The organism is Mesorhizobium sp. M1307, assembly GCF_040318155.1.
In the GTDB taxonomy this organism is placed as follows: Bacteria; Pseudomonadota; Alphaproteobacteria; order Rhizobiales; family Rhizobiaceae; genus Mesorhizobium.
On the sequence record NZ_JAMYLR010000008.1, the window covers coordinates 170943 to 211890 of the forward strand.

General features: G+C 63.2%; 35 protein-coding genes, 1 tRNA gene and 1 riboswitch (1 of these 37 running past the window's edge). Of the genes, 15 read left to right on the plus strand and 21 right to left on the minus strand.

Going from position 1 to position 40948, the window contains the following annotated elements:
- On the minus strand, positions 1-166 hold the 5' portion of the coding sequence (apaG, locus tag NKH16_RS12885; protein WP_352457752.1) for a Co2+/Mg2+ efflux facilitator ApaG/CorD. Its footprint begins 227 nt before the window's first position; the window shows 166 of its 393 coding nt (coding positions 1-166); the start codon lies at positions 164-166; its stop codon lies beyond the left edge, outside the window.
- A 227-nt stretch (positions 167-393) separates the two neighbouring features.
- On the opposite strand from apaG, the gene NKH16_RS12890 reads away from it, so the two are divergent.
- Positions 394-1548: a glycosyltransferase gene (locus NKH16_RS12890; RefSeq protein ID WP_352899704.1), complete on the plus strand. Its 1155-nt coding sequence runs from the start codon at positions 394-396 to the stop codon at positions 1546-1548.
- A gap of 36 nt (positions 1549-1584) precedes the next feature.
- Here the strand turns inward: NKH16_RS12890 and NKH16_RS12895 are convergent, their stop codons facing one another.
- A complete protein-coding gene (locus NKH16_RS12895; RefSeq protein WP_352744482.1) occupies positions 1585-2775 on the minus strand; it encodes an O-succinylhomoserine sulfhydrylase in 1191 nt (396 codons plus the stop codon).
- Positions 2776-2845: 70 nt separating this feature from the next.
- A riboswitch (SAM riboswitch) is annotated at positions 2846-2923 on the minus strand.
- Between the two features lie 135 nt (positions 2924-3058).
- Here NKH16_RS12895 and NKH16_RS12900 point away from each other — a divergent pair.
- Positions 3059-4153 (plus strand): 2'-deoxycytidine 5'-triphosphate deaminase, encoded by a 1095-nt coding sequence (locus NKH16_RS12900; RefSeq protein WP_352744484.1) that lies wholly within the window; start codon positions 3059-3061, stop codon positions 4151-4153.
- Positions 4154-4170: 17 nt separating this feature from the next.
- Here NKH16_RS12900 and NKH16_RS12905 read toward each other — a convergent pair whose 3' ends face one another.
- The 5 genes from NKH16_RS12905 to chvE all read right to left on the minus strand — a co-directional run bounded on the left by NKH16_RS12905 (position 4171) and on the right by chvE (position 9818).
- Positions 4171-4506 (minus strand): hypothetical protein, encoded by a 336-nt coding sequence (locus NKH16_RS12905; RefSeq protein ID WP_352899707.1) that lies wholly within the window; start codon positions 4504-4506, stop codon positions 4171-4173.
- Positions 4507-4649: 143 nt separating this feature from the next.
- Complete coding sequence (araD1, locus tag NKH16_RS12910; protein ID WP_352899710.1) at positions 4650-5642, minus strand: AraD1 family protein; 993 nt, start codon at positions 5640-5642, stop codon at positions 4650-4652.
- 190 nt (positions 5643-5832) lie between these two features.
- Positions 5833-7125 (minus strand): multiple monosaccharide ABC transporter permease, encoded by a 1293-nt coding sequence (gene mmsB / locus NKH16_RS12915; protein ID WP_352899713.1) that lies wholly within the window; start codon positions 7123-7125, stop codon positions 5833-5835.
- Positions 7122-8654 carry a multiple monosaccharide ABC transporter ATP-binding protein gene (gene mmsA, locus NKH16_RS12920; RefSeq protein ID WP_352899716.1) on the minus strand — a complete coding sequence of 511 codons (1533 nt, stop codon included), beginning with the start codon at positions 8652-8654 and terminating at the stop codon, positions 7122-7124. The genes mmsB and mmsA overlap by 4 nt, the downstream gene beginning before the upstream one ends.
- Positions 8655-8753: 99 nt before the next feature.
- Positions 8754-9818 (minus strand): multiple monosaccharide ABC transporter substrate-binding protein, encoded by a 1065-nt coding sequence (chvE, locus tag NKH16_RS12925; protein ID WP_254816339.1) that lies wholly within the window; start codon positions 9816-9818, stop codon positions 8754-8756.
- A gap of 317 nt (positions 9819-10135) precedes the next feature.
- On the opposite strand from chvE, the gene NKH16_RS12930 reads away from it, so the two are divergent.
- Positions 10136-11125 carry a LysR family transcriptional regulator gene (locus NKH16_RS12930; protein WP_352448650.1) on the plus strand — a complete coding sequence of 330 codons (990 nt, stop codon included), beginning with the start codon at positions 10136-10138 and terminating at the stop codon, positions 11123-11125.
- Positions 11126-11439: 314 nt separating this feature from the next.
- Here the strand turns inward: NKH16_RS12930 and NKH16_RS12935 are convergent.
- A tRNA-Gly gene (locus NKH16_RS12935) sits at positions 11440-11513 on the minus strand.
- Positions 11514-11644: 131 nt separating this feature from the next.
- Between NKH16_RS12935 and NKH16_RS12940 the strand changes: the two genes are divergently transcribed.
- Positions 11645-11908 carry a DUF6460 domain-containing protein gene (locus tag NKH16_RS12940; RefSeq protein ID WP_023677362.1) on the plus strand — a complete coding sequence of 88 codons (264 nt, stop codon included), beginning with the start codon at positions 11645-11647 and terminating at the stop codon, positions 11906-11908.
- 4 nt (positions 11909-11912) lie between these two features.
- On the opposite strand, the gene NKH16_RS12945 is transcribed toward NKH16_RS12940, so the two are convergent.
- Positions 11913-12815, minus strand: a complete 903-nt coding sequence (locus NKH16_RS12945) for a histone deacetylase family protein (protein ID WP_352899719.1) — start codon at positions 12813-12815, stop codon at positions 11913-11915.
- 50 nt (positions 12816-12865) lie between these two features.
- Here NKH16_RS12945 and NKH16_RS12950 point away from each other — a divergent pair, with 50 nt between their 5' ends.
- Positions 12866-14290, plus strand: coding sequence for an MATE family efflux transporter (locus NKH16_RS12950; RefSeq protein ID WP_352899756.1), 1425 nt, complete (start codon positions 12866-12868; stop codon positions 14288-14290).
- Positions 14291-14293: 3 nt separating this feature from the next.
- Here the strand turns inward: NKH16_RS12950 and NKH16_RS12955 are convergent, their stop codons facing one another.
- Positions 14294-15370 (minus strand): quinone-dependent dihydroorotate dehydrogenase, encoded by a 1077-nt coding sequence (locus NKH16_RS12955; RefSeq protein ID WP_352835301.1) that lies wholly within the window; start codon positions 15368-15370, stop codon positions 14294-14296.
- On the minus strand, positions 15367-15717 hold the full coding sequence (locus NKH16_RS12960; RefSeq protein WP_023677366.1) for a DUF952 domain-containing protein: 351 nt from the start codon (positions 15715-15717) through the stop codon (positions 15367-15369). Before NKH16_RS12960 ends, NKH16_RS12955 begins: the two co-directional genes overlap by 4 nt.
- Before the next feature lie 126 nt (positions 15718-15843).
- Between NKH16_RS12960 and NKH16_RS12965 the strand changes: the two genes are divergently transcribed.
- Positions 15844-16275: a hypothetical protein gene (locus NKH16_RS12965; RefSeq protein ID WP_352448652.1), complete on the plus strand. Its 432-nt coding sequence runs from the start codon at positions 15844-15846 to the stop codon at positions 16273-16275.
- Between the two features lie 118 nt (positions 16276-16393).
- Entirely contained in the window at positions 16394-17056 is a 663-nt protein-coding gene (locus NKH16_RS12970; RefSeq protein ID WP_473556440.1) for a response regulator, read from the plus strand.
- Between the two features lie 3 nt (positions 17057-17059).
- Here the strand turns inward: NKH16_RS12970 and NKH16_RS12975 are convergent, their stop codons facing one another.
- Positions 17060-20548 (minus strand): PAS domain-containing hybrid sensor histidine kinase/response regulator, encoded by a 3489-nt coding sequence (locus NKH16_RS12975; protein WP_352899724.1) that lies wholly within the window; start codon positions 20546-20548, stop codon positions 17060-17062.
- 232 nt (positions 20549-20780) lie between these two features.
- Between NKH16_RS12975 and mscL the strand changes: the two genes are divergently transcribed.
- On the plus strand, positions 20781-21203 hold the full coding sequence (mscL, locus tag NKH16_RS12980) for a large conductance mechanosensitive channel protein MscL (protein WP_352457754.1): 423 nt from the start codon (positions 20781-20783) through the stop codon (positions 21201-21203).
- 111 nt (positions 21204-21314) lie between these two features.
- Positions 21315-22481: a pyridoxal phosphate-dependent aminotransferase gene (locus tag NKH16_RS12985; RefSeq protein ID WP_352899727.1), complete on the plus strand. Its 1167-nt coding sequence runs from the start codon at positions 21315-21317 to the stop codon at positions 22479-22481.
- A 150-nt stretch (positions 22482-22631) separates the two neighbouring features.
- Here the strand turns inward: NKH16_RS12985 and hemA are convergent, their stop codons facing one another.
- Positions 22632-23909, minus strand: a complete 1278-nt coding sequence (gene hemA, locus NKH16_RS12990; protein WP_352448656.1) for a 5-aminolevulinate synthase — start codon at positions 23907-23909, stop codon at positions 22632-22634.
- A gap of 265 nt (positions 23910-24174) precedes the next feature.
- Here hemA and galE point away from each other — a divergent pair, with 265 nt between their 5' ends.
- The gene (gene galE / locus NKH16_RS12995) at positions 24175-25170 is read left to right on the plus strand and encodes a UDP-glucose 4-epimerase GalE (protein ID WP_352448657.1); all 996 of its coding nucleotides are present in this window, start codon (positions 24175-24177) and stop codon (positions 25168-25170) included.
- 43 nt (positions 25171-25213) lie between these two features.
- Complete coding sequence (locus NKH16_RS13000; protein WP_352457738.1) at positions 25214-26464, plus strand: D-amino acid dehydrogenase; 1251 nt, start codon at positions 25214-25216, stop codon at positions 26462-26464.
- Between the two features lie 36 nt (positions 26465-26500).
- Here the strand turns inward: NKH16_RS13000 and NKH16_RS13005 are convergent, their stop codons facing one another.
- The 7 genes from NKH16_RS13005 to NKH16_RS13035 form a co-directional block, all read right to left on the minus strand.
- The gene (locus NKH16_RS13005; protein WP_352838438.1) at positions 26501-27871 is read right to left on the minus strand and encodes an FGGY-family carbohydrate kinase; all 1371 of its coding nucleotides are present in this window, start codon (positions 27869-27871) and stop codon (positions 26501-26503) included.
- Positions 27868-28185 carry an L-rhamnose mutarotase gene (rhaM, locus tag NKH16_RS13010; protein ID WP_352448660.1) on the minus strand — a complete coding sequence of 106 codons (318 nt, stop codon included), beginning with the start codon at positions 28183-28185 and terminating at the stop codon, positions 27868-27870. Before rhaM ends, NKH16_RS13005 begins: the two co-directional genes overlap by 4 nt.
- Positions 28185-29186 (minus strand): ABC transporter permease, encoded by a 1002-nt coding sequence (locus NKH16_RS13015; RefSeq protein ID WP_352448661.1) that lies wholly within the window; start codon positions 29184-29186, stop codon positions 28185-28187. The genes rhaM and NKH16_RS13015 overlap by 1 nt, the downstream gene beginning before the upstream one ends.
- Positions 29183-30160 (minus strand): ABC transporter permease, encoded by a 978-nt coding sequence (locus tag NKH16_RS13020; RefSeq protein WP_352899731.1) that lies wholly within the window; start codon positions 30158-30160, stop codon positions 29183-29185. Before NKH16_RS13020 ends, NKH16_RS13015 begins: the two co-directional genes overlap by 4 nt.
- Complete coding sequence (locus tag NKH16_RS13025) at positions 30157-31698, minus strand: sugar ABC transporter ATP-binding protein (RefSeq protein WP_502911694.1); 1542 nt, start codon at positions 31696-31698, stop codon at positions 30157-30159. The genes NKH16_RS13020 and NKH16_RS13025 overlap by 4 nt, the downstream gene beginning before the upstream one ends.
- A gap of 83 nt (positions 31699-31781) precedes the next feature.
- A complete protein-coding gene (gene rhaS, locus NKH16_RS13030) occupies positions 31782-32777 on the minus strand; it encodes a rhamnose ABC transporter substrate-binding protein (protein WP_352541324.1) in 996 nt (331 codons plus the stop codon).
- A gap of 55 nt (positions 32778-32832) precedes the next feature.
- Positions 32833-33642, minus strand: a complete 810-nt coding sequence (locus NKH16_RS13035; RefSeq protein ID WP_023677380.1) for a DeoR/GlpR family DNA-binding transcription regulator — start codon at positions 33640-33642, stop codon at positions 32833-32835.
- A gap of 187 nt (positions 33643-33829) precedes the next feature.
- Here NKH16_RS13035 and NKH16_RS13040 point away from each other — a divergent pair, with 187 nt between their 5' ends.
- The 3 genes from NKH16_RS13040 (at position 33830) to ggt (ending at position 39718) form a co-directional block, all read left to right on the plus strand.
- Positions 33830-35932 carry a bifunctional rhamnulose-1-phosphate aldolase/short-chain dehydrogenase gene (locus NKH16_RS13040; RefSeq protein ID WP_352899735.1) on the plus strand — a complete coding sequence of 701 codons (2103 nt, stop codon included), beginning with the start codon at positions 33830-33832 and terminating at the stop codon, positions 35930-35932.
- Between the two features lie 180 nt (positions 35933-36112).
- Positions 36113-37405, plus strand: a complete 1293-nt coding sequence (gene rhaI / locus NKH16_RS13045; protein ID WP_352838434.1) for an L-rhamnose catabolism isomerase — start codon at positions 36113-36115, stop codon at positions 37403-37405.
- 576 nt (positions 37406-37981) lie between these two features.
- The gene (ggt, locus tag NKH16_RS13050) at positions 37982-39718 is read left to right on the plus strand and encodes a gamma-glutamyltransferase (protein WP_352899738.1); all 1737 of its coding nucleotides are present in this window, start codon (positions 37982-37984) and stop codon (positions 39716-39718) included.
- Between the two features lie 63 nt (positions 39719-39781).
- Here ggt and NKH16_RS13055 read toward each other — a convergent pair whose 3' ends face one another.
- Positions 39782-40123 (minus strand): hypothetical protein, encoded by a 342-nt coding sequence (locus tag NKH16_RS13055; protein WP_292663955.1) that lies wholly within the window; start codon positions 40121-40123, stop codon positions 39782-39784.
- Positions 40124-40187: 64 nt separating this feature from the next.
- Between NKH16_RS13055 and NKH16_RS13060 the strand changes: the two genes are divergently transcribed.
- Positions 40188-40766 (plus strand): hypothetical protein, encoded by a 579-nt coding sequence (locus tag NKH16_RS13060; protein WP_352899741.1) that lies wholly within the window; start codon positions 40188-40190, stop codon positions 40764-40766.
- Positions 40767-40948 lie beyond the last annotated feature (182 nt).

Below are 40948 nucleotides of genomic sequence, written 5' to 3' on the forward strand. Positions count from 1 at the left end.
CGGTAATGTGCCAGTAGCGCGACAGAAGCTGCACGAACTCATCCGACTGATTGTCGATGGTCACCTGATATCCCCAGACATAGCGGTTTTGCGACGGGTCGGAGTGATCCTCCAGATAGAACGGCCTGACCTGCACTTCGATGTTGCGGGTGACGGCGCTGTACATAAACTGCTCCAAAGCAATGTAGATGGAACTTTCGACGCTCAGCGCAGTTTGATCAACGATGCGCGTCATCTCCTTGCCCGACTCGAGCGCAGGTGCCGAAAAACAATGTCATTTGAGTGACACATGACAATGATGGTGTGCAGGCTTGTGCCGGGCGACTCAGCGTTCTGTCGAATTGTTGAAAACGGCCATCATGCGGCCGGCACTTCTGGAGTGACCAGATCTCGATGGAACCGACATTCGCAGCCGCCCTCCTTTCCATAGCCCTCCTTCTTTCAAATCTCGCGAGCATCCTGTTAGCTTCGCTGAAGCTGAAGCGACCAGCCAGGATCGCACCGCCCGCGGCCAACGCGCCGCCGGTATCGATCGTCATCCCGGCGCGCGGCGTCGAGCCGTTTGCCGAAGAGACGCTGGAGCGCGCCTTCTCACTCGACTGGCCGCGTTACGAACTCATCTTCTGCGTTGCCCATGCCGACGACCCGGTGGTCAAGCCGATCACCGCCGCAATGGCGCGCTTTCCAGCTATTCGCGCCCGTCTTCTAGTCGGTGACGACCGCATCAGCGGCAATCCAAAACTCAACAATTGCGTGAAGGGTTGGGAAGCGGCGCATTATAGCTGGGTCATCCTTGCCGATTCCAACGTGCTTATGCCGAGCGACTACGTCCAGCACCTGATGGCGGCGTGGCGGCACGACACCGGCCTCGTCTGCTCGACGCCGATCGGCTCGCGACCGGACGGCTTCTGGGGGGAGGTCGAATGCGCCTTTCTCAACACGCTGCAGGCACGCTGGCAGTACGCCGGAGAGGCGCTCGGCCTCGGCTTCGCGCAGGGCAAGAGCATGTTGTGGAATAAGCCGATGCTCGACGCCAATGGCGGCATCTGCGCGCTTGCTGCCGAGATCGCCGAAGACGCCGCCGCGACCAAGCTGGTCAACGGGCTCGGACTGCGGGTCAATCTTGTCGCCTCGCCCTTCGAACAGCCGCTCGGCCGGCGCACGTTTGGCGAGATCTGGTCGCGGCAGGCGCGCTGGGCGCGGCTGCGCCGCGTCACCTTCGCGCTGTTCTTCGCCCCCGAGATCCTGATCGGCGCAGCGCCGCCGCTGGTGCTTGCTCTGATCGCGGCGGCTGACGCCGGCGTCAGCCTGCCGGCAACCGCCATCGCCGTGCTGGTCGCGGCCTACCTGCCGGAATGCGCCTTGGCCTCGGCCAAGGGATGGCACCTGTCGCTGCGCACCATCCTGGCGATGATGGCGCGAGACCTGATGCTTCCCGCCATTTGGGCGCGCGGATGGCTGAGCGGCGCCGTCGACTGGCGCGGCAATGTGATGACTATCCAGACCAAGGCCGTCGCGGAGCTGGAAGAGACCCCGTCCGGCGCCTGATCGGCGCGTCCCCGCTCGCCTCTGTTCGGCCAGCCCTTATCCGGCAACTCTCAGTGCCTGCTCGATGTCTTCGAGCAGGTCGTCGGCGTCCTCAAGGCCGACTGACAGCCTGAGCGTTCCCGGTCCGATGCCGAGCTCGGCGCGGGCTTCATCGGTCAAGTTCTTGTGTGTAGTCGTCGCCGGATGGGTGATCAGACTCTTGGCGTCGCCGAGATTGTTGGAAATCAGCACGACGTCGAGTGCGTTCTGGAAGGCAAAGGCCGCCTGCTTGCCGCCCTTCACATCGAGGCAAATCAGCGTCGAGCCGCCCGACATCTGCTTCTTGACCACGGCCGCTTGCGGGTGGTCGGCGCGGCCGGGATAGATGACGCGGGCGATTTGCGGGCGCTCGGCCAGGAAATCCGCGATGCGGCCGGCACTTTCCGTCTGCTGGCGTACGCGCAGCGGCAGCGTCTCCAGGCCTTTCAGCAGCGTCCAGGCATTGAAGGGCGAGAGGCTCGGGCCGGTGTGACGGAAATAGTCATGCAGGTTCTCGTCGATCCATTTCTTGTCCGACAGAACGATGCCGCCAAGACAGCGCCCCTGGCCGTCAATATGCTTCGTGGCCGAATAGACGACGATATGGGCGCCGAGCTGCAGGGGTTTCTGCTGCAAGGGCGTGGCGAAGACATTGTCGACGATCAACCTGGCGCCGTTCGAATTGGCAAGTGCCGCGACGGCGGCAATGTCGACTACCTCCAGCGTTGGATTGGTAGGGCTTTCCAGGAAAAACAGTTTGGTGTTGGGCTTGACCGCCTTTTGCCAATTGGCGATGTCGGTGCCGTCGACCAGCGTTGCCTCAATGCCGTATTTCGGCGCCAGCGTCTCGACCACCCAGCGGCAGGAGCCGAACAGCGCGCGCGCCGCCACGATATGGTCGCCCGCCTTGGCGCTGCACAGCAGTGCTGCCGTCACCGCCGCCATGCCGGATGCCGTGGCGCGCGCGTCCTCGGCTCCTTCCAGCGCGCACATGCGTTTTTCAAACATGTCGACCGTCGGATTGGCATAGCGCGAATAGATGAAGCCCGGCTCCTCGCCCTTGAAGCGGGCCTCCGCCGCTTGCGCTGTCTCGTAGACATAGCCTTGGGTGAGATACATCGCCTCGGAGGTCTCGCCGAAGCCGGAACGCAGCGTCCCGGCATGCACGAGTGCGGTCTGAGGCTTCCAGTCGCGCTTCTTGGTCATCATTCCATCCAAACACCAAAATTGGTCCAAACAACAAAAAACCGGTCGCGAAAGTCGCAACCGGTCCTTATGGCCTTGCGGCCCGACGGTCCTTTAGCGACTTGTTTAACGTGGCTGCAAGCCGACCGGCCAAATCACCACGGGATAACGAGCTTTAGACCCGCGCCACGCTTGCGTCAATTGCCGGCATGATTAAGAGGGTTGTACCAAGCAGGTGCCAAAGGCGTCTACGGTCGGACCTGCGACAGAACAAGACCTCGCCCGGCGTTCGAACGGAGCCAGACCCTTGCGGCAGACAGGCATTCTTCCCGATCAGGATATTTCCACGCTGTTCCAGACGGGCGCGCTGAAATCGCCGCGCACGCTCGATGCCGATCAGATCCAGCCGGCCAGCCTTGACCTCAGGCTCGGCGACAAGGCCTGGCGGGTGCGCGCTTCCTTCTTGCCCGGCCCGGACCACAGGGTTGTCGACAAGCTCGACCGGCTGAAGCTGCACGAGATCAACCTCGCCGAAGGTGCCGTGCTGGAAACCGGCTGCGTCTACATCGTGCCGCTGCTCGAAAGCCTGGCGCTGCCCGCCCATATTTCCGCCTCCGCCAACCCGAAAAGCTCGACCGGACGGCTCGATATCTTCACCCGGGTAATGACCGACCGTGGCCACGAGTTCGACAAGATCGCCGCCGGCTATGAAGGCCCGCTCTATCTGGAGGTCAGCCCGCGCACTTTCCCGATCGTCGTGCGCACCGGCTCGCGGCTGTCGCAGATCAGGTTCCGCACCGGCAATGCGCTCTTGTCGGAAAGCGAGCTGCACGACCTGCACCGCGCCGAGATGCTGGTCGCCACCGAACCACCTAACATCTCAGGCGGCGGCATCGCGCTGTCGATCGACCTCGACGGCGACAAGGATGGGCTTGTCGGCTATCGCGGCAAGCACCACACCGGCCTGGTCGACGTCGACAAGCGCGCCGCGCAGGATGTCGTCGATTTCTGGGAGCCGCTCTACAAGAGCGGTGCCGGCGAGCTGGTGCTCGATCCGGACGAATTCTATATTCTGGTGTCGCGCGAGGCGGTGCATGTGCCGCCACTCTACGCCGCCGAAATGACGCCTTTCGACCCGCTGGTCGGCGAGTTCCGCGTCCATTATGCCGGTTTCTTCGACCCGGGTTTCGGCCATTCGGCGTCGGGCGGCACCGGCAGCCGGGCGGTGCTCGAGGTGCGTAGCCACGAAGTGCCGTTCATCCTCGACCACGGCCAGATCGTCGGACGGTTGGTCTACGAGCACATGCTGAAACGGCCGCGGGCGCTCTACGGCACAGATCTAGGCTCGAACTATCAGGCGCAGGGCCTGAAACTGTCCAAGCATTTCCGCGCCGCCCGCTGAGCTTGTTCGCAATTCCGTCAGCCGCGAAACAAATATTCTTTCGCGGCGCCAAGGCAGCCATGAAACTGACCGACAAAGAGCAGTTCTCGCACTGCCAATCGCTTCTTCCCCCAAAATCCTCTGGTTTGCTTCTCGTCGTCAAGTGAGGCGCTTGAGCTGGACTGCAAGGGGAACAACTGCTTGTCGATACATCCCAGCACATGGGCTCTGGCGGAGTCGATACCGCAGGCTCTGCCATTGTCGTTCAGTCTGTCAGCGCCGAGTGCGGACGTCATGCGATCCGCGTTGCGCATCAGAAAGCTCACTTGCGATTTCGAATAACCGGTGGCCAGAAGCCGGTTAGTCATCGACATCCGGGCTTCGCGATAGGATTTTGCGCTGCATTGTCCGGCGCTGTAAGCCGCCGGGGAGAAATAGGCGAGGAACAGGACTAAATTTACGACACAGTGCCAATCCGCAGGCCGTTCATTTTTCGCTCCTGAATTCTGTCACCAGTTTACAACGCCTTCACCGCCACCTTCACCGGCTGCTCGATTTCAAGCGGGTTGCGCAGCGGCAGGCCGAAATCCTGCGCCTCGATTTCGAATACGTCACCGGCCTCGGTCCTGATGCCGTCGGCGAAGGACAGCGTCGCCGTGCCGAACATGTGCACATGCACGTCGCCCGGCTGGCGGAAGGCCGAGTATTTGAAGTGGTGATGCTCGAGATTGCCAATGGTGTGCGACATGTTCGCCTCGCCCGACAGGAACGGCTTTTCCCAAAGCAGCTTGCCGTCTCGAAGGATGCGTGAAGCGCCGCGGATATCGGACGGCAGGTCGCCGATCAGGATCTCCGGCCCGAACGCGGCGTTGCGCAGCTTGGAATGGGCGAGGAAGAGATAGTTCACACGCTCGGTGACGTGGTCGGAAAACTCGTTCGACAGGGTGAAGCCGACACGGAACGGGGCGCCGTCGTCGCCGATCACATAGATCCCGGCGATTTCCGGCTCCTCGCCGGCATCCTGGGCGAAGGCCGGCGACATAAGCGCCGCACCGGGCGCCACCGCCATGGTGCCGTTGCCCTTGTAGAACCATTCCGGCTGCACGCCGATCTGGCCCTTCGCCGGCTTGCCGCCCTCGAGCCCCATGCGGAACATCTTCATGGAATCGGTCAGCTGTTCCTCGCCGTCCGTGCTGAGCTTCTTGTGCATGGAATCGCGGGTCGCGGCGGAGCCGAGATGCGTCAGCCCGGTGCCGGTGAGATGGAGATGCGCCGGATCGGGATGGTTGATCGGCGACAGCAGCCGGCCCTTCTTGTAGGCTGCGTCGAGATCGACGGTTTCGCCGAAGCCTTTGCGCTCGATCAGGGCGACAAGCCCGCTGCCGGTACGCGCGGCTTCCATCGCCAGCGAATAGACGCTGCGGGCGCCGTTGATGACGCGGGTCTTGCCGCCGTTGCGGGCAACGACGCGGATCGTCTCGGCGTCGTCGAGGATTTGTGAGATCAGCATGGTAACCCTCTCTGAATTGTGGGCTGGCCTGCCCTTTCTCGGCAAACCCTGCCCTGCGCGGCCCGGACCCTGTCCGCGCCTCGGTTGAAATTCTTCGTCCGGATTGCGCTCGCGGATCAGGTCCCTCGGGGGACTTCTTTGCGCCGCCCGGCAGCGCCGCGATGTGACCCGTATGCCTCCTGGTTGCCTCTCAAGCCTTGTTCTTGTTGTAGACGTCGAAGACGACGGCGCCGAGCAGCACTAGGCCTTTGACCACCTGCTGCCAATCGACATTGACGCCCATGATCGACATGCCGTTGTTCATGACGCCCATGATGAAGCCGCCGACCACCGCGCCGATCACCTGGCCGACGCCGCCCATCGCCGAAGCGCCACCGATGAACACCGCGGCGATGACGTCGAGCTCGCTGCCGAGGCCGGCCGCCGGCACAGCCTGCCCCAGGCGCGCTGCGATAATCAGGCCGCCGAGTGCCGACAGCACGCCCATATTGATGAACACCATCAACGTCAGCCGTTCGGTCTTGATGCCCGATAGCTGGGCTGCCTTGGCATTGCCGCCCATCGCATAGATGCGACGGCCGATCGTCATGCGTTTGGTAACGAAGACGAACAACGCGATCAGCACGCCCATCACCATGAGAACGATGGGGAGGCCCCTATAGGTGGCGAATTGGTAGACGAGAAACAGCGCCAGCGCGCTGATCACCAGGGTCTTGACGACGAACAGCGAGAAGGGCTCGGCTTCGTAGCCATGCTTCTCGCGGGTGCGCCGTGCCCTGAGCCCGAAAAAGGCATAGGCGAGCACGGCGACGAGGCCGATCACGATCGTCGTCAGGTGCAGCGTCAGGCCGCTGCCGACAATGGTTTTGCCGGCGGCGTTCACGGTTGGCGGTATCAGCGTCAATGGGCCGATCAGGTCCGGAATGAAGCCGGAACTGAGCGCCTTGAAGCCGACGGGAAGCGGCCCTACGGAAGACCCGCCACCCAGCAGCGCCTGGCAGATGCCGCGGAAGATCAGCATGCCCGCCAGCGTGACGATAAAGCTCGGTATTCGGTGATAGGCAATCCAATAGCCTTGTGCCGCGCCGATTGCACCACCGACGATCAGGCAGATGATCGACACCACCAGCGGATTGCTCAATGGGCCAAGCGGCCAGATGACCATCATCATCGCCGCCAGTGCGCCGATGAAGCCGGCGACGGAGCCGACGCTGAGATCGATGTGACCCGAAACGATCACCAGAAGCATGCCCAGCGCCATCACGATGATGAAGCTGTTCTGCTGCACGAGATTGCTGAGGTTCACCGGCTTGAACAGCGTTCCGGACGTGGTGAACTGGAAGAACACCATGATTGCGATCAACGCCAGCACCAACCCGTATTCGCGCAGGTTGGTGACCAGCGCCGAGACGGCAATGCGAGGTCCCTGTTGTAGATCCTGGGCAACGCCGGTCTGCGGCCCGGGAGCGCTTTCGGTGCTCATGATGCTTTTCCTTCTCCGCGGACGATGGCGCGCATTATCTTTTCCTGGCTGGCGTCGCTTGCCGCCATTTCGCCGACGATGCGTCCTTCGTTCATGACGTAGATGCGGTCGGTGATGCCGAGCAGTTCGGGCATTTCCGACGAGATGACGATGATTGCCTTACCCTCGGAGGCGAGACGCGCGATGATCGTATAGATTTCATACTTGGCGCCGACGTCGATACCGCGTGTCGGCTCGTCGAGGATCAGCACTTCCGGATTGGCGAACAGCCATTTCGACAGCACCACCTTCTGCTGATTGCCGCCAGAAAGGTTGCCGGTCATCTGGTAGACGCTCGAGGCGCGGATATTGGTCCTGCCGCGATAATCGTTGGCGACCGAAAGCTCGCGCAAATCGTCGATCACGCCGTGGCGCGACACGCCGGGCAGGTTGGCCAGCGTGATGTTGTGCTTGATGTGGTCGATCAGGTTGAGACCGTAGGTCTTGCGGTCCTCGGTAACGTAGGCGATGCCGTGTTCCACCGCCTTGCTCACCGAAGAGACGTCGATCGGCTTGCCGTTGAGGAACACCTCGCCGGTGATGCGACGGCCATAGGACCGGCCGAACAGGCTCATTGCAAACTCGGTCCGGCCGGCGCCCATGAGCCCGGCAATGCCGACCACTTCGCCCTTGCGGGCGTTGAGGTTGATACCCTTGATGACCTGCCGCTCGGCATGGATGGGGTGGTAGACCGACCAGTTTTTCACTTCGAGAACGGTCTCGCCGATCCTCGGCTCGCGCGGCGGATAGCGGTCGTCAAGCGAACGGCCGACCATCGAGGTAATGATCCGGTCCTCCGAGATGTCCTTCTTGGCCAGCGTCTCGATGGTCCGCCCGTCACGGATGATGGTGACCTTGTCGGCGACCCGGTTCACCTCGTTGAGCTTGTGCGAGATCAGGATCGAAGTGATGCCTTGCCGCTTGAATTCGAGCAGCAGATCGAGCAGCGCCTGGCTGTCCTTTTCGGACAGGCTCGCGGTCGGCTCGTCGAGAATGAGCAGCTTCACTTCCTTGCTGAGCGCCTTGGCGATCTCGACCAGCTGCTGCTTGCCGACGCCGATATTGGTGATCAGCGTGTTGGCGTCTTCCTTGAGGCCGACCTTTTTGAGCAGGGCGCTGGTGCGCGCCTCATTGGCATTCCAGTCGATGACGCCGTATCTGGCGTGCTCGTTGCCGAGAAAAATGTTTTCGGCGATCGACAGCATCGGCACCAGCGCAAGCTCCTGGTGGATGATGACGATGCCCTTGCGCTCGCTGTCATGGATGCCTTTGAAATGGCACTCATCGCCGCGATAGATGATCTGGCCGTCATAGGTGCCGGACGGATACACACCCGACAGCACCTTCATCAGCGTCGACTTGCCGGCGCCGTTCTCGCCGACCACGGCATGGATCTCGCCTTCCTCGACCATGAGCTTGACGTTCGACAGCGCCTTGACGCCGGGAAACGTCTTGGTGATGTCGCGCATCTCCAAAATCGTCGATGCCATTGAGAATACCACTCCTGCGAGGTCCGCAAACAATACCGGGCTGGCTCGCCAACGAAAAGGGGCCCTGCCTGCGCAGGACCCCAGGCTTTGTAACCGCGATTACTTCAGTTCTTCGGCCTTGATGTAGCCGGAGTCGACCACCAGGGCCTGGTAGTTCGACTTGTCGACGTCATGCGGCGTCAACAGGATCGAGGGAACGACCTTGACGTCGTTGTTGTAGGTCGTGGTGTCGAGGCCTTCCGGCTTGCCGCCCGAGAGCACCTTGTCGACGAGTTCGACCGTCGCCTTGGCGAGTTCGCGGGTGTCCTTGAACACGGTCGAATACTGTTCGCCGGCGATGATCGCCTTGACCGAAGCGGTCTCGGCGTCCTGTCCGGTGACGATCGGCCATGGCTGATCGGCGGTGCCGTAGCCTACGGCGCGCAGCGAAGCGATGATGCCGCGCGACAGGCCGTCATAGGGCGAGAGCACGCCATCGACGCGGCTGCCGTCCGAGTAGTTGGCGGAGAGCAGATTGTCCATGCGGGCCTGGGCGGTTGCCGCCAGCCAGCGCAGCGTGCCGACCTTGTCCATGCCCATCTGGCCGGACTTCACGACGAGGGTCTTGTCGTCGATCAGCGGCTGAAGAACCGACATGGCGCCGTTATAGAAGAAGAACGCATTGTTGTCGTCCGGCGAACCGCCGAACAGCTCGATGTTGAACGGGCCCTTCTTCTCGGGATAACCGAGACCCTTGAGCAGCGATTTGGCCTGGATGACGCCGACGCCGAAATTGTCGAAGGTGGTGTAGTAGTCGACATTTGGCGTCTTCTTGATCAGGCGGTCGTAAGCGACGACGACAACGCCGGCGTCATTCGCCTTCTGCAACGCATCGCCCATCGTGGTGCCGTCGATCGAAGCGATGATCAGCGCCTTCGGGCCCTTGGTGATTTCGTTTTCCAGCTGGCTGAGCTGGTTCGGAATGTCGTCCTGCGCGTACTGCAGGTCGACAGTGTAGCCCAAAGCCTCGAGCTGGGACTTGACGGCGTCGCCGTCGTTGATCCAGCGCTGCGAGGTCTTGGTGGGCATCAGCACGCCGATCAGGCCTTCGCCCGCCTGCGCCGGCAGCGTCATGGCCGCGATGCCTAGGGCCGCGACGGCGGCCAGTGTCTTGATGATCTTCACATTAACTCTCCCTGGTTGATGGACGCGTACCCTTGGGTTTCGTGGGCCGCGCAATCGTGCAGGAGCGCCAAACGCGCCGCTGCCGTCAATCGATCTCCGGTATCCTCCCAATCGGCCCCGAGACTCTGGTTTCAATCGATACGAGTTTTCCCTCGTCACCGACCGTCAAGCCTCAGGACGCGCGAAGGGTGTGTCGCTTTGCCATAACTGTCAAATGCGATCTTTGATGGTTGCTATATCGAGACTGATATGGCTTAGGCTAGTGACGACGCTGCCGGATCCAGCCAGGGCGCCGGGCGTAAGAGTAGGGAAGAATCATGGCGGCACTGCGAAATCCTGACGGAATATCAGCCAGTTACGATGAAATCCCGGGTGATGGCGGAACCTTGCTGCGCAGCGGCTTGAGCCTGCGTCACATGCGCATGATCGCAGCCCTCGACGAGCACGGCCGGGTGAGTGCCGCGGCCCAGGTCATGAACATCTCGCAGCCGGCGGCCTCGCGCATGATCGCCGAGATGGAGGCGGTGCTCGACGTCAAGCTCTGCGAAAGGCTGCCGCGCGGCATCACGCTGACGCCCTATGGCAAGGCATTGGCACGGCGCGCGCGATCGATCCTGCTCGAGATGCGCGAGGTCGACCGCGAGATATTCGAGCTCAAGGCGGGCAAAGGCGGCTCGGTGTTCCTGGGCGCAGTCACGGCGCCGGCGATCGAGCTGGCGGTGCCGGCGATCCGCGAGATCCGGCGCCTCTATCCGCGCATCGAAATCACCATGCAGGTCGAGACCTCGAACGTGCTGGCGCGCGAGCTGATCGCCTCGCGCCACGATTTCATCATCGCCCGCATCCCCGACGACCTCAATCCGCGGCTGTTCGAAGCGCGCGTCATCGGCGTCGAGAAAGCCTGCCTGATCGTGCGCCGCGGCCACCCGCTGACCAAGGGCAAGGCGGTGCGGCTGGAAGACACCGCCGCCTATGATTGGGTTTTCCAGTCGGGCGGCTCGCCGCTGCGCCAGGCGATGGAGAGTAACTTCCTGAACCGAAACATCGCGCTGCCGGACCGCATCCTCAACACCAGCTCGCTGCTATTGACTCTGGTCATGGTCGCGCAATCCGACGCCATCGCGCCGGTGTCGATCCAGGTCGCGAAGTTCATCCAGAACCCCGAAGGCCTGGCCGGCGCTATCGATGTCGTCCAGACTGAATTCGACATCGAGGTCAGGCCCTACAGCCTGATCACGGTGAAGAACCGCGCGCTGTCACCGGCAGCCAAGATGCTGCACGATTTTATTTTGCGAGAGGTGGGCTGAGGGTTGGAGCGGGTAGCGGGCGCATCCCGTGGCCGGCCAGACGACCAGACAGGCCCGCCAGCAGCGGCGCCGATGCACGTCGGCCACTACTGCCTGATGCTCAAAAAAGGCCCGCCAGCAGAAGCCAGCGGACCAAGGGTAGACTTTCCGGTTGGGGTCATTCGAGGCCCCGCCGACCCTCAATGTGAGATATTCCACGAACTGGCACATCGGCCAAACAGATGAAAGACGGCCAGCCCGGGCCGTAAAACTGCCTATAAATCCGCTGGTTTTCAGCTTGGCCAGAACAAGTGCAATGCACCGGGGGCAAAAGCTGGAGCGGGTAGCGGGAATCGAACCCGCGCGTTCAGCTTGGGAAGCTGACAAGCTACCATTACATCATACCCGCGCTGGTTCCTCCGATATCATGGCCCGGCGCCGATGCGCAATCCGGTTTGAGGGCTCGGCTTGATGCAGGGCTATCAACTGCGTATTTCTAGGCATGTGCCCGAATCGCGGCACCCGACTGTGGAGACAGGCTTGTCCGCACTGAACCGCTTTCTCGGCGATACGCCGCTCCGGGTGATCCTGAAGCTGCTTGTGGTGTCGTTCCTCGTCGGGCTGGTCATGAATGCCTTCGGCTGGTCGCCGATGGATGTGCTTTATGGCATTCGCAAATTCTTCATCGACCTGTGGAATTTGGGCTTCCACGCCATCGACCGCTTTCTCGGCTACATCCTGCTCGGTGCCGCGATCGTCGTGCCGGCCTTCATCCTGCTCAGGATCGCTAACTACCGGAAGTGAATTTTCAGGCGTAGCCCGCCGCCACCTCGAACAGGATGGCGTGCCGTGCAGCAAGTGCTGCGACATCCGTCGAATAGCCTCCGCCGATAACGCCGCATACCGGTATGCCAAGCGTGCGGAAATGGCGGATCACTATATCGTCGCGGGCGCGCAGCCCGTCATCCGTGAGCGACAACCTGCCGAGCCGGTCCTCGACATGGACATCGACGCCGGCATTGTAGAAGACGAGGTCCCAGCGCCTTCGCGCCGACAGCTCCGGCAGGATGGCGTCCAGCCGCTCCAGATAGGCTGCATCGTCGGCGTCGTCGGGCAGGGCGACATCGAGATCGGAGGCGATCTTGCGCGCGGGGTAGTTGCGGTCGCCATGCATGGAGAAGGTAAACACGCGCGGCTCGTCGTTCAGGATATCCGCCGTGCCGTCGCCCTGATGCACGTCGAGGTCGACGACCAGGATGTTTTGGACAGCAGCTTCGGCGAGCAGCACCAGCGCGGCAACGGCTACGTCGTTGAAGGTGCAGAAGCCGGCGCCTTGCGCGCGCCGTGCATGATGGCTGCCGCCGGCGGTGTTGCAGGCGATGCCGTTCAGCAACGCCAGCCGCGCTGCCAGCACCGTGCCGGCCGTTGCGAGCTGCGCCCTCAGCGAAACCCGCGGTCCCACGGGAAAGCCGATCTCGCGCTCGATCGCCACCGGCACTTCGCAGGCAAGCACCTGGTCGACATAGTCGACCGCGTGGGCAAGCTTCAGCCATGATGGCCGCGCCGCCTCCGGCATGTTGAGCGCTTCGGGCTTCGCCAGGCCGCGTGCCCGCAAGGCATCCATCAGCAGCGGATATTTGCTCATCGGGAAGCGGTGGTTGACGGCGAAGCCGGCGTCGTAGTCGGGATGATGAACGATCTGCAAGGGCATGGGACGGGCGGTGCGCCAGAGGCGGGTTTCGGTTGACCATAGCGGCGTGGATGGTTGCGCGAGATCCGCAAACTGGGGCACATCGGCTAGCCGATCAAGCCGCAACAGGAAGCAACACGCGTTTGGAGCAGGCTTTACCCACCGAAGTCCACGCCACCGAAGCCAGGGCCTTCGTCGTCACCAACCGCTCGGTGCTCGCCATCGCCGTGCCGATGACGCTTGCCTATCTGACGACGCCGTTGCTCGGAATTGTCGACACGGCGGTGGTTGGGCAGTTCGGCGACGCCGCCCTTCTCGGCGGCCTGGCGGCCGGCGCCCTGATCTTCGACGTCGTTTTCACCACCTTCAACTTCCTGCGCTCCGGCACCACCGGCCTCGTCGCCCAGGCCTTCGGGCGCGGCGATGCGCTGGAGGAGCAGGCGGTGTTCTGGCGCGCCGTGCTGATCGCGGTCGTCGCCGGCGTCGTCCTTGCCGCGCTTGCGCCGCTGGTCTCCACCGCCGGGCAATGGTTCATAGGCGCCGAACCGCGCGTCAGCGCGGCGATGGACGTCTATATCCGCATCAGGATGCTCGCAGCACCGTTCTCGCTGATCAATTACGCCATCCTCGGTTACGTGCTTGGGCGCGGCGAGGGCGGGCTCGGGCTGATGCTGCAGTTGATACTGAACGGCATCAACATCGCCCTCTGCTTCCTGCTTGGCCTGGAGCTCGGCTGGGGCGTTGCCGGCGTTGCCTGGGCAACGGTCACCGGCGAATTCGTCGCCATGCTGCTTGGTCTCGCCATTGTCGGCCGGCGCTTTTGGGCGGCGCCCAGGCTGCCGCGCCACCGCGTCCTTGATCTGCCGGCATTCCTGCGCATGATGTCGCTCAATCGCGATATCATGATCCGCTCCTTTTCGCTGCTCGCCGCCTTCGCGCTGTTCACGCGCCAGGGCGCACAATTCGGCACTCTGACGCTGGCCGCCAACGCCGTGCTGATGAACCTCTTCCTGGTTGCCGGCTATTTCCTCGATGGTTTCGCCACCGCTGCCGAACAGCTCGCCGGGCGCGCCATCGGCGCCCGTGCCGCCACGGCGTTTGATCAGGCGGTGCGGCTGACGCTGCTTTGGGGGCTCGGGCTGGCGGGCGCGGCGACGCTCTTCTTCCTGATGGAGGGCACCGATCTCGTCGCCCTGATCACGACCGCGACGGACGTCCGCGCCATTGCCGACATCTACCTGCCCTGGGCGGCGTTCACCGCGCTCAGCGGCGCGCTGGCTTTCGAGTTGGACGGGATTTTCATCGGCGCAACATGGTCGCGCGACATGCGCAACATGATGCTGGTGTCGTTCCTGTCGTTCAGCGCCGCGCTGCTGATTCTGGCGCCGGCATTCGGCAATCACGGCTTGTGGGCGGCGTTGCATGTCTTCCTGCTGGTACGCGGCTTCAGCCTGCTCGCCATATTGCGGCTGCGGGTGCGCACAGCCTTTAACTGATCGCTAAAGCGGTTTCGCCGCCCAGTGATCGAGGCGGCTGTCGCGAAGCTCGCGCAGCGACTTCAGCCGTTGACTGTCCATGAAACGGGCCATGCCGGAAAGAATGCGCCCCGGCAGCGCGGGCCCAGCATAGATCATGCCGGTATAGAGCTGGACGAGATCGGCGCCGGCACGGATCTTTTCCAGCGCCGTCTCGGCGGAATCGACGCCGCCGACGCCGATGATAGTGGGATCCGGGCCAAGCAGTTTTCGCATCCTTGCCAGCACGATAGTCGAGCGTTCGAACAAGGGTTTCCCCGAAAGCCCGCCGGTCTCGCCGGCAAGGCCGGCGCTGCTCAGGCCGGCTCGCGCGATCGTTGTGTTGGAGACGATGACGCCGTCCATTTGCTTGTCGCTGATCTCGGCGGCGATGTCCTCAAGCTCGGCCTCGACCAGATCCGGCGCGATTTTGAGGAACACGGGCGGTTTTGCCGGTGCCGCCGCACGCGCGGCCATGACCCGCGACAGGAGCTCGCCAAGCTGGTCGCGCGCCTGCATGTTGCGCAGGCCCGGCGTGTTCGGCGAGGAGATATTGATCGTCAGATAGCTGGCATATCGCGCGAACCGGATCACGCCGCGCTCATAATCACTGACGCGGTCGGCGCTGTCCTTGTTGGCGCCGATGTTGATGCCGACGATGCCGGGGCGGCCTTTTCGGGCGGCAAGACGCTTCTCTGCGGCGGCGTGGCCTTCATTGTTGAAGCCCAGCCGGTTGATCACTGCCCCGTCCGAAGGCAGCCGGAAGATGCGCGGCTTCGGATTGCCCGTCTGCGGCAGCGGCGTGATCGTGCCGACCTCGGCGAAGCCGAAGCCGAGGCCGAGCAGCGCGTCCGGCACTTCGGCATTCTTGTCGTAACCCGCGGCCATGCCGAGCGGGTTCGGGAAATCGAGCCCGCAACGGCTGACCTTTAACCTGTTGTCCTGCGGCGGACGACCGGCGACCGGCAGCCCGCATCTCAGCGCGGCAATCGACAGCCCATGCGCGGTTTCCGGATCGAGCGTGAACAGCAGTTTCTGGCCGATCCGGTCGAACGCGCTCATTCGGCCTCCAGCGCCGGGAATTCATGCCGGCCGTCAGCGCCGAGCGGCAATGCCTGCACCGAAACGACCGCATCGAGGCCGAGCCCGCCATAGAGATGCGGGAACAGGGCGCCGCCGCGCGAGACCTCATATTTCAGCGCATCGCCGAGGCGCGCGCTATCGACGGCGACCAGCAGCAACCGGCTTTGGCCGGCGAAATGTTTGGCCGCCGTTTCCCGAACCTGCCCGGCGGTAGAAAAATGGATGAAGCCGTCGGCGACGTCGATCGGCGCGCCGGTGAAGCCGCCTTCTCTTTCAGCCTCGCGCCACAGCGCCTCGGGAACTATCTTGTAGATGATCTCGGACATGGTTGCGCTATAGTCCGAACCGACCACGCGGGGAAGGGCAGGCCCGTGTTCTTCCCCATTTCAGGTTCATCCCCATTTCAGGCGCAAACTGTGATAGATTGCGCTGACTGGCTCATGGAGGAAAACATGCGTCTGAAACACGTCTTGATCCCCGCAGCACTGGTGTCGCTTGTCGCGGCGTCGGCCTTTTCCGAGGAAGCCGATCGCTACCGGTTGGAGAAATCGGCCAATGGCTATGTCCGCATGGATACGCAAACCGGCGCCATGTCGCTCTGCGAGGAACGCTCCGGCCAACTCGTCTGCAAGACGGCGGCCGACGAACGTGCCGCCCTACAAGATGAGGTCGACCGGCTGCAAAATTCGGTGAAGGCGCTCGACGAACGCGTCGCCAAGCTCGAAAATTCGCTTGCCGCGCGTTTCGAATCGACTTTGCCCAGCGAGGAGGATTTCAACAAGACGATGGGCTACATGGAGCGCTTCCTGCGCAGCTTCATGGACATCGTCAAGGACATGGACAAGGACGAAGACAGCGCCAAGCCCAATTCGCAAAAGACCTAGGCAATTCGCAAAAAGACCTGGGGCGGGAATAGCAAGCCGCCCACCCGAACAGCAGGCGTAGTGTTATGATCGTTCAGATCCTGCAAGGCGGAAAATCGCCAACGGGATTCGGGGAGGGATATCACCGTTGGGCTACACATTCGTCATTGCCGATGATCACCCGCTTTTTCGCGGTGCATTGAGGGAGGCTCTCGCGGGCATCGGAGACGTTGCCGCCATTCATGAGGCCGGCGATTTCGAAAGCGCCAAGGCGCTGGTCCTGGCCAATGAGGATGTCGATCTGGTGCTGCTCGATCTCTCGATGCCGGGGGCAAGCGGTCTTTCCGGCCTGATTTCGCTGCGCGGCATCCATCCGGCGGTGCCGATGATGGTGGTCTCGGCGCATGACGATCCGGTGACGATCCGGCGCGCGCTCGATCTCGGCGCCTCCGGCTTCATCTCCAAATCGGCCAGCATGGAGGAGATCCGCAATGCGGTGCAGTCGGTGCTCGCAGGTGATATCGCGGCACCCGCCGGGGTCGATCTCGGTGTCGAGCGCGATCCCGAGATTTCCGACCTGATCAAGCGGCTGCAGGCGCTGACCCCACAGCAGACGCGCGTGCTCGGCATGCTGGCTGAGGGACTGCTCAACAAGCAGATCGCCTATGAGCTCGGGGTCTCCGAAGCAACGATCAAAGCGCATGTCTCGGCCATCCTGCAGAAGCTCGGCGTCGACAGCCGCACTCAGGCGGTGATCCTTTTGTCCAAAATCGGCAGCGACCCGCTGCAGACGGCCGGCTGATTCCTATTCGGCCGCCGGCGCCAGTGGCCTGACCCTGGCCATCATCGAGCGCAGCATCGCCGGTTTCAGTGGTTTGCTGATCACCGGCACGTCCAGCCTGCCGGCAGCGGCGCGAACCTCGCTGGAGCGGTCGGCGGTGACCAGCACGGCCGGCAGGTCCTCGCCATGGATCGCACGCAACTGGGCGATCAATTCGAGGCCGGTCTTGTCGTCGAGATGATAGTCGGCAAGCACGATGTCCGGCCGATGCATGCCGGACCTCTCGAGATCCTCCGCGCCGGAAAGCGTGTCGACGCTGCAGCCCCAGCCCTCGAGCAGCAGCCGCATGCCGTCGAGGATGCGGGCGTCGTTGTCGATGCAGAGCACATGGAGCCCGGCAAGCGAGGCCGCGGCACGGGCAGGCGGCTTCGCCTCGGCCTCGCGCCGCGGTGCCTGCACGGCCACCACCGGCAGCAACACGGAAAAGCGTGTGCCCTTGCCTGGGTTGGAGAAGATCCGGATTTCGAGGCGCAGGACGCGGGCGATGCGGTCGACAATGGAGAGCCCAAGGCCGAGGCCTTCCGCCTCGCGTGCGCCCTCGTCCAGCCGGGTGAATTCGCGAAACACGGTGTTCAGCTGGTCGCCGGCAATGCCGATGCCGGTGTCGATAACCTGGATCTCGGCCAGTTCGCCGCGCCGCCGCGCGCCGACCAGGATGCGGCCACGGCGCGTATACTTGATGGCGTTGGAAACCAGGTTCTGGATCAGCCGGCGCAGCAGATTGCGGTCCGTCATGACGCTGAGCGACGACGGCATGATCGAGAGTTCGAGCTTCTTTTCGGCGGCAAGCGGCCGGAAGTCGTTGCCGATCTGGCGCAGCAGCCCGTCGAGGCCGAAGCTCGTATCGTCCGGCTTCATCGCGCCGGCATCGAGGCGCGAAATGTCGAGCACCGCACCGAGGATGGTCTCGACCGATTCCAGCGACGATTCGATGTTCATCGCCGCCTTGCCGGCAGGTCCCTTGCCGGTCTTCTCGATCAGCGACGAGCAATAGAGGCGGGCGGCGTTCAGCGGCTGCAGGATGTCGTGGCCGGCGGCAGCGAGGAAGCGGGTCTTGCCGAGATTGGCCTCCTCGGCCAGCATCTGCGCCTGCGCCAGCTCCTCGTTGACGCGGGTGAGCTCGGCGGTGCGGCTCTTCACCCGCTGTTCCAGGGATTCGTTGGCGCGCTTAAGCGCCAGATCCTGCTCGACACGTCCGGAAATGTCGGCGTAGGTGGCGACGATGCCGCCGTCCGGCATCGGATTGGAGCGCAATTCCAGGATGCGCCCGCTTGTCTTCAGCTCCATCTGCCATGGGCTGACGAAGCTGGTCAGGCGGTTGAGCATGGTGACGCGCTGGTCTGCCGGTATGTCACCGCGCTCGGCAAGGTGGCGCAGGATACGATCGAGTGAGACGCCGACCTGGCCCATCTCGTCGGGCAGGTCGAACAGCGCCCGGTACTGGCGGTTCCAGCAAATCAACCGGAAATCGCGGTCGAAGACAGTGATGCCCTGTTCCATCTGGTCGAGTGCGATCTGCAGCAGATCGCGATTGTGCTGCAGCGCCTCGGTGGCGTCGTCGAGCAGGCGGAAGGCGTCCTTGGATTCGCGGTCGTTGCGGCGCAGCAGCAGCGACAGGATCAGCCGCGCCGAGGATGAGCCGACGGCACTGGCCAGAAGCTGTTCGGAGAAGCGGATGACGTCCATGCTGGCCTGTTCGTTGCCGAGCAGGGAAGTGCCGCTGCTCTTTTCGAACGACTGAAAGGACCGCTCGGTCCGTTCGACACCGAGATAGCGCGCGATCGTGTCCTTGAGGTCGTTGACGGTAATGGTGGTGCGGAAGCGGCGCAGGCTGGGCAGCGGACCCGCTTCGCGCGGCACGAAGATCGACGCCTGGATGCGTTCCAGCGGCACCGACGCCCGCGACAGCGAGCCGAACACAAAAAACAGCGTGTTGATCGAGAGGCTCCACAGCACGCCATGGTTCAGCGGCTCGGCGACGGTGCCGAAAAGCGCTTGCGGCCGCAACGCATCTAAGCCGAACAGGCCGTGGACGAGGATGCCGGTATCGGGCGCGACGAGCGAGGGAAGCAGCAGCGTGTAGCTCCAGACGACGATGCCGGCGACCATGCCAAGTGCGGCACCCCGGCCGTTGGCGCCGCGCCAGACCAGGCCGCCGATCAACGCCGGCGCGAACTGCGCGATCGCGGCGAACGACATCAGGCCGATCGAGGACAGCCGCGCGCTGTTGGTGCTCTCGCGGTAGTAGAGGAAGGCGATAAACAGCATGATGAAGATCGCCGCCCGCCGTACATTGAGGATGAGCGTCGACCAGTCCTCGTTCTCGGAGGTCGTGGTCCGCAGCAATCGCCTCACGAACAGCGGAATGACCAGGTCGTTGGAGATCATGATCGACAGCGCGACGCTTTCGACGATCACCATTGCGGTCGCCGCCGACAGCCCGCCGATGAAGGCGGCCATGGCCAGCACGTCGTGGCCGCTGAACAGCGGCAGCGACAGCACGTAAAGGTCGCTGCTGGTCTTGGGGCCGACCAGTTCCAGGCCGGCCAATGCGATCGGCAGCACGAACAGGTTGATTGCCACCAGATAGAGCGGAAACACCCATGTCGCGGTGCGCAGCTCGGCCTCGCTGCGGTTTTCGACGATGGTGACGTAGAACTGGCGCGGCAGCATGAGGATGGCAAAGCCGCTCAGGCATGTCAGCACCAGCCAGGTAGCGAGCGAGGTGTTGTAGCCCATCGCCTGGCGCACCTTCGTGTTTTCGGCGAGCTGGTCGAACATATCGCCTGGCCCGCCGAAGATCAGGAACGTGACCATCAGGCCGATCGCCAGGAAGGCGGCGAGCTTGACCACGGTCTCGACCGCCACAGCCAGCACCAGCCCGTCCTGGTGCTCGGTGGCATCGGCATGGCGCGTGCCGAACAGCACCGCAAACAGCGCCAGCAGCATGGCCACGACCAGCGAGATGTCACTGACGAACGGATCGAACGACGGCGGCGAGCCGGTATAGTGCTCGACCATCAGGCTGACCGAGCCGGAGATGGCCTTCAATTGCAGCGCGATATACGGCACGGCGCCGATGGTCGCGATCAGTGTGGCGATCGCCGCGACAGCGAAGCTCTTGCCGTAGCGGGCACCGAGAAAGTCGGCGATCGAGGTGATCTTCTCGGTCTTGGCCAGCCTGACGATGCGCTGCAGCAGCGGAAAGCCGAACACGAACACCAGCACCGGTCCGATATAGATGCCGAGGAACTCGAGGCCGCGCTCGGAGGACAGGCCGACCGAGCCGAAGAAGGTCCAGGAGGTGCAGTAGATGGCGAGGCTGAGCGCATAGATAAAGGGCCGGGCGCGGCCAGGCCCGGATGAAGTCGAGCGCCGGTCGCCCAGGCTGGCGATGGCAAACAGCAACGTCACATAGGCGATCGCGATGATGACGATGAACCAGCCCTGCACGGCTCGAACTTCCTCCCTGCGCCGATTTTTTCATCCGGCCTTGCAGACGCAATCACAGCTTGGCCACCGAGTCCATCGCGGCTTTCGGCGCATTATGGCCGCGGCTTCGCGCAATCCAGGCCGGGGAAACACGTCTTTGCGCCTGTCGCAACCGCAGGTTTTTGCTATTCTGCCCGCCGGTCGATGCCGAGGCGTGGACGGCAGCACGGCCGGTCAGGACAAGGAGGGTCGAATGCTGAAAGAATTTCAGGAATTCATTTCCAGGGGCAATGTGATGGACCTGGCCGTCGCCGTCATCATTGGCGCTGCCTTCGGCAAGATCGTCACCTCGCTGGTCGACGACATCATCATGCCGGTCATCGGGGCGATTTTGGGCGGATTGGACTTCAACAACTACTTTCTGCCCTTGTCCTCGGCCGTTAACGCCACATCGCTGGCTGAGGCAAAGAAACAGGGCGCGGTCTTCGCCTATGGCAGCTTCATCACCGTGGCGCTGAACTTCCTTATCCTCGCCTTCATCATCTTCGTGATGGTCAAGGCGGTGAACAATCTGCGCCAGCGGCTGGAGCGTGAAAAACCGGCCGCCCCGGCCGCTCCGCCGCCGGCCGACGTCGCGCTGCTCACCGAAATTCGCGATCTCCTCGCCAGAAAGTAGCGCCTGCGGTAACTTTCTGGACCAAAACCCCGGTCGCTTGCGGCCGGGGTTTTCTGTTTTCGTCCGCCCTGAAACACGCTAGCAGTCGAGCAAACGAAAACGGACCCATCCATGACCCTGATCGATACTCTGCGCGCCGAAGCGCGGGCGGCGCCTGAAAGCGGCATTGTCGCCGTCATGAACCGTGGCCGCGGCCGCGACGGCATGATCCCGCTCTGGGCCGGCGAGGGCGACCTGCCGACGCCTGCCTTCATCACCGATGCAGCCGCCAAGGCACTCGCTGGCGGCGAGACCTTCTACACCTGGCAGCGGGGCATTCCCGAACTCAGGCAGGCGCTCGCCCGCTACTATACCAGGCATTTCGGCAAGACTTTCGCCAACGAGGAATTCATCGTCACCGGCTCCGGCATGCACGCCATCCAGATGGCCATCGATGCGATGGCCGGCAAGGGCGACGAACTCGTCTACCTGTCGCCGGCATGGCCGAACTTCGCCGCTGCCGCCGGCGTCGCCGGCGCCGTGCCGGTCGCGGTCACGCTCGACCAGTCGGGCAATGGCTGGTCTTGCGATGCCGACAAGATCGCAGCGGCGATCACGCCACGGACCAAGGCGCTGTTCGTCAACACGCCGTCCAACCCGACCGGCTGGACCGCCGACAAAGAGACGCTGCAGGCGATCCTCGACCTTGCCCGTGAAAGGGGCCTGTGGATCATCGCCGACGAGATCTACTCGCTGTTTCATTACGGCCATGGCCGCGCGCCGTCCTTCATCGACATCATGGCCGATGAGGATCGCATCCTGTTCGTCAATTCCTTTTCCAAGAACTGGGCGATGACCGGCTGGCGCATCGGCTGGATCAAGATCCATCCCGCCTTGCAGCAGGTGTTCGAGAACCTGGTCCAGTATTCGACGTCCGGCGTTGCGCAGTTCATGCAGCGCGGCGCCGTCGTTGCCCTCGATGAGGGCGACGCCTTCATCGTCGAGCAGGTGGAGCGGGCGAGGGCGGCGCGCGACCTGGTGTGCGGCATTCTCGCCGAAACCGGCAGGGCGCGGTTCACCGTGCCGCAGGGCGCATTCTATCTGTTCTTCGCGGTCGACGGCATCTCCGATTCCCGCGCTGCCGCCTTCGACATGGTCGACCGCGCCAATGTCGGCCTGGCTCCCGGCACCGCCTTCGGCCCCGGCGGCGAAGCCTTCCTCAGGCTGTGCTTCCACCGCCGCCTCGACCAGCTCGAGGAAGCCGCACACCGGCTGGCGAAATGGATGAAGAGTGTGTGAGCTGCCTCGAAGCCCGAGTTGAAACTCGCTCCGGCGAGTCAGCTGGAGTGGGTTTCGAGAACCGGAGCGCAGCGGACATTTGGGTCCGTGAGCACCGGAAGCGCAGAAAGCCGCGTCAGATGGCCGCCGGAGTAGAGTTTCAAACGGGCTTCACCCGCCCGACTTCGGCACCAGCAACGGAATGACGCGGTCGCTCTTGGCGACCGACGGTCGGCCCGCCGAACCGTAGGGAATCCCCAACGCATCCCATGTCTCGACCAGCGCGTCCTGCAGGGACGCAATCAACGCGTCCGAATGGAACGGTGTAGGCGTGATGCGCAGCCGCTCGGTGCCGCGCGGCACCGTCGGGTAGTTGATCGGCTGGATGTAGATGCCGTGCACACCGAGCAGGCGGTCGCTGGCCATCTTGCAGAGCTCGGGATCGCCGACCAGAAGGGGCACGATGTGGGTAGGCGACTCCATCACCGGCAGGCCGGCCGCGGCCAGCACTTGCTTGGTCCGTGTCGCCTGACGCAGCTGCGCATCGCGCTCGGCCTGCGAGCGCTTGAGATGGCGGATCGAGGTGGTTGCCGCGGCAGCGATCGCCGGCGGCAACGCCGTGGTGAAGATGAAGCCCGGCGCATAGGAGCGCACCGCGTCGATCACCGCAGTGTTGCCGGCGATGTAGCCGCCAAGCGTGCCGAACGCCTTGGCCAGTGTGCCCTCGATGATGTCGATGCGGTCGGCCAGCCCTTCGCGCTCGGTGATGCCGCCGCCGCGCGGCCCGTACATGCCGACGGCGTGGACCTCGTCGATGTAGGTCATGGCGTTGTAGCGCTCGGCGAGATCGACGATCTGCTTGATCGGCGCGATGTCGCCGTCCATCGAATAGACGCTCTCGAAGACAATCAGCTTGGCGCGCTCGCGGCCGGCCGTCTGCAGCAGGCTTTCGAGATGCGCGACGTCGTTATGGCGGAAGATCTTCTTCTCGGCGCCCGAGCGCCGCACGCCCTCGATCATCGAAGCGTGGTTGAGCTCGTCCGAGATGATCAGGCAATTGGGAAGCAGCTTTGCAATGGTCGAGATCGACGCCTCGTTGGAAACAAAGCCGGAGGTGAAAACCAGTGCGGCTTCCTTGTCGTGCAGGTCGGCCAGCTCCAGTTCGAGCTCGACCAGCGGGTTGCTGGTGCCGGAAATGTTGCGGGTGCCGCCGGCCCCCGACCCCATCTTGCCTGCCGCCTTCTGGAACGCGGCAATGACGTCGGGATGCTGGCCCATGCCGAGATAGTCGTTGGAGCACCAGACGGTGATTTCCTCGGCGCGGCCATTGGCGCGCCAGATGGCGCGCGGGAATTTCCCGACGATACGCTCAAGGTCGGCGAAGACGCGGTAGCGACGCTCCGCATGGAGCTGGTCGATCGCTTCCTCGAAGAACCGCTGATAGTTCATGTCGCCTTCCCAGTTTTGCGCGGGATCATAGTCATTGGCCTTTTCGGCGTCCACCTGGCCTTTTTGGTCAAAATGCCACGCCCCGTGCCTGTTCCTAACGACCACGGAACGTGGCCTATTCCCTTGATGTGGATCAATCTTGTTTCAGGACAATGCCACGCGCCGATGAGACTGGTTACCGCAGGTTTTAATGGCCTGGCGGCAGATTTTCCAGTACGGCGACGATTAAGACAGTTCCGATAAATCATGAATAGCGAGGATGCGGATGACGGTTTTGGTGACAGGCGGGGCCGGCTATATCGGTAGCCATATGGTCTGGGAATTGCTGGACACGGGCGACAACGTCGTCGTCCTCGACCGGCTTTCCACCGGCTTTGAATGGGCGGTGGCCCCGGAAGCAAAGCTCGTCGTCGGCGACGTCGCCGACAGGGAACTGGTCGCCTCGATCATTCGCGACAATAAGGTCGACGCGATCATCCATTTCGCCGGCTCGATCGTGGTCCCCGAATCGGTTGCCGACCCGCTTGCCTATTACGAGAACAACACCTGCAAGACGCGCACCTTGATCGAGACCGCGGTGCGCGAAGGCGTGCCCAATTTCATCTTTTCCTCGACCGCCGCCGTCTATGGCGGCGCCGGCCTGGAGCCGGTGCGCGAGGATGCCCGGCTTGCGCCGGAATCGCCCTATGGCCTGTCCAAGCTGATGAGCGAATGGATGCTGCGCGACGCGGCGATTGCCCATGGGTTGCGCTATACGGCGCTGCGCTATTTCAACGTCGCCGGCGCCGATCCGAAGGGCCGCACCGGCCAATCGACGCCCGGTGCCACGCATCTGATCAAGGTCGCTTGCGAGACGGCGCTCGGCAAGCGCCCCTTCATGCAGGTGTTCGGCACCGACTATCCGACACCGGACGGTACCTGCATGCGCGACTACATCCACGTCAGCGACCTGGCGGCGGCGCATCGGCTGGCGCTTCAGCGGCTGCGTGCCGGCGGATCGAGCCTGGTCGCCAATTGTGGTTACAGCCACGGCTATTCGGTGCTCGAGGTCATCGACAGCGTCCGCCGCGTCTTCGGCCATGATTTCGACGTGCGGATGGGCGATCGCCGCGCCGGCGACGCCGCCGCGGTCGTCGCCAATTCGGAGCTGGCGCGCGGCGAGCTCGGCTGGACCCCGCAGCGCGACAACCTCGACCAGATAGTTGCCGATGCGCTTGCCTGGGAGCGCATCCTGACCAGCAAGAATTCGGCTCTGGGGTGAAGTGGGCTCTCCGCAAAGGTTGGTTCAGCGCGCTGGGGGCGGAATGAAAATCCTGGTGCTTGGGGCCGGCGTCGTCGGTACGGCGGCGGCCTATTATCTGGCCAGCGACGGCCATGAGGTGACGGTGATCGAGCGCCATCCGGCGGCAGCACGCGGCACCAGCCGGTCGAATGCCGGCCTGGTGTCGCCCGGAGACGCCACCGCCTGGGCCTCGCCCGCCGCGCTGAAGACGTTCCTGCGCGGCCTCTACAACCACGATCTCGGCATCAAGGTGCGGCTGCGCTTCGATCCGTATTTTTTCGCCTGGAGCCTGCGCTTCCTGCGCCAATGCACGCATAAGCGCATGCGCGCCAACACCGACGTCAAGCTGCGTCTGGCGCTCTATTCGCGCGACTGCATCAACGCCGTCTCCGCCGAAACCGGCATCCACTACGACGAGCGCAAGAAAGGCATTCTCTATTTCTTCCGCTCGCAGCAGAGCTTCGATACCGGCACCGACAATTATCGCTATCTCGGCGAACACGGCCTGCCGATCGAGATCGTCGGCCGCGAACGGCTGGTCGAGCTCGAGCCCGGCCTTGCCGGCGCCAAGGACAAGATAGCCGGCGGCGTCTATTCGCCGATCGACCAGACCGGCGACTCCAGCCAATTCACGCAGCGCCTCGCTGCCTATGCCGCCGAGAAACTCGGCGTCCAATTCCTCTACGGCACCACTGTCGAAGGCCTCGACATCGACGGTGGCCGAGTGCGCGCGGTGATGACCTCGGCCGGCCCGATAATCGGCGACGCGGTGGTCATTTCCATGGGGCCGGAGAGCGGTCTGCTCGGCCGCCGCTACGGCATCGACCTGCCCGTCTATCCCGTGAAGGGCTATACCGTGACTGTTCCACTGGAAGATGGAAGCAAGGGGCCGATCATGGGCGGCGCCGACGAGGACCGGCTGATCGGCTATTCCAGGCTGGGAAATCGGCTGCGGATGTCCTCGACGGCGGAGTTCACCGGGTTCGACCGCACGTTCAAGCCACGTGATTTCAACTCGATCCTGAACACCGGCAAGGACCTGTTCCCCGGCGCTTTCGACGAGAGCAAGGCTGAGCTCTGGGCTGGACTTCGCCCGATGATGCCGAACTCCGTGCCGGTCATCGGCCGGGCGCGGTACGACAATCTCTACCTCGACACCGGCCACGGCCATCTCGGCTGGACCATGGCCTGCGGTTCGGGAAAATTCCTTGCTGACGTGGTCGCCGGCCGCAAGCCGGAGATCGATCCGCAAGGATTGCTCTACAGGAACTAGGCATCTCCAGACATCAGGGCGCCATGAGCTCGGCGGTCAGGTTCGTTCGTCGACCGCCGAACGCCAGGAGCGTACGTAACTTGTCCAGAGTGGATCGGCCGACGGTTCGGTCCTTTCGCCTCTGCCTTGCGGTGTCCCCTGGTCCGACGCCAGCAAGGCGGCGCCGATGCTGGTGCCTGTCGCAGCCTCGGAGGCAATGACGGCGCGCGCCGCCGCCGCAGCCAGCATGCGGGTGAACAGCCGGTTGCGGGCGAAGGGTCCTTCGACGATGGTGGGACCGTCCGCGCCGATCAGGTCGAGGCAGGTCGCGGTCATCAGCGCCAGGTAGAACGAGATGGCGACAAAGCGCTGGCCGACGCTCATACCGTCCGCGTTAAGCCATGATGCGGTATGATGCGGAAACGGCCCCGAACCCTGTTGGGTCGAGGGCAATAGGGACGTCTTGCGCGCTAGCACCGTGGCAACATCGTCTTCCGTCCAGTTCTCCGATTGGCCCTCGGTCAGCACGGAAAACTCGCGGCCACCCATGAAGCGCGCCGAGGGCACGGGATCGCCGAGCGCGTTGACATTGACCAGCGTATCGCGTGCCGGGTCGAGCGCGATCTTGTTGCCGCCGACTGCCATCGACACCACCCAGGTGCCGGTCGAGACCACGGAGAAAGGCGGTCTGTCGGACAGGAGATGCGGCAGCAGCGAGGCGTTGGAATCGTGCAGGCCGCAAAACACCGGCGTTTGCGGGTCGAGGCCGGTTTGCCGCGCGAGAGCGGGCAGGATCGGGCCCAAGCGGTCCTTGGCCTGCCGCACCGGCGCCATTAGCCGGCGCCATTGCAGCCGGTCGACCAGCGACGAAAAATCCGCTTTCCACGGGTTCCACAGATCGGTGTGGCAGCCGAGCGAAGTCACCTCGCTGGCGGCGACGCCGGTCAGGCGCAAGGCCCAGTATTGCGGATACATCAGGATCGCGGCGGTTCTGGCGAAATCCGCCGGAAAGCGCTTCTGCTGCCAGAACAGCTGCGCGCCGAGATTGAGGCCGGCCGGCAGGCGCGGCGTGCCGGTCTCGGAGAACGCCGGACGGATCGTGTCATAGTCCCCGGCAAGGGCATCCGGCCCGTCGAATTCGTAGTCGAGCACCGGCAGCGCCAGTTCGCCTGATGCGTCGACCAGCACGCCCGTAGCGCCATGGGTGGTGATCGATATCGCATCGATGCGCTGCTCGCGATCGATCTCGGCCAGGCTGCCAAGGATAAACGCCCATAACCGCTCGACGTCATGGTGCGGGTACGGGCCTTGCCGAACCGGCTCGTTCACCATCCTGCGCAGCGCGACTTCGCTTGCCGCGGCAAGATCGACCAGCGCCACCTTGGCGTTGGTCTTGCCGATATCGATGACGGCGACGTGGCGGGTCATTCCATATGGAACATTGTTTCCAGCGGCACCGCCACCGGCTCGTTGTTCGGCTTGGTCTCCATGATGTCCGCCATCTCGGCCCACCAACGCTGCATCACCGGATGCTTCGGCAATTCGTCCATGCCATGGTCGTCACGGCGCCACAGCACGCCGAACAAGGTGTTGGTCTCTTCGTCGAGATGGATCGAGTAATCGGAGATACCGGCCTGCTTGAGCAGCGCGACCAGCGACGGCCAGATGTCGTCGTGGCGCCTCTTGTATTCGGCCTTCATGCCCGGATTGAGCTTCATCTTGAACGCGTATTTCTCCGGCATCAGGCAAAGCGCTCCCGCCGTACTCGCCGCCACAGGATCGGCAGCGCGATGACGATGATCAGCAGCAGGCCGATGAAGATCGACATAACGATCCCCGGCACGTTGAGCAGGCCGAGGCCGAAGGTCACCAGTCCCATGATGAAGGCGGCCAGCACCACACCCAGAATGCTGCCGGCGCCGCCCAGGATGCTGACGCCGCCGAGCACCACCATGGTGATGACTTCCAGCTCGTAGCCCTGTGCGATGGACGGCCGGGTCGAGCCGAGCCGCGATGTGATCAGCACCGAGGCGATGCCCGCCATCAGGCCGGTCAGGCAAAACAGGATGAATTTGATACGGCCGACGCGTACGCCGGAAAACTGCGCCGCGACCGGGTTGTTGCCGATGGCAAAGACCCGGCGGCCGAAGCTCGTCCGGTGCAGAAGGAACCAGTAGACGACTGCCGCGATCAGGAAAAGCGTCAGTTCGAACGACACCACCCACCAGACATAGCCCTGGCCGAAGAAGGCGAAGCTCGCGGGATAGCCCTTGTAGGCCTGGTCGCCCAGGATGATGAAGGCAATGCCGCGAAACAGGCTCATCGTGCCGATGGTGACGACGATCGACGGCAAGCCGAGCCTGGTGACGAGCAGTCCGTTGAAGGCGCCGCAGCCGAGCCCGACGACGAGGCCGATTGCCACCAGTTCAGGCATGCCGGCGCCGGCCTGCACCGCCATGCCCATCATTGTTGACGCCAGCGCGATGATGGCGGCCACCGACAGGTCGATTTCGCCGGAGATGATCAGCAGCGCCATGGCCAGCGCGATCAGCGCCTTTTCCGTGAAGTTGAAGGTCAGGTCCGACAGCGACCACGCGTCGAGGAAATAGGGCGAGGCAAAGCTGTTGACGGCAAAGATGGCAACCGCCACGACGACCAGCAGCGCCTCCCATGAGAAGATCGCCGACGTCAGCGGCTTGTCGAGCCGGTCGGGAATATGGCGTGGGGCAGGGGTGTCGGTCATGCCGCTTCCGCCTTCTTGAGGATGATGCGGCCTTGCCGGCGTTCGCCGCGCGCGTTGAGCACCACGGCCAGGATGATGGCGCTGCCTGAAATCGCCATCTGCCAGAACGGTGAGATGTTGATCACCGGCAGCGCGTTGGAGATGATGCCGAGGAACAGCCCGCCGAGCACCGCGCCGCCGACCGAACCGATGCCGCCGGCAATCGAAATGCCGCCGATGACGCAGGCGGCGATGATATTGAGCTCATAGCCGTTAGCGACCTCGACCGAGGCGATGACGTAGCGCGAGATCCACAGATAGCCGCAGAGGCCGCCGATCATCCCCGAGATGCAGAAGACGATGAATTTCGTCCGGCCGACATCGATGCCGGCATAGACCGATGCTGTCGGGTTGACGCCAATGGCATAGATCGAGCGGCCGAGCGCGGTGCGAGTCATCACGAGGAAGAACAGTGCAATAACCAGCAGGGCGATCCACGACAGTACCGGAATGCCGAGGAAAGCCGCGCGCTGCAACCCGATGAAATCAGCGCTCATCTGGTCGGCGTTGACCCAGGCGCCGCCTGAAATGACGAACGTGGCGCCGCGGTAGATGGTGAGGGTGCCGAGCGTTACCACGATCGAGGGAATGTTCAGCCGCCATACCAGCAGGCCGTTGATGGCGCCGAGCACCAGGCCGACCAGAAGTGCGATGACGATCAGCAGCGGGATCGGGATCGCCGGATGCGCGGCGTTCAGCATTGCCACCACCATGCCGGTGAAGCAGAGATTTGAAGCCATCGACAGGTCGATCGAGCGGGTCAGGATGACGACCATCTGGCCGAGCGCCAGGATCATCAGGATCGACGTGTCGTTGAACACCTGGCGCAGGTTGGCCGGATCGGCAAAACCTGGAAACCGCGTGGAGATCAGCCCGATCAGCACGACGATTGCCGCCAGCAGCCAGACCTCGCGGCATTTGAGAAGAGCCTTCATGCCGCGATCCCCGCTGCCGTCCTGACCAAGGTTTCGGCGTCGAGCCCTTTATTGTCATAGACCGCGGCAATGCGGCCCTCGCGCATAACGACGACGCGGTCCGACATGCCGAGGATTTCCGGCAATTCGGACGACACCATGATCACCGACAGGCCTTGCGCGACGAGCTCGGCCATGAAGCCGTGCACGGCCGCCTTCGAGCCGATGTCGATGCCCTTGGTCGGCTCGTCCAGGATGATCACCTTGGGCGCGGTCGCCAGCCATTTGGCGATGACGATCTTCTGCTGGTTGCCGCCCGACAGCGTGCCGACGTCCTGGCTGAGCGAGGAGGCGCGCAGATCGAGCCGCTCGGTATAGGAGCGGGCCAGCGCGAACTCTTCGGCCAGCCGCAATATGCCGGATTTGGATGTCCGTTTGAGCGAGGGCAGCGAGACATTCTGGAAGATCGGCAGGCCGATCACCACGCCTTGCTTGCCGCGCTCCTCCGGCACATAGACGATGCCGGCGTCGATCGAATCCGCCGCCGATTTCGGCGCGATTGCCTTACCCTCCAGCGTGATCGTGCCGCCGCTGGTGCGGGTGATGCCTGATATCGCCTGCATCACCTCGCTGCGCCCGGCGCCGACAAGGCCGTAGAAGCCGAGGATTTCGCCCCTGTGCAGCTCGAAGCCTATGTCGTCGAACTCGGTCGGGTGCGACAGGCCGGAGACGGCCAGCACCGGCGCGCCGATCTCGGCCTTGCGCTGCGGAAAGATGTGATCGACCGAGCGGCCGACCATCATGCGCACGATCTGGCTCTGGCCGGCGTCCTTGATCAGGCCTTCGCCGACCATCTCGCCGTCGCGGAACACGGTATAGCGGTCGGCGATGCGGTAGATCTCATCGAATTTGTGGCTGATGAACAGGATCGCCTTGCCGTCGCTCTTGAGGAATTCGATCAGCAGGAAAAGCTCTTCGATCTCCTTCATCGAAAGCGCTGCCGTCGGCTCGTCCATGATGACGATCCGCGCGTCGATGGACATGGCGCGGGCAACCGCGACTAGGTGCTTGTTGGCAATGCCGAGATCCTTCAGCCTGGCGTCGGCGTCGATATGGCCGGCGCCCATCGTGTCGAGCACCTCGCGGGCATTCTTGCGCATGGTGCGCCAGTCGATGGTTTTGAAACGCGTGCGCGGCGCATGGCCGAGGAAGATGTTTTCGGCCACCGTCAGGTCGTCGAACAGCACGGTTTCCTGGTGGATGGCGGTGATGCCATGCCCGAACGCGGCGTGGGCGCTGGGCAGTGTGACCGGCTGGCCGTCGATGCTGATCGTGCCAGCATCCGGCTGGTAGATGCCGGTCATGATCTTGACCAGCGTCGACTTGCCGGCGCCGTTTTCGCCGATCAGCGCGGTTACCTGGCCGGGATAGAGCGACAGGCCGACATTGTGCAGCGCCCGCACGCCGGGAAAGCTTTTCGAGATGCCGGACAGCGTCAGGCGCGGTCCGGATGACAAAGGCGCTTCATTTGCCATTTCGTGCTGGGCTGTCGTGTCCATAATCGTATCAAGCCCTGTAGCAAGGTTCGTTTGAAAGCGCGGCGGAACCTGAGCCCCGCCGCACGGTTTCGAAGGTTCCAGGATCAATAGATCTTGGAGAACTTTTCGATGTTCGACTTGTCGAACTGGAAGGGCGGAGCCATCGCAGCCGAGTTGGTGTCGTCGAGCGTGACCTTGCCGACGCGGCCGATCGACAGCGTAGCACCGGGCTTGGCCTCTTCCTTCTTCACCGCCAGGTCGTGGGCGAGGTAGACGGCGGAGTAGCCGAGATCGATCGGGTTCCACAGCGCAACCGCCTGGCTGGCGCCATTGTCGATGAACTTCTTGAACTCCGACGGCAGCGCCAGGCCGGTGACGTTGACCTTGCCGATCAGGCCTTCATCGGTCACCACCTGCGCGGCGGCAACGACGCCGACCGTGGTCGGTGCGATGATCGCCTTGAGGTTCGGATAGGACTTCAGCAGGCCCTTGGCTTCGTCCGTGCTCTTGGCCGAGTCGTCGTCGCCATAGACGGTGGCGACGAGCTTGATCTTGGGGAACTTCTCCGGCAGCACCTTCTTGGCCGCGTCGATCCAGGCATTCTGGTTGGTCGCGGTCGAAGAAGCCGACAGGATGGCGACATCGCCGCCTTCCGGCAGGTAGTCGGCGGCCAGCTTGATGATGGTCTCACCGATCAGGTTGGTATCGGAGGGGTTGAGGTGAAGCTGGCGTCCTTCCGGCGCGACGCCTGAATCCCACGAGATGACGGTAATGCCGCGCTGCATCGCCTTCTTCAGCACTGGCACCAGCGCGTCGGCGTCGTTCGCCGAAATGGCGATGGCATCGACCTTCTGGGCGATCAGCGAATTGACCACTTCGATCTGCGCTTCGGCGGTCGCCTTGGTCGGGCCGGTGTAGATGATGTCGACATCGCCGAGTTCCTTGGCCGCCTCTTCGGCGCCCTTGTTGGCGGCGTCGAAGAAGCCGTTGCCGAGCGACTTCACCACCAGCGCGATCTTGACGTTTTCGGCGTAGGCGGCATTCACGAACATGGCGGCGGAGAACGCCGCCGTAACCATCAATTTCTTCAGAAAGCTCATCGAATATCCTCCCTTGAGCGTTGCATTCCATCGCCGCTGCGGGCGTGAGTGGTTCTCAGGCCTGCAGCGAAGATTCTTCCTTGTTGGTTGCCGTTGTGCGGGCGATGATCAGCGTCACGCCGGCGGTCTCCAGCATCTTGGCTTCGCGATCCTCGATGGCGTCGTCGGTGATCACCGTGGCGATGCGCGACAGGCCGCACAGGATCAGGCTCGAGCGTTTGCGGAACTTCGAGGAATCGACCAGCACCACCAATTCGTCTGCCTGGTCGATCAGTTTCTGCTCCGCCTGGATCAGCAGCGGGTCGCCTTCCATAAGACCGAGCGGCCCCAGCCCTTGCGCGCCCATGAACATGCGGCGCGCGTAGAAATTGCGCGTCACGTCATTGTCGAACGGCGACAGGATGATGTTCTGCTCGCGGTAGATGGTGCCGCCCGACAGCATCACCGTGTTCTTGGAGTGCCTGAGCAAGTGCTCCGCGATCGGGAAGGAATTGGTGAAGATCGGCATGCGGCGGCCGGTCAGGAAATGCACCATCTGGAAGGTGGTGGTACCGCCATTGATGATGATCGGCTCGCCGTCCTTGCACAGATCCACGGCTTCCCGCGCGATTGCCCGCTTCTGCGAAGCGTTGATGGTTTCGTTGACGGAAAAGGGCCGGCCGGCAAGGCCGATGAACTGCGGCGGCGAAAGCGCCTCGGCGCCGCCGCGCACCCGGCGCAGCCGTTTTTGCACATGCAATGCCGCGATGTCGCGCCGGATCGTCGCCTCCGACGACTCCGTCAGGTCGACCATCTCCTGCACCGTCACCACAGGCTTTTCCTGGACGGCGGACAGAATGATCCTGTGGCGCTCTTTCTCGTGCATGGTTCCTCCCTGCCGGAGCATCTAGTCACCCAAAGCGCGCAGTGTCAATCATTTCCGATCAGATAATTTCATTGTGCAATGCAATATGACTGATATTGATCGTTTGTGATTGACAAGGCCGCCGCTTGCGTAGAAATTCGTACAAAAGGGACCCGCGCCGTTTGCGTGTCCCAAAGGGAGGATACCTATGCTCGACAAGCGCTCCGGCACGCGCCTCGCCAATCTTTGGGATGACGCAAAAGCGCAAGCAATGAGCGAGCCCGAACGTCTGGTCTACCGCTCGAATGTTCTTGGCTCCGACAAGCGCGTCACCAATTATGGCGGCGGCAACACCTCCTCCAAGATCTGGCAAAACGATCCGCTCACCGGCGAGAGCGTGGAAGTGCTGTGGGTCAAGGGCTCGGGCGGCGACAGCGCCTCGATCAAGCTCGACGGCTTCGCCACGCTCTACATGGACAAATTGCGCGCGCTGAAAGGTCTCTATCGCGGCCTCGAACATGAAGACGAGATGGTCGGCTATCTGCCCCATTGCACCTTCAACCTCAACCCGCGCGCGGCTTCCATCGACACGCCGCTGCATGCCTTCGTGCCGAAGCCTTATGTCGACCATATGCATCCCGATGCCATCATCGCCATTGCCGCCGCCAAGGATTCGCAGGCGCTGACCAAGGAGATCTTCGGCGACACGATCGGCTGGCTGCCATGGAAACGTCCGGGCTTCGAGCTCGGCCTGTGGCTGGAGAACTTCTGCCGCGAAAACCCCGAAGCCAAGGGTGTCGTACTGGCCAGTCATGGCCTGTTCAGCTGGGGCGACACGCCGAAGGAATGCTACGAGACGACGATCTCGGTGATCAACCAGGCGATCGACTGGTTCGAGCGCAAGAGCAAGGGCAAGCCGATTTTCGGCGGCGAAGTCGTCAAATCCCTCGATGCGCCTGCGCGTCGCGCCGTGGCCGCAAAACTGATGCCGAGGATCCGTGGCCTGATCTCGGAGAACAGCCACAAGCTCGGCCATTTCGACGATTCCCCTGCCGTGCTCGAATTCGTCAATTCCAGGGATTTGCGGCCGCTGGCGGCACTCGGCACGTCCTGCCCGGACCACTTCCTGCGCACCAAGATCCGGCCGCTGGTCATCGAGTTCGACCCCCAAAATCCCGACGTCGATGCCGTCATTGCCCGTCTTGCCGATGATGTGGCGGAGTATCGCGTCGGCTATCAGGCCTATTATGACCGCTGCAAGCACGCGGATTCGCCACCGGTGCGCGATCCGAACGCCGTCGTCTATCTGATGCCCGGCGTTGGCATGTTCACCTTCGCCGGCGACAAGGCGACGGCGCGCATATCGGGCGAATTCTACGTCAACGCCGTCAACGTCATGCGCGGTGCCTCGACGGTCTCGACCTATGTCGGCCTGCCCGACCAGGAAGCCTTCGACATCGAATACTGGCTGCTCGAAGAGGCAAAGCTGCAGCGCCTGCCGAAACCAAAGGCTCTTGCCGGCCAGATTGCGCTGGTCACCGGCGGCGCCGGCGGCATCGGCCGGGCCACCGCCAGCCGGCTGCTGCGCGAGGGCGCGTGCGTCGTGCTGGCCGATATCGACGAAGCAGCCCTTGCCAGCGCCAATGACGAGCTTGCCAAGGCCTATGGCAAGGATTTCGTGCGGGCCGTAGTCATCAACGTCACGTCCGAGGATCAGGTGATCTCCGGCTTTGCCGAAACGGCGGTCGAATTCGGCGGCATCGATATTCTGGTCTCCAATGCCGGCCTGGCCTCCTCGGCGCCGATCGAGGACACCACGCTGACGCTGTGGAACAAGAACATGGACATCCTGTCGACCGGCTATTTCCTGGTTTCGCGGGAGGCGTTCCGGCTGTTTCGGGCGCAGAAGATCGGCGGCAACGTCGTCTTCGTCGCCTCCAAGAATGGGCTTGCCGCATCGCCAAACGCCGCCGCCTATTGCACTGCCAAGGCCGCCGAAATCCATCTGGCACGCTGCCTGGCGCTGGAAGGCGCGGAAGCGCAGATCAGGGTCAATGTCGTCAACCCCGACGCTGTGCTGCGCGGCTCGAAGATCTGGAGCGGCGAATGGAAGGAACAGCGCGCCGCCGCCTACAAGATGTCGACCGACGATCTCGAGGAGCACTACCGCTCGCGTTCGATGCTGAAGCGGTCGGTGTTCCCCGAAGACATCGCCGAGGCGATCTATTTCTTCGCCTCCGATATGTCGGCCAAATCGACCGGCAACATCATCAACGTCGACGCCGGCAACGCACAGAGTTTTACGCGATAAGCGACCGTCTTTGAGGGTTGCGCTGCCCCTCATCCGCCTGCCGGCACCTTCTCCCCGTATGGTGACGGGGAGAAGGGAAGCGCTACAACGCCGGTGATCCCCCTCTCCCCCTTGTTTTTTACGGGGAGAGGGTAAGGGTGAGGGGCAGCGCCGACCAACGCAAATTGGGAGGAAACCACCATGTCCGAAACCATCATCTCCGCCGACCTCGTCGATAGGCACAATGCCGCGCGCGATGCCGACCTCAGACGCGACTACGAGTCTCTCGGCGAGCGCCTCGACCGCCGCGGCATCGCCATCGACGCCATCCGCGACAAGGTCGAGAAATTCGCCGTCGCCATCCCGTCCTGGGGCGTCGGCACCGGCGGCACCCGCTTTGCCCGCTTTCCCGGCGCCGGAGAGCCGCGTGACATTTTCGACAAGATCGAGGACTGCGCCGTCATCCGGCAATTGACGCAGGCGACGCCGACCGTCTCGCTGCATATTCCCTGGGACAAGGCCGATCCGAACCGGCTGAAGCAGGCGGCATCCCGCTTCGGCCTCGGCTTCGACGCCATCAACTCCAACACCTTCTCCGACGGCAGGGACCAAAAACTTTCCTATAAATTCGGCTCGCTGTCGCATGCCGATGCAGCAACACGCCGGCAGGCGGTCGAGCACAATCTCGAATGCATCGAGATCGGCAGGACGCTGGGCTCCAAAGCGCTGACGGTATGGATCGGTGACGGCTCGAACTTTCCCGGCCAGGTCAATTTCGCCAAGGCATTCGAGCGCTATCTCGACGCGATGAAGGAGATCTATGCCGGACTGCCGGACGGCTGGAAACTGTTCACCGAGCACAAGATGTACGAGCCGGCCTTCTATTCGACCGTCGTGCAGGATTGGGGCACCAATTACATCATCGCCAAAGAGCTTGGCGACAAGGCGTTCTGTCTGGTCGACCTTGGCCATCACGCCCCCAACGTCAACATCGAGATGATCGTGTCGCGACTGATCCAGTTCAAGAAACTTGGCGGCTTCCATTTCAACGATTCGAAATATGGCGACGACGATCTCGACGCAGGCTCGATCGATCCCTACCGGCTGTTCCTCGTCTTCAATGAACTGGTCGATGCCGAGCTTGCCGGTGCCGAAGGTTTCGATCCGGCCCACATGCTCGACCAGAGCCATAACGTCACCGATCCGATAGAAAGCCTGATGTTGTCGGCGGTCGAGGTGCAGCGCGCCTATGCCCAGGCGCTGCTGGTCGACCGCAAGGCGCTCGAAGGCTTCCAGGACGCCAATGACGCGCTGATGGCGACGCAGACGCTGAAGACAGTCTATCGCATCGACGTCGAGCCGATCCTTGCCATGGCGCGGCTGAAGACCGGCGGCGCCATCGATCCGGTCGCCGCCTACCGCGCCGCCGGCTACCGGGCGAAGGTCGCAGCCGAACGGCCGGCGGTGGCGAGCGTCGGCGGCGGGATTGTTTGATGTTGAGGGTGAAAATGAAAAACCCGCCTCGGGAGGGCGGGTCATTGGAGCCAATTAGCACCATATCCAAATTAGTAGCATAGCTGCCGGCACAAAGCAAGAACAAAGTTGCTGTGTAACTGAAAAATTCTGAGAGCCGCGATGAAGCGTGGCCTTGCTACCAACGCTGCGGCGCTCAGAAGTTACGGCATGGATGCTAGGGTCTCCGCGACGTCGCTTCGCTCCTGCTCCGCCCTAGGATGACGAAGGCGTGAGGGCCTACAGCTAATCGCAGATGTTGGGGATTGGCGGCTGATGGCAATGGCAAACGTTGCAGGCTAGCGGCTGCTGGCAAATCGCAAACTTTCGGGATTAGCCGATACCTCCCTCCCTTCGTCATCCTAGGGCGGAGCAGGAGCGAAGCGACGTAGCGGAGACCCTAGGATCCATGCCGTTGCAGTCGCCAAAGATTGCAACGGCGGTTGCGAGGCGAACCGGCACAGGCGTGCGAACCCTCCCGATTCTTTCGATCTTCGCAGTAGACTCAACCGCTCCAAGCGCGTTTCCTAGGCACACCCCCACGCTCGGAGAACGGCCATGCACAACACCCGCCGAACCCTAATCGCCGTCAGCCTTTCCCTCACCCTGACCTTCGTACCCTTCCTCGCCTATGCCGCCTCGCCGCAGCCGGCGAAGGGCGAGCACGGCATGGTGGTGACCGCCCAGCATCTTGCGTCTGAGGTCGGCGTCGAGGTGCTGAAGCAGGGCGGCAACGCGGTCGATGCCGCGGTCGGGGTCGGCTATGCGCTGGCCGTGGTCTATCCGACCGCCGGCAATATCGGCGGTGGCGGCCTCATGACCATCCGCTTCAAGGACGGCCGCTCGACCTTCCTCGATTTTCGCGAGCGCGCGCCGCTGGCCGCGACCAAAACCATGTATCTCGACAAGGACGGCAAGCCGGTAAAAGGCGCCAGTCTCGACGGCTATCTGGCGGTCGGCGTGCCGGGCTCGGTCGCTGGTTTCGAGATGGCGCGGGAGAAATACGGCACGCTGTCGCGGCAGGACTTGCTGGCTCCGGCCATCCGCTTTGCCAAGGAAGGCTTCGTGCTGGAGCAGGGCGATGCGGCCTCGCTCCAGGGCGGCGCGGAGCGGTTGGCAAGGGACCCAGCGGCGGCGGCCATTTTCCTCAAGCCGGACGGCAAGCCCTATGCTGTCGGCGAGCGTCTTGTTCAGCCCGACCTCGCGGCTTCGCTGGCCGCCATTTCCGAACGCGGGGCGGATGCCTTCTACAAAGGCGCGACCGCCGACGCCATCGTCAAGGCGAGTGGCGAGAAGGGCGGCATTCTGGCCAGGGCTGATTTCGAAAACTATGCGGTGCGCGAGCTCAAGCCGGCAACCTGCAATTATCGCGGCTACGAGATCATTTCCTCGCCGCCGCCGAGCTCCGGCGGCGTCATCATCTGCGAGATCCTCAACGTGCTTGAGTTCTATCCGTTGTCCTATCTCGGCGCCGGTTCGGCCGAGACGGTTCACGTCATGGTCGAGGCGATGCGCCACGCCTATGTCGACCGCAATTCGGCGCTCGGCGATCCCGGCTTCATCGACAATCCGGTCGCAAAACTGCTCGACAAGAATTACGCCAGGGAAATTCGTGAAAAGATCGATCCGTTCCGGGCCGGCGTCTCGCAGGAATTGATGCCGAAGGGTTTTGGCGAGAGCAAAGAGACGACGCATTTTTCGATCATCGACAATGATGGCAATGCCGTCGCGGTAACCTACACGCTGAACGGCTCTTTCGGCGCCGGCGTTGTCGCCGCCGGCACCGGCATCCTGCTCAACAACGAGATGGACGATTTCACCCAGAAGCCCGGCGTGCCCAATCTCTATGGCCTGGTCCAGGGCGAGGCGAATGCGATCGCGCCGAAAAAGACGCCGCTGTCGTCGATGAGCCCGACCATCCTCGCCAAAGACGGCAAGCCGTTCATGGTCATCGGCAGCCCCGGCGGTTCACGCATCATCACCATCACGCTGGAGGCGATCGTCAACGTCGTCGACCACGGTATGAACATCCAGGAGGCGATCGACGCACCGCGCATCCATCACCAATGGTTGCCCGACACGGTCTATATCGAACCTTTCGGCCTGTCACCCGATACCGAAAAGCTGCTTACCGGCATGGGCTACCGCCTCGATCTTGCCGACACGACCTGGGGCCAGGCGGCCGGCATCCTGGTCGGCGGCAAGAGCCTGGCGGAAATCGAGAAGGGTGGCGGCGCCCGCTACAATGGCGCCATCGACAGCCGCGCCGCAGCCGGCAAGGCTATCGGGTATTAACCCCAAAAAGTGGGAACCGGTTTTCGGATAAGATCATGGTCAACAAGAAGATTGCGCCTTGCTTCAGGTGACCAGCGCGATCGTCGACGCAATCAGCATCAGCGCCGCGATGCCGACGAACAGCGCGTAGATGCGCGGCCGGTCGAGCAGAAGCGCATTGCCGGATATCCATGCTGCAGTGGCGCCACCAAGCGCGAAAAAGAAGGTGCTGCGGCGCCCGAAGCTCAAGCCGGCAGCCATCAGGCCACCGATGATCAGGGCGCCGAACACGATGATCACGGCGACTGCGTATTTTTCGAAATCGTTGCTGCCGGCGCTCGGGCCGATTGCGTTCAACCTCGACAGATCGTCCGGATCGAACGGGCTGGTCGACCCATATTCGTCTTGACCGACAGGCTCATGCATTATTCGTTCTCCGCAAACCGACAGCAAATCATCAAGCCTCGTCGAGCGCAACCGCTCGCCGAACGTGATCGGCACGGTGTTCAACACTTTCTGGCGACGGCTTGCCAGAGATTTTTGGATGCGTGCTTTGATCGCCCCGCTGCCAAGCCTGGTCAAGCGCTTTGCCCGAGCTGAATCTTCATGCCGCCCTGGCCAAGGACTGCGTTGCCTGAACGGAAGCCCCAAGCACCGCCTGTGCGGCGTCGGCCTGCCTTTCATCGACATGCGCCAGCACCAGGATCACACCTTGTGCGGCATCCGGCTGGCCTGGCTGCTTGCGGATACCGGGCGATGTCCCGAAAAGTCTGTCGGCGACGCAGCCCAAGGCTGCACCGACGAGGGCCGATGCCAGCCATCCCGCGCCGAGGGGATCGATGCCGGGGATATCGAAGGCGCCGAGGCCGGCCAACAAGCCCGCCGCCGCGCCAAGGGCGGCACCGGCGCCTGGACCGCGCAAGACGGCGCCGATTTCGTCATCATAGGGTCCGATGACACTGATTTCGTGGCGGGCGATCCCTGCCGCCTGAAGCGCTTCGACGGCACGCGCCGCCTGGTCATGGGAATCAAAAAGTCTGCTGATTGTTCGCATCGAAACTGCCTGTGAGGCCCCCCGGCCCTCGACGGTACGGCGGGTTCCTGCTGAGCGACGACGCCGAGGAACCGCCTAACGCATACGTCGCCCCCCCCGGCTTTGCGAGGGGCGGGGGGCGGGGGGCCGCACCTTTACCGGCAAAGGAGATGGTGGCGGTGTGTGGCCGGGCGTGGGGGGCGCCCGCGGGGGGGTTT

Coding starts and splice junctions, on each gene's coding strand:
- NKH16_RS12890 (WP_352899704.1), top strand. CDS start 394: ATGGAACCGACATTCGCAGCCGCCCTCCTTTCCATAGCCCTCCTTCTT.
- NKH16_RS12895 (WP_352744482.1), bottom strand. CDS start 2,775: ATGATGACCAAGAAGCGCGACTGGAAGCCTCAGACCGCACTCGTGCAT.
- NKH16_RS12905 (WP_352899707.1), bottom strand. CDS start 4,506: ATGTCGATGACTAACCGGCTTCTGGCCACCGGTTATTCGAAATCGCAA.
- araD1 (WP_352899710.1), bottom strand. CDS start 5,642: ATGCTGATCTCACAAATCCTCGACGACGCCGAGACGATCCGCGTCGTT.
- mmsB (WP_352899713.1), bottom strand. CDS start 7,125: ATGAGCACCGAAAGCGCTCCCGGGCCGCAGACCGGCGTTGCCCAGGAT.
- mmsA (WP_352899716.1), bottom strand. CDS start 8,654: ATGGCATCGACGATTTTGGAGATGCGCGACATCACCAAGACGTTTCCC.
- NKH16_RS12930 (WP_352448650.1), top strand. CDS start 10,136: ATGGCGGCACTGCGAAATCCTGACGGAATATCAGCCAGTTACGATGAA.
- NKH16_RS12945 (WP_352899719.1), bottom strand. CDS start 12,815: ATGCCCTTGCAGATCGTTCATCATCCCGACTACGACGCCGGCTTCGCC.
- NKH16_RS12950 (WP_352899756.1), top strand. CDS start 12,866: ATGGTTGCGCGAGATCCGCAAACTGGGGCACATCGGCTAGCCGATCAA.
- NKH16_RS12955 (WP_352835301.1), bottom strand. CDS start 15,370: ATGAGCGCGTTCGACCGGATCGGCCAGAAACTGCTGTTCACGCTCGAT.
- NKH16_RS12960 (WP_023677366.1), bottom strand. CDS start 15,717: ATGTCCGAGATCATCTACAAGATAGTTCCCGAGGCGCTGTGGCGCGAG.
- NKH16_RS12965 (WP_352448652.1), top strand. CDS start 15,844: ATGCGTCTGAAACACGTCTTGATCCCCGCAGCACTGGTGTCGCTTGTC.
- mscL (WP_352457754.1), top strand. CDS start 20,781: ATGCTGAAAGAATTTCAGGAATTCATTTCCAGGGGCAATGTGATGGAC.
- NKH16_RS12985 (WP_352899727.1), top strand. CDS start 21,315: ATGACCCTGATCGATACTCTGCGCGCCGAAGCGCGGGCGGCGCCTGAA.
- hemA (WP_352448656.1), bottom strand. CDS start 23,909: ATGAACTATCAGCGGTTCTTCGAGGAAGCGATCGACCAGCTCCATGCG.
- galE (WP_352448657.1), top strand. CDS start 24,175: ATGACGGTTTTGGTGACAGGCGGGGCCGGCTATATCGGTAGCCATATG.
- NKH16_RS13000 (WP_352457738.1), top strand. CDS start 25,214: ATGAAAATCCTGGTGCTTGGGGCCGGCGTCGTCGGTACGGCGGCGGCC.
- NKH16_RS13005 (WP_352838438.1), bottom strand. CDS start 27,871: ATGACCCGCCACGTCGCCGTCATCGATATCGGCAAGACCAACGCCAAG.
- rhaM (WP_352448660.1), bottom strand. CDS start 28,185: ATGCCGGAGAAATACGCGTTCAAGATGAAGCTCAATCCGGGCATGAAG.
- NKH16_RS13015 (WP_352448661.1), bottom strand. CDS start 29,186: ATGACCGACACCCCTGCCCCACGCCATATTCCCGACCGGCTCGACAAG.
- NKH16_RS13020 (WP_352899731.1), bottom strand. CDS start 30,160: ATGAAGGCTCTTCTCAAATGCCGCGAGGTCTGGCTGCTGGCGGCAATC.
- NKH16_RS13025 (WP_502911694.1), bottom strand. CDS start 31,698: ATGGACACGACAGCCCAGCACGAAATGGCAAATGAAGCGCCTTTGTCA.
- rhaS (WP_352541324.1), bottom strand. CDS start 32,777: ATGAGCTTTCTGAAGAAATTGATGGTTACGGCGGCGTTCTCCGCCGCC.
- NKH16_RS13035 (WP_023677380.1), bottom strand. CDS start 33,642: ATGCACGAGAAAGAGCGCCACAGGATCATTCTGTCCGCCGTCCAGGAA.
- NKH16_RS13040 (WP_352899735.1), top strand. CDS start 33,830: ATGCTCGACAAGCGCTCCGGCACGCGCCTCGCCAATCTTTGGGATGAC.
- rhaI (WP_352838434.1), top strand. CDS start 36,113: ATGTCCGAAACCATCATCTCCGCCGACCTCGTCGATAGGCACAATGCC.
- ggt (WP_352899738.1), top strand. CDS start 37,982: ATGCACAACACCCGCCGAACCCTAATCGCCGTCAGCCTTTCCCTCACC.
- NKH16_RS13055 (WP_292663955.1), bottom strand. CDS start 40,123: ATGCATGAGCCTGTCGGTCAAGACGAATATGGGTCGACCAGCCCGTTC.